General features: G+C 47.8%; 56 protein-coding genes and 2 pseudogenes (2 of these 58 cut by a window edge). 43 read left to right on the forward strand and 15 right to left on the reverse strand.

The genetic code is table 11. The annotated features are described in order from the left end of the window. Window positions 1–417 carry the end of a sensor histidine kinase gene (locus tag SB724_RS16965; protein WP_486304053.1) on the forward strand. 609 nt of this gene lie to the left of the window's left edge, so the window shows 417 of its 1,026 coding nt (coding positions 610–1,026); its start codon lies beyond the left edge, outside the window; the stop codon is at window positions 415–417. Between the two features lie 106 nt (window positions 418–523). On the opposite strand, the gene SB724_RS16970 is transcribed toward SB724_RS16965, so the two are convergent. The 3 genes from SB724_RS16970 to corA all read right to left on the reverse strand — a co-directional run bounded on the left by SB724_RS16970 (window position 524) and on the right by corA (window position 3,105). Further along, window positions 524–1,384, reverse strand: coding sequence for an NAD(P)-dependent oxidoreductase (locus SB724_RS16970; protein WP_410572047.1), 861 nt, complete (start codon window positions 1,382–1,384; stop codon window positions 524–526). A gap of 50 nt (window positions 1,385–1,434) precedes the next feature. Further along, window positions 1,435–2,082, reverse strand: a complete 648-nt coding sequence (locus SB724_RS16975; RefSeq protein WP_410572048.1) for a hypothetical protein — start codon at window positions 2,080–2,082, stop codon at window positions 1,435–1,437. 63 nt (window positions 2,083–2,145) lie between these two features. Then, window positions 2,146–3,105, reverse strand: coding sequence for a magnesium/cobalt transporter CorA (gene corA / locus SB724_RS16980; protein WP_410572050.1), 960 nt, complete (start codon window positions 3,103–3,105; stop codon window positions 2,146–2,148). A gap of 106 nt (window positions 3,106–3,211) precedes the next feature. Here corA and SB724_RS16985 point away from each other — a divergent pair, with 106 nt between their 5' ends. Beyond that, the gene (locus SB724_RS16985) at window positions 3,212–4,075 is read left to right on the forward strand and encodes a DNA-3-methyladenine glycosylase family protein (RefSeq protein ID WP_410572052.1); all 864 of its coding nucleotides are present in this window, start codon (window positions 3,212–3,214) and stop codon (window positions 4,073–4,075) included. Between the two features lie 145 nt (window positions 4,076–4,220). Next, window positions 4,221–5,621, forward strand: coding sequence for a 23S rRNA (uracil(1939)-C(5))-methyltransferase RlmD (gene rlmD / locus SB724_RS16990; RefSeq protein ID WP_007408520.1), 1,401 nt, complete (start codon window positions 4,221–4,223; stop codon window positions 5,619–5,621). A 152-nt stretch (window positions 5,622–5,773) separates the two neighbouring features. Here rlmD and SB724_RS16995 read toward each other — a convergent pair. Then, window positions 5,774–5,935: pseudogene (locus tag SB724_RS16995) on the reverse strand (aminotransferase-like domain-containing protein); the annotation flags it as partial. A gap of 452 nt (window positions 5,936–6,387) precedes the next feature. On the opposite strand from SB724_RS16995, the gene SB724_RS17000 reads away from it, so the two are divergent. From SB724_RS17000 to cyoE, 18 genes are all read left to right on the forward strand, one after another. Beyond that, the gene (locus SB724_RS17000; RefSeq protein ID WP_410572099.1) at window positions 6,388–6,687 is read left to right on the forward strand and encodes a YfzA family protein; all 300 of its coding nucleotides are present in this window, start codon (window positions 6,388–6,390) and stop codon (window positions 6,685–6,687) included. A 784-nt stretch (window positions 6,688–7,471) separates the two neighbouring features. Continuing rightward, window positions 7,472–8,455 (forward strand): tRNA dihydrouridine synthase, encoded by a 984-nt coding sequence (locus tag SB724_RS17005; protein WP_410572101.1) that lies wholly within the window; start codon window positions 7,472–7,474, stop codon window positions 8,453–8,455. Window positions 8,456–8,600: 145 nt separating this feature from the next. Further along, a complete protein-coding gene (locus SB724_RS17010) occupies window positions 8,601–9,080 on the forward strand; it encodes a DUF6884 domain-containing protein (RefSeq protein ID WP_410572054.1) in 480 nt (159 codons plus the stop codon). A 276-nt stretch (window positions 9,081–9,356) separates the two neighbouring features. Beyond that, window positions 9,357–10,358 (forward strand): acetoin:2,6-dichlorophenolindophenol oxidoreductase subunit alpha, encoded by a 1,002-nt coding sequence (acoA, locus tag SB724_RS17015; RefSeq protein WP_003155540.1) that lies wholly within the window; start codon window positions 9,357–9,359, stop codon window positions 10,356–10,358. 1 nt (window position 10,359) lies between these two features. Beyond that, the gene (acoB, locus tag SB724_RS17020) at window positions 10,360–11,388 is read left to right on the forward strand and encodes an acetoin:2,6-dichlorophenolindophenol oxidoreductase subunit beta (protein ID WP_410572056.1); all 1,029 of its coding nucleotides are present in this window, start codon (window positions 10,360–10,362) and stop codon (window positions 11,386–11,388) included. A 14-nt stretch (window positions 11,389–11,402) separates the two neighbouring features. Beyond that, window positions 11,403–12,596 (forward strand): dihydrolipoamide acetyltransferase family protein, encoded by a 1,194-nt coding sequence (locus SB724_RS17025; protein WP_265973527.1) that lies wholly within the window; start codon window positions 11,403–11,405, stop codon window positions 12,594–12,596. 14 nt (window positions 12,597–12,610) lie between these two features. Beyond that, the gene (gene lpdA / locus SB724_RS17030) at window positions 12,611–13,990 is read left to right on the forward strand and encodes a dihydrolipoyl dehydrogenase (RefSeq protein WP_410572058.1); all 1,380 of its coding nucleotides are present in this window, start codon (window positions 12,611–12,613) and stop codon (window positions 13,988–13,990) included. 106 nt (window positions 13,991–14,096) lie between these two features. Next, complete coding sequence (locus tag SB724_RS17035; RefSeq protein WP_410572060.1) at window positions 14,097–15,905, forward strand: sigma-54-dependent Fis family transcriptional regulator; 1,809 nt, start codon at window positions 14,097–14,099, stop codon at window positions 15,903–15,905. Between the two features lie 65 nt (window positions 15,906–15,970). Next, window positions 15,971–16,153: an H-type small acid-soluble spore protein gene (locus tag SB724_RS17040; protein WP_003155535.1), complete on the forward strand. Its 183-nt coding sequence runs from the start codon at window positions 15,971–15,973 to the stop codon at window positions 16,151–16,153. A gap of 170 nt (window positions 16,154–16,323) precedes the next feature. Next, the gene (gene glvA, locus SB724_RS17045; protein ID WP_410572062.1) at window positions 16,324–17,673 is read left to right on the forward strand and encodes a maltose-6'-phosphate glucosidase; all 1,350 of its coding nucleotides are present in this window, start codon (window positions 16,324–16,326) and stop codon (window positions 17,671–17,673) included. Between the two features lie 68 nt (window positions 17,674–17,741). After that, the gene (locus SB724_RS17050; protein WP_061581192.1) at window positions 17,742–18,503 is read left to right on the forward strand and encodes a MurR/RpiR family transcriptional regulator; all 762 of its coding nucleotides are present in this window, start codon (window positions 17,742–17,744) and stop codon (window positions 18,501–18,503) included. Window positions 18,504–18,519: 16 nt separating this feature from the next. Beyond that, window positions 18,520–20,106, forward strand: a complete 1,587-nt coding sequence (locus tag SB724_RS17055) for an alpha-glucoside-specific PTS transporter subunit IIBC (protein WP_059366640.1) — start codon at window positions 18,520–18,522, stop codon at window positions 20,104–20,106. 176 nt (window positions 20,107–20,282) lie between these two features. Next, the gene (locus SB724_RS17060; protein WP_265973530.1) at window positions 20,283–22,610 is read left to right on the forward strand and encodes a peptidase G2 autoproteolytic cleavage domain-containing protein; all 2,328 of its coding nucleotides are present in this window, start codon (window positions 20,283–20,285) and stop codon (window positions 22,608–22,610) included. 295 nt (window positions 22,611–22,905) lie between these two features. After that, window positions 22,906–24,639 carry an ABC transporter ATP-binding protein gene (locus tag SB724_RS17065; RefSeq protein ID WP_061581190.1) on the forward strand — a complete coding sequence of 578 codons (1,734 nt, stop codon included), beginning with the start codon at window positions 22,906–22,908 and terminating at the stop codon, window positions 24,637–24,639. Beyond that, window positions 24,620–26,437: an ABC transporter ATP-binding protein gene (locus SB724_RS17070; protein WP_410572065.1), complete on the forward strand. Its 1,818-nt coding sequence runs from the start codon at window positions 24,620–24,622 to the stop codon at window positions 26,435–26,437. The genes SB724_RS17065 and SB724_RS17070 overlap by 20 nt, the downstream gene beginning before the upstream one ends. 166 nt (window positions 26,438–26,603) lie before the next feature. Beyond that, window positions 26,604–27,008, forward strand: a complete 405-nt coding sequence (gene catD / locus SB724_RS17075) for a DoxX family oxidoreductase CatD (RefSeq protein ID WP_012117101.1) — start codon at window positions 26,604–26,606, stop codon at window positions 27,006–27,008. A gap of 16 nt (window positions 27,009–27,024) precedes the next feature. Beyond that, the gene (gene catE, locus SB724_RS17080) at window positions 27,025–27,882 is read left to right on the forward strand and encodes a catechol 2,3-dioxygenase (RefSeq protein WP_410572068.1); all 858 of its coding nucleotides are present in this window, start codon (window positions 27,025–27,027) and stop codon (window positions 27,880–27,882) included. 359 nt (window positions 27,883–28,241) lie between these two features. After that, on the forward strand, window positions 28,242–29,189 hold the full coding sequence (cyoE, locus tag SB724_RS17085; protein ID WP_032872371.1) for a heme o synthase: 948 nt from the start codon (window positions 28,242–28,244) through the stop codon (window positions 29,187–29,189). A gap of 37 nt (window positions 29,190–29,226) precedes the next feature. Here the strand turns inward: cyoE and SB724_RS17090 are convergent, their stop codons facing one another. Further along, a complete protein-coding gene (locus SB724_RS17090; protein ID WP_410572070.1) occupies window positions 29,227–29,778 on the reverse strand; it encodes a PadR family transcriptional regulator in 552 nt (183 codons plus the stop codon). Between the two features lie 233 nt (window positions 29,779–30,011). Between SB724_RS17090 and SB724_RS17095 the strand changes: the two genes are divergently transcribed. The 5 genes from SB724_RS17095 (at window position 30,012) to bstA (ending at window position 35,267) form a co-directional block, all read left to right on the forward strand. Further along, window positions 30,012–30,614 carry an NAD(P)H-dependent oxidoreductase gene (locus SB724_RS17095; RefSeq protein ID WP_007408540.1) on the forward strand — a complete coding sequence of 201 codons (603 nt, stop codon included), beginning with the start codon at window positions 30,012–30,014 and terminating at the stop codon, window positions 30,612–30,614. Then, window positions 30,605–31,693, forward strand: a complete 1,089-nt coding sequence (locus SB724_RS17100; protein ID WP_410572073.1) for an acyltransferase family protein — start codon at window positions 30,605–30,607, stop codon at window positions 31,691–31,693. Before SB724_RS17095 ends, SB724_RS17100 begins: the two co-directional genes overlap by 10 nt. Window positions 31,694–31,992: 299 nt before the next feature. Continuing rightward, window positions 31,993–34,404, forward strand: coding sequence for a PEP/pyruvate-binding domain-containing protein (locus SB724_RS17105; protein ID WP_410572075.1), 2,412 nt, complete (start codon window positions 31,993–31,995; stop codon window positions 34,402–34,404). A gap of 22 nt (window positions 34,405–34,426) precedes the next feature. Further along, on the forward strand, window positions 34,427–34,699 hold the full coding sequence (locus SB724_RS17110; protein ID WP_265973537.1) for a ribonuclease inhibitor Barstar: 273 nt from the start codon (window positions 34,427–34,429) through the stop codon (window positions 34,697–34,699). 25 nt (window positions 34,700–34,724) lie between these two features. Continuing rightward, window positions 34,725–35,267: a bacillithiol transferase BstA gene (bstA, locus tag SB724_RS17115; RefSeq protein WP_007610139.1), complete on the forward strand. Its 543-nt coding sequence runs from the start codon at window positions 34,725–34,727 to the stop codon at window positions 35,265–35,267. On the opposite strand, the gene SB724_RS17120 is transcribed toward bstA, so the two are convergent. Together SB724_RS17120 and SB724_RS17125 are read right to left on the reverse strand one after the other, a co-directional pair. Continuing rightward, on the reverse strand, window positions 35,227–36,819 hold the full coding sequence (locus SB724_RS17120) for an MFS transporter (protein ID WP_265973538.1): 1,593 nt from the start codon (window positions 36,817–36,819) through the stop codon (window positions 35,227–35,229). The two genes, bstA and SB724_RS17120, sit on opposite strands and share 41 nt — an antisense overlap. Window positions 36,820–36,927: 108 nt before the next feature. After that, entirely contained in the window at window positions 36,928–37,410 is a 483-nt protein-coding gene (locus tag SB724_RS17125; RefSeq protein WP_410565134.1) for a MarR family transcriptional regulator, read from the reverse strand. 168 nt (window positions 37,411–37,578) lie between these two features. Here SB724_RS17125 and mprF point away from each other — a divergent pair, with 168 nt between their 5' ends. The 3 genes from mprF (at window position 37,579) to SB724_RS17140 (ending at window position 41,789) form a co-directional block, all read left to right on the forward strand. Further along, window positions 37,579–40,149, forward strand: a complete 2,571-nt coding sequence (gene mprF, locus SB724_RS17130) for a bifunctional lysylphosphatidylglycerol flippase/synthetase MprF (protein ID WP_265973539.1) — start codon at window positions 37,579–37,581, stop codon at window positions 40,147–40,149. Between the two features lie 94 nt (window positions 40,150–40,243). Further along, complete coding sequence (locus SB724_RS17135) at window positions 40,244–41,128, forward strand: PhzF family phenazine biosynthesis isomerase (protein WP_410572077.1); 885 nt, start codon at window positions 40,244–40,246, stop codon at window positions 41,126–41,128. 76 nt (window positions 41,129–41,204) lie between these two features. Next, window positions 41,205–41,789 (forward strand): nitroreductase family protein, encoded by a 585-nt coding sequence (locus SB724_RS17140; RefSeq protein ID WP_410572079.1) that lies wholly within the window; start codon window positions 41,205–41,207, stop codon window positions 41,787–41,789. A 39-nt stretch (window positions 41,790–41,828) separates the two neighbouring features. On the opposite strand, the gene SB724_RS17145 is transcribed toward SB724_RS17140, so the two are convergent. The 3 genes from SB724_RS17145 to SB724_RS17155 all read right to left on the reverse strand — a co-directional run bounded on the left by SB724_RS17145 (window position 41,829) and on the right by SB724_RS17155 (window position 43,159). Next, window positions 41,829–42,020, reverse strand: coding sequence for a YfhD family protein (locus SB724_RS17145; RefSeq protein WP_003155508.1), 192 nt, complete (start codon window positions 42,018–42,020; stop codon window positions 41,829–41,831). A gap of 71 nt (window positions 42,021–42,091) precedes the next feature. Continuing rightward, on the reverse strand, window positions 42,092–42,202 hold the full coding sequence (locus tag SB724_RS17150) for a YfhE family protein (RefSeq protein WP_410572081.1): 111 nt from the start codon (window positions 42,200–42,202) through the stop codon (window positions 42,092–42,094). Window positions 42,203–42,259: 57 nt separating this feature from the next. Continuing rightward, window positions 42,260–43,159, reverse strand: coding sequence for a TIGR01777 family oxidoreductase (locus SB724_RS17155; protein ID WP_410572083.1), 900 nt, complete (start codon window positions 43,157–43,159; stop codon window positions 42,260–42,262). Window positions 43,160–43,250: 91 nt separating this feature from the next. Here SB724_RS17155 and recX point away from each other — a divergent pair, with 91 nt between their 5' ends. The 3 genes from recX to SB724_RS17170 all read left to right on the forward strand — a co-directional run bounded on the left by recX (window position 43,251) and on the right by SB724_RS17170 (window position 45,701). Next, window positions 43,251–44,042: a recombination regulator RecX gene (gene recX / locus SB724_RS17160; protein WP_029325989.1), complete on the forward strand. Its 792-nt coding sequence runs from the start codon at window positions 43,251–43,253 to the stop codon at window positions 44,040–44,042. 6 nt (window positions 44,043–44,048) lie between these two features. Beyond that, entirely contained in the window at window positions 44,049–44,363 is a 315-nt protein-coding gene (locus SB724_RS17165) for a YfhH family protein (protein ID WP_007408553.1), read from the forward strand. Window positions 44,364–44,507: 144 nt separating this feature from the next. Continuing rightward, entirely contained in the window at window positions 44,508–45,701 is a 1,194-nt protein-coding gene (locus tag SB724_RS17170; protein WP_410572103.1) for an MFS transporter, read from the forward strand. Between the two features lie 39 nt (window positions 45,702–45,740). Here SB724_RS17170 and SB724_RS17175 read toward each other — a convergent pair whose 3' ends face one another. From SB724_RS17175 to SB724_RS17185, 3 genes are all read right to left on the reverse strand, one after another. Beyond that, the gene (locus SB724_RS17175) at window positions 45,741–46,130 is read right to left on the reverse strand and encodes a DUF2606 family protein (RefSeq protein WP_265973542.1); all 390 of its coding nucleotides are present in this window, start codon (window positions 46,128–46,130) and stop codon (window positions 45,741–45,743) included. Beyond that, on the reverse strand, window positions 46,093–47,004 hold the full coding sequence (locus SB724_RS17180) for a trypsin-like serine peptidase (protein ID WP_410572086.1): 912 nt from the start codon (window positions 47,002–47,004) through the stop codon (window positions 46,093–46,095). The genes SB724_RS17175 and SB724_RS17180 overlap by 38 nt, the downstream gene beginning before the upstream one ends. Window positions 47,005–47,149: 145 nt before the next feature. Beyond that, the gene (locus tag SB724_RS17185; RefSeq protein ID WP_003155495.1) at window positions 47,150–47,302 is read right to left on the reverse strand and encodes a small, acid-soluble spore protein K; all 153 of its coding nucleotides are present in this window, start codon (window positions 47,300–47,302) and stop codon (window positions 47,150–47,152) included. A gap of 123 nt (window positions 47,303–47,425) precedes the next feature. Here SB724_RS17185 and SB724_RS17190 point away from each other — a divergent pair, with 123 nt between their 5' ends. The 6 genes from SB724_RS17190 to SB724_RS17215 all read left to right on the forward strand — a co-directional run bounded on the left by SB724_RS17190 (window position 47,426) and on the right by SB724_RS17215 (window position 53,443). Further along, a complete protein-coding gene (locus SB724_RS17190) occupies window positions 47,426–47,695 on the forward strand; it encodes a YfhJ family protein (protein ID WP_003155492.1) in 270 nt (89 codons plus the stop codon). Between the two features lie 131 nt (window positions 47,696–47,826). Further along, window positions 47,827–48,354, forward strand: a complete 528-nt coding sequence (locus tag SB724_RS17195) for an SH3 domain-containing protein (protein ID WP_410572088.1) — start codon at window positions 47,827–47,829, stop codon at window positions 48,352–48,354. An 85-nt stretch (window positions 48,355–48,439) separates the two neighbouring features. Further along, complete coding sequence (locus SB724_RS17200) at window positions 48,440–48,775, forward strand: SdpI family protein (protein WP_410572090.1); 336 nt, start codon at window positions 48,440–48,442, stop codon at window positions 48,773–48,775. After that, on the forward strand, window positions 48,768–49,628 hold the full coding sequence (locus SB724_RS17205) for an alpha/beta fold hydrolase (RefSeq protein WP_410572092.1): 861 nt from the start codon (window positions 48,768–48,770) through the stop codon (window positions 49,626–49,628). Before SB724_RS17200 ends, SB724_RS17205 begins: the two co-directional genes overlap by 8 nt. A gap of 212 nt (window positions 49,629–49,840) precedes the next feature. Further along, window positions 49,841–50,821 carry a glycosyltransferase family 2 protein gene (locus SB724_RS17210; RefSeq protein WP_032872409.1) on the forward strand — a complete coding sequence of 327 codons (981 nt, stop codon included), beginning with the start codon at window positions 49,841–49,843 and terminating at the stop codon, window positions 50,819–50,821. Between the two features lie 36 nt (window positions 50,822–50,857). Next, window positions 50,858–53,443: a YfhO family protein gene (locus SB724_RS17215; RefSeq protein WP_410572093.1), complete on the forward strand. Its 2,586-nt coding sequence runs from the start codon at window positions 50,858–50,860 to the stop codon at window positions 53,441–53,443. On the opposite strand, the gene SB724_RS17220 is transcribed toward SB724_RS17215, so the two are convergent. Then, window positions 53,440–54,423, reverse strand: coding sequence for a metal-dependent hydrolase (locus SB724_RS17220; protein WP_003155481.1), 984 nt, complete (start codon window positions 54,421–54,423; stop codon window positions 53,440–53,442). The two genes, SB724_RS17215 and SB724_RS17220, sit on opposite strands and share 4 nt — an antisense overlap. Before the next feature lie 225 nt (window positions 54,424–54,648). Between SB724_RS17220 and mutY the strand changes: the two genes are divergently transcribed. After that, window positions 54,649–55,746 (forward strand): A/G-specific adenine glycosylase, encoded by a 1,098-nt coding sequence (mutY, locus tag SB724_RS17225; protein ID WP_410572095.1) that lies wholly within the window; start codon window positions 54,649–54,651, stop codon window positions 55,744–55,746. A 6-nt stretch (window positions 55,747–55,752) separates the two neighbouring features. Here the strand turns inward: mutY and SB724_RS17230 are convergent, their stop codons facing one another. Then, window positions 55,753–55,977, reverse strand: coding sequence for a hypothetical protein (locus tag SB724_RS17230; protein ID WP_007408563.1), 225 nt, complete (start codon window positions 55,975–55,977; stop codon window positions 55,753–55,755). Between the two features lie 81 nt (window positions 55,978–56,058). Here SB724_RS17230 and fabL point away from each other — a divergent pair, with 81 nt between their 5' ends. From fabL to ntdP, 4 genes and pseudogenes are all read left to right on the forward strand, one after another. Then, entirely contained in the window at window positions 56,059–56,811 is a 753-nt protein-coding gene (gene fabL / locus SB724_RS17235; protein ID WP_003155478.1) for an enoyl-[acyl-carrier-protein] reductase FabL, read from the forward strand. An 84-nt stretch (window positions 56,812–56,895) separates the two neighbouring features. Beyond that, a pseudogene (locus SB724_RS17240) lies at window positions 56,896–57,048 on the forward strand (gamma-type small acid-soluble spore protein); the annotation flags it as partial. Window positions 57,049–57,208: 160 nt separating this feature from the next. Continuing rightward, window positions 57,209–57,475 carry a YgaB family protein gene (locus SB724_RS17245; RefSeq protein ID WP_003155476.1) on the forward strand — a complete coding sequence of 89 codons (267 nt, stop codon included), beginning with the start codon at window positions 57,209–57,211 and terminating at the stop codon, window positions 57,473–57,475. A 135-nt stretch (window positions 57,476–57,610) separates the two neighbouring features. After that, window positions 57,611–57,671 carry the start of a nucleoside tri-diphosphate phosphatase gene (gene ntdP, locus SB724_RS17250; RefSeq protein WP_003155475.1) on the forward strand. The gene runs 470 nt beyond the window's last position, so the window shows 61 of its 531 coding nt (coding positions 1–61); it begins with the start codon at window positions 57,611–57,613; its stop codon lies beyond the right edge, outside the window.

The following is a 57,671-nucleotide window of genomic DNA, read 5'->3' on the forward strand; positions in this document are numbered from 1 at the left end:
GAGATAAAAAGAAATGAATTAGAGCTTAAAATAAATATTCCTGAAAGAAAGTGTCTTATTATGGCGGATCGTCTAAGTATCGTTAGAATTATTGAGAATATCTTGAAAAATGCCATCCTTTACGGAAAAGAAGGAAAGGTTCTTGGCATAGAACTTAAAGAGAATGACAAAGAATTTGAACTGCTGATCTGGGATAGGGGGCCGGGGATACCAAAGACAGAATCAGAGAAGGTATTTGAGAGGATGTACAGGGGCGACCAGTCCAGAAGCTCAGGACACTCGGGAAGCGGTTTAGGACTCTCAATTGCCAAAGCATTAATTGAGAAGAATCAAGGGAGAATATGGGTTGACAGCACCCCTTATATAAAAACAATATTCGGCATTGCATTTGGAGAAATAAAATTAATACGGACATGAATGGAATGATTACAAAGAGAAACAGACGCCTATAATAGCCAAGAAACCAATGTGTTAGAGAACACATTGGTTTCATTTTTTCCTAAACGGGAGAGGTTTTCACTGCTTATTTGATACATTTAATCAGTGCGGCCCAATCCAGATCCCCGAAGCCTTGTGCGATCCCGCTTTCAAAATGGCTCTTGGCCAGTTCTGCAAGAGGGAGTTTTGCGGAAACCTGTTCTGCGGCGGCGAGCGCCAGATTGGTATCCTTCAGCCCTAAAGACATTTTGAAACCGGCCGGCTCAAATTTCTCCTCAGCTATCATGGTTCCGTAATTTTGATAGACGGGAGAGCCAAAGAGCGCGCCGGCGATTTCTAAAAATTGTTTTTGTTCTAACCCGAACTTCTCCATCATTAAGAATGATTCAGATAACGCCTCCAGCATAGAAACGAGCAAGAAATTGACGCTGATGTTCGCGGCATTGGCCGTTTTTGTTTCTTCACCCGTGTCAAATACTTGCTGACTCAGGATGTTAAGCAGCGGTTCGGCCTTTTTCTTCGCTTCCGCCGGTCCGGCTGTGATGATGCGGAGTTCGGCCTTCTCAGCGGCATCGGGGCGGCCTAGGACGGGAGCGGCGATAAAGGACTGCCCTCTGCCCGAATGTGCGGCGGAAAGCTGTTCTGACAGCGCTGTACTGATCGTGCTCATCGAAATATGAATGCCGTTTTCAGATAACCCGGCAATAATGCCGCAAGCTCCGAAAGTCACGTCTGTTACGGCTTCATCGTCTGACAGCATGGACAGCACGATATCCGCATGTTCAGCTGCCTGGCGGGGCGTTTCGGCATATTCGGCCCCTTTTTCCAGCAGGTCAGCCGCTTTTTCTTTCGTCCGGTTATATACAGTCAGACTGTATCCGGCTTTCATGATATTTTCGGCGATGGGGCGGCCCATATTGCCGAGTCCGACGATGGCGATCTTCATTTCACAGTCCCTCCAATGTAAGGTTTTCCGCTATTATACATGCAAAATGGTTAATCTGCTGTGTACAGGATTGCCACTTTCAGTTCAGGTTCGGAAGACCATCCGGAGTCTGAGGCGGCTTTCCCCTTATAAAATCCGGTAAACCGCGTTTTAATGATTGTTTTTGAACGGGGTTTTACAGTGAATGTTTTTGATTTGAATGTGACGCCCTTTATGTTTTCTGATAAATCCGGGGTGACAGAAATGGTTTGTTCCCCTTTTCCGTAATGATTGATATAAAGCGTGCAGCTCATGCCCGCTCTTTTTCGCTCAACCAGATGACTGCATTCGCTGCGGTGCTTCAAATATTCGACAGCCTCTTTTTCGGGCGCGAACTGTTTTAAGGAAAAAGCGGCATATTCAGTGGCGGGACTGATACCGGAAGCGGCCCCCATACTGAGAAAGATCAGAAACAGCCCCGCTGCGGGAAGCGTCCGCCTGAACGCGGCGGCACACCAGATTAACGCCGCAAAGTAAAGCACGACCCCGGGGATGACGGAGATATGGGCTCCATCTTCCGACCAAGAGGAAAAGCCGAGCGACTCAAAGATGTAATCAGACACCGTACGGCCGTTATACAGCGGGGCAATGGACATGACACTGAAAGCCAGGAGGACAGAAGAAATGATTTTGTGAGAAAAGATGGTAACAGCGCACACCTCTTTACGTTTTTTTCCAGACTATCATGTTTTCTCAAAAAAAAGAACAGCCGGCAGCCGTTCTTACTTGAAAATATTAAACCAGCCTTTGCGGGCGAACCAAAACAGCATGGCGGCCACAAGGACGGCCATTACGCCCAAAACGATAAAATACCCGTATTTCCAATGAAGTTCAGGCATGTTATCGAAATTCATGCCGTAAACCCCCGCGATGAACGTCAGCGGGATAAAAATGGTCGAGACGATGGTTAATGTCATCATAATGGCGTTCATCCGGTTTGAATTCAGCGTCACATAGCTGTCCCGCAAATCTGACGTCATATCACGGTTTGACTCGATCAGCTCAGCCAGTTTTAACAGGTGGTCATAAATATCGCTGAAATACGCCTTCGTTTCACGCCTTTCTTTTACATGGTCAAGGCTCAAAATCCGGTACATTAAATCGCGCATCGGAATGATCGTCCGCCTCAGGTTCAAAAGATCAGTCCGCAATTCGAACACTTCATTCATTAAAGTGCCGTAAGATTTATGGGTTCTGCTGTCTTCAATTTCATTCAGCCGGTCTTCAATTTTGTACAGCACGGGGAAATATTCATCGACAAGCTGATCCATAATCATATAAGTGATGTGCCCGGGCCCTTTTTTGGCTAATCCCGGAGAAGCGAAAAACCGTTCTCTCACCCTTGAGACGCCGGGCGATTCGTGCAAATGGAAGCTGACGATGAAACGGTCGGACTGAAAAATGTCTACCTCTTCCATTTCCAGTGTGTCCGGGTTCAAGGCGTGGAGCACATAAAAACGGTAGCCGTCATAATGGTCGATTTTCGGCCGCTGCATGTGCTGAAAGCAATCCTCGATCGCAAGCGGATGAAAATGAAAATAATCCCGCAGCAGCTCGGTTTCATGCATCTCAGCGCCGAAAAAATCAATCCAGTACCATGCGATGTCCGGTTGTTCTGTACGTGATAGGGGGATATTATCTAATATCTCATTATGTGTTGTGATTGCGGTTATATGTATCATAAACAACCCTCCGCCTGCCATTATATCATGCGGCGTTATGAAGAAAAGTATACGAATTGCCGCCCGGCCGCTTCATGATATACTTGGACAAAAAGGGGTGGAGCATATGTGGAAGGAAACGGTTTCGGTCACACCGCCGTATCATTTTGATAAAGTCCTTGAAAGGCTGTCGCTCGATCCGCTGAATGCGGTCGATCTTAAAGCAAGATCAATCAAAGTGCCGCTCAGAACACGGAACGGCAAACTGTCCGTCATTACGGTTCAAGCGGAAGGCACCGCCGCAGACCCGGTTTTTCTCGTCAGCGGAGAAACGGACAGCGAGGAGATGATTGAACGGATCAAACACATTTTTCAGTGGGAGCAGCCGCTTCAGCCTGTACTTGATCATTTCTCAAAAACAAATCTGTCGGCGCTTTTTGAGGAGCATGCGGGAACCCCGCTCGTCTTGGAATATGACGTCTACAACTGTCTCATGAAATGCATCATCCACCAGCAGCTCAACCTGTCCTTCGCTTTTACTTTAACGGAACGGTTCGTCCATGCCTTCGGTGAACAAAAAGACGGCGTCTGGTGCTATCCCGAGCCGAAAACGATCGCGGGGCTTGATTATCAGGACTTGCGGGAGCTCCAGTTCAGCATGAGAAAAGCGGAATATGCGATTGACATTTCACGGATGATTGCAGACGGAGCGCTCAATCTGGCGGAACTTTCTCATTTATCGGATGAAGACATTATGAAAAAGCTGATCACCATCAGAGGCATCGGCCCGTGGACCGTCCAAAACGTCCTCATGTTCGGCCTCGGCCGCCCGAATCTGTTTCCTTTGGCGGACATCGGCCTGCAAAACGCCGTCAAACGCCGCTTCGCCCTAGAGGATAAACCGTCAAAAGACTTGATGCTTCAGGTAAGCAGCGAATGGGCGCCGTATTTAAGCTATGCGTCCTTATATTTGTGGAGAAGCATTGAATGAAAAACCGCTTTGATCATTTTTTGGAAACTTCCAGTGAAAAACATGAAGGAACCGCCGGCTGCATGTTATACTGAAAAGATGTGATATTTCAAATCAGCCGTTTTCCCAGGAGGAAGGCTTTATATAGAAACGGAGAGAAAAAAACGTGAATCAACATCAAAAAAAGGCGCCTGCCGAATTGAAAATCGGACAGACATTTCCGCTGACCATCAAACGTCTCGGCATTAACGGAGAGGGCGTCGGCTATTTTAAGAAAAAAGTTGTCTTCGTTCCCGGCGCTCTGCCCGGTGAAGAAGTCGTTGCCGAAGCGACAAATGTGCAGCCGAAATTTTCAGAAGCACGCGTCAAAAAAATCCGCAAGCCGTCTGAACACCGCGTCACGCCGCCATGCCCGGTCTATGACCAGTGCGGCGGCTGTCAGCTTCAGCATCTGGCATACACCCAGCAGCTTCGCGAAAAACGCGACATCGTCATTCAGTCTCTGGAACGTCATACGAGATTCAATGTCGAAGAAATGAACATTAAAGATACGATCGGAATGGACAACCCTTGGAATTACCGGAACAAAAGCCAGTTCCAAGTCGGACGCTCGCAAAGCGGCAGCATCATTGCCGGCTTATACGGACTTGATTCCCATAAAATCGTTCCGATTAAGGAATGCATTGTCCAGCATCCGGCGACAAACAAAACAACGGGTATCGTCCGCCGTATTTTGGAAAAACACAACGTATCCGTTTATAACGAACGGACCAAAAAAGGCGATGTCCGCACCATCGTGACGAGAGTCGGTTTTGAAACAGGCGAAGTGCAGGTCGTGCTTGTCACCGCGAAAGAGACACTGCCGAATAAAGACGAGATTGTCAAAGCCATTCAAAACCGTCTGCCGGAAGTGAAATCGATTATTCAAAACGTCAACGGCGCGCGCACATCCGTCATTTTCGGTGACAAAACAAAAGCGCTGGCCGGAAGCCATGCCATTCAAGAAGTGCTCGGTGACGTGTCATTTGAACTGAGCGCCCGCGCCTTCTTCCAGCTCAACCCTGAGCAGACGGTCAAGCTGTATGACGAAGTGAAACAAGCGGCTCAGCTGACAGGAAAAGAAAAAGTCGTAGACGCGTATTGCGGCGTCGGTACGATCGGCATGTGGGTTTCAAGCGGCGCAAAAGAGATCCGCGGCATGGACGTCATTAAAGAATCAATTGATGATGCGAAGAAAAACGCCAAAAAACACGGCATCAAAAACGCGGCATATGTCACAGGAACAGCCGAACACTGGCTCCCGAAATGGACGAAAGAAGGCTTCCGCCCTGACGTGGTCATCGTCGACCCGCCGCGAACGGGCTGTGACAGAACATTTTTAGATACCATCAAAAAAGTAAAACCGAAACGCTTCGTCTACGTATCCTGCAATCCTTCCACACTGGCGAAAGACTTGCAGACGCTGTCGAAGGACTATCGCGTCGAATATATTCAGCCTGTTGATATGTTTCCGCAGACGGCTCATGTGGAAGCCGTGGCGAAGCTTGTGTTGAAATCGTCTAACTAAAATAAACAATTCAGACCTGGATTTCGGTAAATAAACAATTCCGATTTCCGGGTCTTTTTCATGTTTTGCCCTTGTCCTATCTGTCTTTATTTAACTGATAAAAAGAGTTGAAAAAACGTATGGAAAAGCAAGTGAAAAACAGCCAAGCAGGCTCTTTCTATTAACACTTTCTTTTTTCCGTTTGGAAACGGCATTACAGACAAAATATGAAGATCTTGTTGTGAACCAGAAGCAATAACAAGTCGTTCAAGTTCCGTGAATACTTGTAATTTTAGTTAATATTTTGTAAACTTCTTTCTTAAAGAATAAAGTCCCGACACTCATCGGCACTTCTACTATTGGCGATAGTTGTAATAAATGATAAAAGGGAGTGAAACCGAATAAGAGATATTGGAACCTCAACAACTGAACGAAGGTTCTGAAGTAGAAGCTGTAAAAGGCAAGGTTGCTTACTTACACTAATCACAACGGCAGTTGGCACATCTACTATTAGCAACAACTGTGGATAAAAGATCAAACACACTAAAAAAGCATGTTTGGTCGTTATACATGATATGAAATCCTAAACAGGAAACCAATTATTTTCCTTATTCCCAAAAAAGGAATAAATCCGAGGCGGAAAAGCAAGTGATAACAACTATTATAGTAATACCTGAGATGGTTATATCCTTAATAAGTAATTATCGCGACAATCATGCTTCATCATATAATGATGTTAGATTGTCACTTGGCTAAAAAGATTGCAGAAAAGGAAATGGATAATGAAATGGATCAAGTAAACAAAAAACGACCGTTATATAAAAAAAGTTGGTTTCTCACGGTTTTGGCATTTTTAGTTTCACAGCTTTATTTTAATTTTGCAGTATTAACGGGATGGGGTCCTAATTATAGAGAAATGAATGGATTCCCAGCAAACATAGTTGAACTGGATTTCTTTCAAACATATCTTTCATTCTATGATAATCCATGGTTTAATATTGTCACTGTTTTCTTGGGGGTTTTCACTGTTATACACATAATCACAGGTATAACAAAGGATATTCGAAATGAAAGCAATAACTTCTGATGCCTTATTTAATGATGAAAGAAACTTTCTTATTAATCTTATGAATGAAGACTGCGGCACTTAGTCAGCAGTCTATTTTATTGGTTTTGGATCAGGATTACTGAATCGTAACCTTATACAAACATATATAGGTGATTGTATAAAGATATTAACATATGGCCCTCTTTACTCCATGTGATTCACAAGCGGCAAGTTAACTTTTTACATTCTCTTGAGTACCCAGATATACCACCCCCAACCCCATTTGCTTAATCGAATTAGTTTTCCGTAAATGATATTGAGATACGGATATGGTGCAGCGTTAAATATTTTATCTTCGATAACAGGACAATTATTTTGCATTGGTAATAGGGAGAACTCATATGATATTCTATTTAGGTTGGAATCCTTTTTGTCCAAAAAGAGCAAAAGTAAGGCCGCTAAGAAAGATGAAGGTCAGCGCTACTATTAATAAACCACAATATAAATAAAAAATAGGTGTAGATAATCTTCACACTTTTTTCTCACTCAAACCCTTTTTAAAGGTTAAGGAGTTGACTGAGTTGATCAGAAATGAACGATATGGGGTTAACTATAGCGATAGTCTATTACGTTAACTCAATTAATGTGTTCTACTTCAGTTCGCTTTTCACTTTTTAACGTGTAAAAAGTGAAATGTTCAAAATTTACTATCGTTTGATAAGAAGTGCTGACACATGCTATAAGTGTAAAAGAAGCATGGTCAGTTTTTAATTTTGGGATAAAGGTTTGGCTGTATCCCATCATGAAAGGATTTGGATTTGTTATGACAGATAATTTCTGGCGTGAATTACCACAGCCATTTTTTGTACTGGCACCAATGGAAGATGTGACGGATGTCGTTTTTCGCCATGTTGTGAGTGAAGCAGGCAGACCTGATGTGTTTTTCACAGAGTTTACAAACTCAGAAAGCTATTGTCACCCGGATGGGAAGGATAGTGTGCGCGGCCGTTTGACTTTCACGGAGGATGAACAGCCGATGGTTGCCCACATATGGGGAGATAAGCCTGAAAACTTTCGCCAAATGAGTATTGGGATGGCGGAATTAGGGTTTAAGGGCTTGGATATCAATATGGGCTGTCCTGTACCTAATGTGGCGGGGAATGGAAAGGGAAGCGGCCTGATTTGCCGTCCTGAAGTTGCAGCCGAATTAATACAGGCGGCGAAAGCAGGGGGTCTGCCGGTAAGTGTGAAGACCAGACTCGGCTACACGGATATAGACGAATGGCGCGGCTGGCTGACACACATACTGAAACAAGACATTGCGAATCTTTCCATTCATCTGCGTACAAGAGCGGAAATGAGTAAAGTAGATGCGCATTGGGAGCTCATCCCGGAAATCAAGAAACTTCGTGACGAGATCGCGCCAGATACCCTTTTGACGATAAATGGGGATATTCCTGACCGGGAAACCGGCTTGAAACTCGCTGAACAATACGGTGTTGACGGGATTATGATTGGACGAGGCATTTTTACTAATCCATTCGCCTTTGAAAAGGAGCCGAGAGAGCATAGCAGTAAGGAATTGCTTGATCTTTTGAGACTGCATCTGGATCTTCATGATGAATATTCAAAAGCAGAAGCTCGAGCATATAAACCGCTCCCTCGCTTTTTCAAGATATATCTCCGCGGATTCCGGGGAGCAAGTGAATTAAGAAATCAATGCATGAATACAAAGTCAACAGATGAAGTGCGTGCATTGCTCGATGACTTTGAGAGAAAGTATCTTGATGGGATGGAGCAAGAGTGACATAAACAACTCTTCATCCGGCCCGGAGTTCGGTTTGAATTCCGGGTCTTTTTGTGTGCAGCTTTTACCCAGACATATCCGTCATGCAGAAATAAACGAATAATGGTACATTGATAGGAGATACATCATAAAGGGGGAGAGAAAAATGAAACGACTGTGCATCATCCCCTGCGGCAAGAAAAAAATTTGGGATGTCCATTCAGATACAGGTCCGGTAAGGGCGGAAGACGCTTATCTCAGCCCGTTTCATCAGGCGTGCGAGCAATATGCGAAAGCATTTTTCGATGAGTGGGTGATTTTGTCGGCGAAGCACGGATTCCTTCGTCCGGATGATATGGTTCCCGGAAATTACGATGTCACTTTTGGAACCGGTCATCCGGAGATCATGGCAGCGGACGAGCTGCGCCGTCAATTTCATGAAAAAGGCTTTTACGACATCGAAGAGCTTGTCATGCTTGGCGGGAAAAAATACCGAAGCGTCCTAAACGCCGTCATCGGAGAGCATCAGCATATCACTTGGCCTTTGTCATCGTATAAAGGCATTGGCTACATGCTTCAAGCGCTGAATCGGGCTGTTGAAGAAAAGCATGAACTGCAGCGCGCGGATATGAAAAAAAGAGTGTAACCACTCAAACGCCGCGATAGACTGTATGCAGAAGAATGAAGCAGTTAAAAGATTTCCGAGGAAATAAATACGTCGATCATTGTCAAAGACAGGGTGATGCCCGGTCTTTTTTGTATGCCATAAAACGAGACAAAGGGAACAGATCGAGACAAAATGAGACACCTGTCTCAAACTGTCTCCGGTGTAAAAATAAAAACATTCATTTTCCGGGCTCCAAAGGCTGGCACACTTCTTGCATTTATATATGTGAACCCTAAATAGAAGGAGGCGCACAAAATGGAATTGTTAAAACGAGAAGGCTTGTCATTAACTGAGGAGAAAGCGCTGTGGATGTACCAAAAGATGCTGGAAATCAGGGGCTTTGAAGACAAAGTGCATGAACTGTTCGCGCAAGGAGTGCTTCCCGGATTCGTCCATTTGTATGCCGGTGAAGAAGCGGTAGCTGCAGGCGTGTGCGCTCATTTAGATGATGGCGACAGCATTACAAGCACGCACAGGGGACATGGCCATTGTATCGCTAAAGGCTGTGATCTGGACGGCATGATGGCGGAAATATTCGGAAAAGCGACCGGACTGTGTAAAGGAAAAGGCGGCTCTATGCACATTGCGGATCTTGATAAAGGCATGTTAGGCGCAAATGGAATCGTCGGGGGCGGCTTTACGCTCGCATGCGGATCAGCGCTCACGGCTAAATATAAACAAACTAAAAATGTAAGCGTTTGCTTCTTTGGAGACGGAGCCAATAACCAAGGGACCTTCCATGAAGGGCTGAACTTAGCGGCAGTATGGAACCTTCCTGTCGTGTTCATCGCCGAAAACAACGGCTACGGCGAAGCGACGACATTTGAGTACGCGTCAGCCTGTGATTCAATCGCCGATCGGGCTGCTGCCTACAACATGCCGGGGGTCACGGTGGACGGAAAAGATATTTTAGCGGTTTATCAGGCAGCCGGGGAAGCGATAGAAAGAGCAAGAAACGGCGGAGGCCCGTCTTTGATTGAATGTATGACTTACAGAAACTACGGCCATTTCGAAGGGGATGCCCAAACTTATAAAACAAAGGATGAAAAGACTGAGCATCTTGAAGAAAAGGATGCCATTCAAGGCTTTAAAAACTATCTTCTAAAAGAAACAGATGCAAATAAACTGTCAGACATCGAACAGCGTGTCAGCGAATCGATTGAAAAAGCCGTCTCGTTCAGCGAAAAGAGTCCATATCCGAAAGAGTCAGAGCTGTTGACAGACGTCTACGTGTCATATGAAAAAGGGGGAATGTGAGATGGCGAGAGTCATAAGCATGTCGGACGCGATCAATGAAGCAATGAAGCTTGCGATGAGAAAAGACGACAATGTGCTTGTAATCGGTGAAGATGTCGCCGGGGGAGCGGCGGTCGATCATTTGCAGGATGATGAAGCATGGGGCGGTGTACTCGGGGTCACTAAGGGGCTCGTACAGGAATTCGGCAGAGGCAGGGTGCTGGATACACCGATTTCTGAGGCGGGCTACATGGGTGCGGCCATGGCTGCGGCATCCACGGGGCTGAGACCGATTGCGGAACTGATGTTTAACGATTTTATCGGAACGTGCTTTGACCAAGTGATCAACCAAGGGGCGAAATTCCGCTATATGTTCGGCGGTAAAGCGCAAGTGCCGATCACCGTCCGCACCACATACGGAGCCGGGTTCCGGGCAGCCGCTCAGCATTCGCAGGCGCTGTATGGCCTGTTCACCAGCATCCCGGGTCTGAAGACGGTTGTGCCGTCCAATCCATATGACGCCAAAGGTTTGCTGCTTTCGGCAATAGAAGACAATGATCCGGTATTCTTTTTTGAAGACAAAACGTCCTACAACATGAAGGGCGAGGTGCCGGAAGATTATTATACAATTCCGCTCGGAAAAGCGGATATCAAACGCGAAGGCAGCGACATCACGCTGTTTGCGGTCGGCAAGCAGGTTAATACCGCGCTTGAAGCGGCTGCACAGCTTTCTGAGAAAGGCATCGACGCCGAGGTGCTTGATCCCCGGAGTCTGTCTCCTTTAGATGAGGAAGCGATTTTCACATCGTTAGAAAAAACAAACCGGCTGATCATCATTGACGAAGCCAATCCGCGCTGCAGCATCGCCACGGATATTGCTGCGATTGTCGCCGATAAGGGCTTTGATTTGCTTGATGCGCCGATTAAGCGAATTACAGCGCCGCATACACCGGTGCCGTTTTCGCCGGTGCTTGAAGATCAATATTTGCCGACACCAGACCAAATTGTCAGCGTCACGCTTGAATTGCTTGGCGAGCCGGCAATGAATTAAAGGAGGGATATAGAATGGCTGTAAAAGTAGTAATGCCGAAGCTGGGAATGGCGATGAAGCAAGGTGAAGTATCCGTCTGGAATAAAAAAGTCGGCGACCCGGTTGAAAAGGGAGAAAGCATCGCCAGCATTAACTCGGAAAAAATAGAAATGGAAATAGAAGCGCCTGAAAGCGGCACGCTTCTTCACATTAAAGTCAAAGAGGGAGAAGGAGTCCCGCCGGGAACGCCCATCTGTTATATCGGGGAAAACGGCGAAGAAGTGCGGGAGAAGGAGGCGCCGGCTCCTGAAAATGCAGGGAAACCGCAATCTGAACCTGAACATATTCCCGCTCCCAAAGCCGTGCAAAAGCGTAAACACCGCGTGAAAATATCTCCCGTTGCCAGAAAAATGGCGGAGAAAGCCGGGGTGAAAGTTGATACGCTGAACGGGACGGGGCCCGGAGGCAGGATCGTAAAAGCTGACGTCATCAAGGCCATGAAGATGGAATCTGAACCGCAGTCTTCGGTTCAGACGGCACAGCCGGAGGGAAAACCGGCTTCAGCGATGAGAAAAGTGATTGCAGACCGAATGCACAAAAGCCTGCAAAACAGCGCCCAGCTGACGCTGACGATGAAAGCGGACATTACGGAGCTTGTAAAATGGCAGCAGCAGCTCGCCGACAGCGCGAAAAAGCGGAGCGGTGTTAAACTGACGGTCACACATTTCGTATCCCGGGCCGCGGTGCTTGCGCTGAAACAGCATCCTGAGCTGAACAGCTCTTATCAAGAGGAGCGGATCATCACCTATCCATATGTCCACCTCGGGATGGCGGTTTCTCTTGAAAACGGTCTCGTCGTGCCGGTGATCCGGGATGCGGAAAAGCTTTCATTCCTTGAGCTTGCGGATCACATCAGTACATCGGCACGCCGGGCGCGGGAAGGCAATGCTTCCGGAGATGATCTGCACGGATCGACATTTTCTATTACAAATCTCGGGGGTTACGGAATTGAGCATTTCACCCCGATTCTTAATCCGCCTGAAGCCGGTATTCTCGGAGTAGGCGCAAGCTATGAAACGCCTGCGTTTAAAGGAGATGAGCTTGTCAAAAGCATCATGCTGCCGCTAAGTCTTACCTTTGATCACAGAGTATGTGACGGCGCACCGGCTGCGGACTTCCTGAAAACGGTCAAAGCGCTGCTTGAAGAGCCGGGCGGATTGATTTTATAGAGAGGGTGAAGAGATTGACACTAGCCATTATCGGCGGAGGGCCTGCCGGATATGCAGCTGCCGTGACTGCCGCGCGGAGGGGAGAAGAAGTCGTTCTGATCGACAAAGGGCCGCTCGGAGGCACTTGTCTCAATGAGGGGTGCATCCCGACAAAGTCGCTTTTGGAAAGCGCGAATGTGCTCGATAAAATCAGGCACGCAGATACATTCGGCATCGAACTGCCGCAAAACATTACACTCAATTGGAACCGCATGCAGGGGCGCAAACGGCAAATCGTCAGCCAGCTCGTGCAGGGAATTCAATACTTAATGAAAGCAAATCAGATTAAAGTCATCAGCGGGACAGCCTCATTTCTCACAGAGCAGACATTGCTTGTTGAAGGGGAAGGAGGCGCAAAAGACATTCTGGAAGCGGACCGGATATTGATTGCATCCGGATCTGAACCGGCGGAGCTGCCGTTTGCCCCATTTGACGGCGATTGGGTGATCGACAGCAAAGATGCTCTTTCTTTACAGAAAATCCCTTCGTCTCTGCTCATTGTCGGGGGAGGTGTGATCGGCTGCGAATTTGCCTCTTTATTCAGCCGATTTAAAACGAAAGTGACGGTAATTGAATCGGCTGACCGGCTGCTCCCGGCAGAAGACGGGGAAATCGCCGCCGTTTTCGAAGACTCTTTAAGAGACAGCGGGGCTGATATTCAGACAAAAGCCGCCCTTCAACGGATTGACAAAGAAAGGAAAACCGCCGTGTGGACAAAAGACGGCAAAGAAATTGAGGCGCAGGCTGATCACGTTTTGGTTGCAATCGGGAGAAAACCGCGTTTGCATGGCTTGAATCTGGAGCAGGCCGGCATCCGGTATTCTCCGCGCGGCATTGAAGTCAATGACCATATGCAGACCAATGTGCCTCATATATATGCATGCGGCGATGCGGCCGGAGGCATGCAGCTCGCGCATGCCGCCATTCATGAAGGAATCACAGCCGCCGCGCATGCCTCGGGAAAGGACAGCAAAGTCAATATGCGGGCGGTGCCCCGCTGTATTTATACATCGCCGGAAATGGCCGCTGTCGGGCTGACGGAAACACAGGCGAGAGAGACATACGGAGATGTGAAAATCGGAGAATGCTCATTTTCTGCTAACGGAAAAGCGTTAATTAAGCATCAGCACGGCGGCAAAATGAAAATCATTGCCGAACCGGAATTCGGAGAAATCGTCGGCGTGTCAATGATCGGGCCGGACGTGACGGAATTGATCGGTCAGGCGGTCATGATGATGAACGGTGAAATGACGGCGGATATGTCGGAGCACTTTATCGCGGCGCATCCGACTCTGTCAGAAACGCTTCAGGAAGCCCTGCTGAATGTCACCGGACTTGCGGTGCATTCCGTATAACCGGAATACCCTTTCTCAGATGAGAAGGGGTATTTTTCGTTGAAAGCGCTTTATTTTTCCCCTACAATATATGAAAAGATGGTCTGAACAGGGGGGAGCGAATACAATGAATGTCATTCGGAATGATTTTAAAACCTGGAAGCGCTTTGTGAAAGAAGGCGTGCTTGATGAATCCCGTATTCAGAAGCGGGTGGCGGCCTCATGGCACCGCTGCAAAAAAGCCGACGTCAACCCTTATCTCGAAAAAGGGCCGAATGTGATGCCGGCAGATCATTTAGAAAGGCAGGCCGAAAAGCATGCGTTATTTTTAGCGGCCTCAACGCCGTATGCAGAAAGAATGAAAACGGCAATGCGGGAAATGGAAATGATGGTTCTCCTGATTGATTCAGACGGCGTTGTCCATTCAGTTGACGGCCACCCGCGCGCCATTCATGAAGCGAACCGCATCAATTTCTTAAAAGGCGCCCGCTGGACGGAAACGGCCGTCGGCACGAATGCGATCGGGACGGCTCTTTATACAAATGAGCCGGTCATGATACACGGCTCTGAACATTATTCGCTCGCTTCTCATCAATGGAGCTGTTCCGCCGCGCCGATCCGTTATGAAGACGGGCGGCTGGCGGGTGTCATTGATATTTCCTGCCCCGCCGCCCGCGCTCAGCCTTTTATGCTCGGAATTGCCTCCTCCATCGCTTATACGGCGGAACGGGAGCTTGCCCTAAAGATCAAAATGACAGAACTTGACATGATCAGCAAATTCGCCGGGCTGACCCGGTCACACGATCCGATCGTGCTTTGCAATGAAATGAGCAGGGTTATCGCCGCAAGCCGTCCCGTTCAGCATTTTACCGGACATATGCTGCGCGAGCTTGAGGAACAGGGCTACCACATCAAGCAGGCGAAGCGGGAGGAGAACGGCTACACATGCGTTTATTTATCCAAACGAGAAGAAAAGCCGTCTTTTATATTTCATGGTGCGGCAGGCAAAAGCAAGTCATCCCGACATATGCTTCAGCAGCTGGAGCTTGTCGCCCGAACGGACGCAACCGTTTGTCTTACGGGAGAAACCGGGACGGGAAAGGAGGTTGCCGCCCGGGCGATTCATAACAACAGCTCCAGGAAAAACGGCCCGTTTATCGCCGTCAATTGCGGAGCTGTCCCCGAAAAGCTGATTGAAAGCGAACTGTTCGGCTACTCGGAAGGCGCCTTCACCGGGGCCAAACGGAAAGGACATAACGGCGCTTTGCAAAAAGCCGATAAAGGCACGCTTTTCCTCGATGAAATCGGAGAAATATCACACTCCATGCAGGTCGCTCTGTTACGGGTGCTGCAGGAACGGAAAGTCACCCCGGTCGGCGGGACAAAAGAGATTCCCGTTGACATCAGAATCATCACTGCCACCCACACTGATCTGAGACAGCTTGTCGAATGCAAAAAGCTGAGAGAAGATTTATTTTACCGGCTTCACGTCTGTCCGATCCATCTCCCTCCATTAAGAGAACGCACCGAAGACATTCCCGGACTCTTCCTTGAATTTCAGCGAAATCGCGGCTGGCGCGGGGAGCTTCCTGATGACTTTTTAGACCTATTAAAGAGCCGGAAATGGCCGGGGAACATCAGGGAATTGTTTAATGTATTTGAACGTCTTTCCGTCATGTTCCCGGACGGACGGCTGTCAGAACGCCCCATCGCAGCCCTGCTTGAAGCGTCAGGTCTTAAAGAGGCGGCCGAGCCTTATGAACAGGAAGAAGCGCCCCCTGTCTCCATCCGGGAGCACATTCAGAAAAACATCATCGTAAACGCGCTTGAATCGGCGAAGGGGAATGTCACGCTGGCCGCCAAAATGGCCGGAATCCCGCGGAGCACGTTTTACAAACGTCTTAAAAAATTCAAACTCACCGCCGGACAATTGTAAGAAACAAGCATACTTCTCTTGGCTGCCGGACACGTTATGTGTGAGGCCTAAAGGAGGTTTGAGACGTGAATACACAGCGTGCGAAAGACATTTCGGAATCCGCCGCCATGGCGTATGTGACGTATGAAGGAGTTCCGATTTATATTCAGCATGTCAACGAAGACAAGGAAACAGCCAGAATTTTTCCGATCGGAAATCCTCAATTTGAGCAGGAAGTGCTGCTTTCTGATTTACAAGAGCATTTTTGAGAATGGGCCTGCTGATGACAGCAGGCCTCTTTCGTACCTGTGGGAACTTTCCCGCTTTTTGAGAAAAATAACTAAAAATGATTAAATGATCTAACTCCTCCAAACCCGGTACAGATCGGACCTTCTCATGATATAAATAAAATGTAAACGTTATCAGAGGAGGGCTTCACATGACAGACAAATCATTCTCAATCGTTATTGCAGGCGGCGGCAGCACATTTACCCCCGGAATTGTATTAATGCTTTTGAATCACCTGGAAGAGTTTCCGATCAGAAAGCTGAAACTTTATGACAATGATAAAGAAAGGCAGGAGCGGATTGCGGGTGCGTGTGAGGTATTCATAAAAGAAAAAGCGCCGGACATTGAATTTTTGGCGACTGATGACCCAGAGACGGCTTTTACGGATGTTGACTTCGTTATGGCGCATATCCGCGTCGGAAAATATGCGATGCGCGCGCTTGATGAACAAATCCCGCTGAAGTACGGCGTGGTCGGTCAGGAAACATGCGGGCCGGGCGGAATCGCATACGGCATGCGCTCTATCGGCGGTGTTCTGGAGATTCTTGATTATATGGAAACGTACTCGCCTGACGCATGGATGCTGAATTACTCCAATCCGGCGGCGATTGTGGCCGAAGCTACACGGCGCCTCAGACCGAATTCAAAAATATTGAACATCTGCGACATGCCGGTCGGAATTGAGGATCGCATGGCGAACATCCTCGGATTATCTTCACGGAAAGAAATGAACGTCCGTTACTACGGCTTGAACCATTTTGGCTGGTGGACGTCCATCATAGACCGGCATGGCAATGATTTAATGCCGAAGCTGAAAGAGCATGTCCGTGAATACGGCTACGTTCCGAAGACGGAGGCCGAACAGACTGAAGCAAGCTGGAATGACACATTCAAAAAAGCGCGCGACGTACAGGCGGCTGATCCGGATACGCTCCCGAACACATATCTGCAATATTACTTATTCCCGGATGATATGGTGAAAAAATCAAACCCGAACCATACGAGAGCCAATGAAGTTATGGAAGGGCGCGAAGCTTTCATTTTCAGCCAATGCGATATGATTACGCGCGAACAATCATCGGAGAACAGTGAAATTAAAATTGATGATCATGCTTCCTATATCGTCGACCTTGCCCGGGCCATCGCTTACAACACCGGGGAGAGAATGCTGTTAATCGTTGAAAATAACGGCGCGATCGCAAACTTTGATCCATCAGCCATGGTTGAGATTCCTTGTCTCGTAGGCTCAAACGGACCGGAACCCCTCTCAGTCGGGGACATACCGCAATTTCAAAAAGGCCTGATGGAACAGCAGGTGTCTGTCGAAAAACTGACGGCTGAAGCGTGGGAAGAGCGGTCATTTCAAAAGCTGTGGCAGGCGCTGATCCTGTCAAAAACAGTGCCGAATGCCCGTGTGGCAAGACTGATTCTTGAAGATCTGATGGAGGCTAATAAGGACTACTGGCCTGAGCTTGATGTGAGTCCGTCTCCTATTTCCTGATGACAATCTTCCCCGTTTTCTTTATCTGTTATTCTATATAATAGAAAGAAAACGGGGGGATTTTTGGGATGAGTCTTGAAGAACTGGTTAATCAGCATTACGCGAAATTAAATGACAACGATTTTTATATTTTAAAATATATATTGAATCATAAACATACGTGCTACCATCTCGGTATCAATGACATGGCGAAAGCCTGCAATGTCTCTCGGTCTTCCATCCTGCGGCTCGCCCAAAAGCTGGGCTTCAGCGGCTACAGTGAATTCCGGGTTTTTCTGAAATGGGAGGATCAGCCTGAAGAGGGCGAGAATATGACATTTGAAAAGCTGCTGGATGATATTGAAGCCAATGTAAAATATGTGAAGTCAAAAGATATGACGGAGATGTGCCGGCTGATAGATGAAGCAAAACGGATTTTCGTTTACGGATCGGGCACGGCTCAGAGGGTGTGCGCCCGTGAGCTGCAGCGGATGTTTGTATCCCGGCGGAAGTATCTGATTTTAATTCAGGACATCACAGAGTTTGATATCATGTGTGATGATTTTAAGGTTGATGACGTATTCATCATTATTTCTTTATCAGGCGAAACACCCGAATTAATTCCGCAGGTAAGGACCCTGTCCGCAAAGGGAGTTCCGTTTATTTCAATCACCAATCTGAAAAACAACGTACTGGCGCAAACGACGCCGTATAATCTTTATGCGACCAGCAAGCCGGTGATGTTAAGCGATAAAACGGAAATCGTCGCATTTGCCCCGTTTTTTCTGGTGGGCGAAGCGTTATTCCGTGCATATGTTGATTATAAAGAGCTTGAAAATTTTGATAAATAGCGGGAGGTCACGTGAAATGATGCAAAAAGTCCAGCGCTTCGGCAGCGCGATGTTTGTGCCTGTTTTATTATTTGCATTTTCCGGTATTATTGTCGGTCTGAGTACGCTGTTTAAAAATAAAACGCTGATGGGGCCGCTGGCTGATCCTGACGGGCTTTGGTATCAATGCTGGTACGTCATTGAACAGGGCGGCTGGACCGTCTTTAATCAAATGCCGCTCCTGTTTGCGATCGGCATACCTGTCGCCTTAGCGAAAAAAGCGCAGGCGCGGGCCTGTTTGGAAGCGCTTACAGTTTATCTGACATTCAATTACTTTATCAATGCGATTCTGACGGTTTGGGGCGGGGCTTTTCACGTCGATATGACTCAGGAAGCCGGCGGAACGAGCGGGCTGACGATGATTGCCGGCATCAAAACGCTTGATACGAATATTATCGGCGCCATCTTTATTTCATCTATTGTCGTGTATTTGCACAATCGTTATTTTGATAAAAAACTGCCGGATTTCCTGGGGATTTTTCAAGGATCATCATACATCGTTATCATTTCTTTCTTCATTATGATACCGATTTCACTTGCGGTGGCATACGTATGGCCGATGGTTCAGTCCGGAATCGGCTCGCTGCAAAGTTTTCTCGTTTCTTCCGGGGCGATCGGCGTGTGGATTTACACGTTCCTGGAGCGGATTTTAATTCCGACCGGCCTGCATCATTTTATTTACTCGCCGTTTGTTTACGGTCCGGCTGTGGCTGAAGGCGGTATCGTCACCTATTGGGCCCAGCATCTCGGGGAATACTCTCAAAGCGTCAAACCGCTGAAAGAATTGTTCCCGCAGGGGGGCTTCGCGCTTCACGGCAACTCGAAAATCTTCGGGATTCCGGGAATCGCGCTCGCTTTTTACGCCACGGCTTCAAAGGAAAAGAAAAAAATCGTCGCCGGCCTTTTGATCCCGGTCACCTTGACGTCCATTGTCGCGGGAATTACAGAGCCGATTGAATTTACATTCCTTTTTATCTCGCCGTTTTTATTTGCGGTTCATGCTTTGCTTGCCGCTTCCATGGCAACCGTCATGTACATGGCCGGCGTCGTCGGAAATATGGGAGGCGGTTTGATCGAAGCTGCGACCTTGAACTGGATCCCGCTGGCGTCAAGCCATGGCTTGACGTATGTATACCAGATCATCATCGGGTTGTGTTTTACCGCTGTTTACTTTTTCGTCTTCCGTTTCCTCATTCTCAAATTCAACATCGCCACACCGGGCAGAGAAAAAGAGGAAGGACAGGAAACAAAGCTCTATTCGAAAAAGGAGTACAGAGAACGGAAGCAGGCTTCAAAAGAAACAGCGGCGGCAGACGAAACACAGCGGGATACAGCCGCTTTGTATATTGAAGCGCTGGGCGGAAAGGACAATATTACGGAGGTCACCAACTGCGCCACCCGTCTCCGCGTCACTGTCGCTGATGAATCAAAGGTCAAAAGTGACGCCGATTTCAGAGAGCTGGGAGCCCACGGGGTCGTCAGAAAAGGCAGGGCGCTTCAGGTCATTGTCGGATTAGGCGTTCCGCAAATGCGGGAGCGTGTCGAGAAAATATTGAACGGTTAAAATACTGCAGCAGCAGACTATGTGCAGAGCGCTTGTTAATCCGGCGCTCTTTTTATGTTTTGAAGAAATGTATGAATTTGTCATACCTTTGCCACCTGTACATGCAGGAGTGAAAACGAAAGACTTCTGTGGTGTTCGGTGTTTTAAACAGCAATTCAAAAATAGGAGGTAAGGCAATGACAAACTATACGACTTTCTTAGGACTTTACAAACCCGATAAGACGGAGGGGATTGAGGTTGAAAGCATTGCTCAAAATTTTGAAGCGATTGACAGCAAAATCGGTGCTGCGCTTAGCAATGGCACGTCAACTTATGAAAATTTAAACGAAAGACTTAAAATGTATGAAAACAGATTTGAACATGTGACAGAGCGGAACGTTATGGATTTTGGAGCTAAAGGTGACGGCGTAACGGATGATACGCAGGCATTTCATGATGCCATGGCCGACGGAGGTTATGTCGTAACAGTTCCCGCGGGTGTATTCAGAACATCGGGATTGTTTGTTCCGTCAAATACAATGCTTGTCGGAGCAGGCAAGAAAAGAACGGTTATTAAATTATTAGACGAAACACCGGTCGGCCATTCTGTTCTGACCAACAGTGATTATACGAACGGTAATGAAAATATTTATGTCGGCCATCTCACTTTGGATTGGAATAAGGATACTCGTCCTTCCGGCTGGAAGATTCCGAAAGGCCCCACTTCAAGCTGTTTGCTTTTTGCGAATGTTGACTATTCTTTTGTTGAGCATGTGTTTGCGAAGAACGCCGGCCTGCACGGCTTTGATTCTACAAGCCCGAACTATAACAGACATGGAGAAAAAGATGATCCAACTTATTATCAGCCCAACGGCTGTAACTTTGTAACGTTTTCACATTGTGAAGCAACAGGGTCCGGGGATGATAACTTTACTTGTCACTTTGGGAAACACACGACGTTCAGTCATTGCCTCTCTTATCATCCTATGGGGCTAAACGATGGAACTTCTAACACGAACTGTTTTGAAATTGATGACGGCTCTCAAGACGTAATGATTGATAGTTGTATCTCAATTGGAGGAGTCCGAGGCTTTGAGATTAAGGCACACGGTTATGCACCGGCTGCGAAGAGAGTGCAGCTTGTTAACTGTCGCGCATACGAAAATGCCATTGGATATAGCATTCGCCATATCGGTCACCACACAGCAAGCGATCCTCAGTCAGCGACAGCCCATGATGTGCAGCTTGCGAATTGTATCGCATATAACCCTAAACCGAATGATCTTTACAAAGGGGCGGGTCCAAACGCGTTGCAAATCTCCGGATATGATGGCGTGAGTGTTGTGAATTTCCATGCTGTTTGTGATGATAGTTCAATTGATTATAAGGGTAATTCGGTAGTCAGCGTATTTTATAAAGGACGCTTAATTAGCTTAAAGAATATAACCATTCGCGGATTTAAGACTGCAGACAATGACTTATATATTGTCGGCGGGGATAACTCAGTAGGGAAAGTAATGGTGGATGGTGTCACCTTGATTGACTCCGGAAAAAAAGGAGTTGCATTTGGCAGCGGAATGTACGAGTCTGTTGTTAGTAATGTTTGGGGACAGAGATCTCCAAAAAATAATAGCGGGACAGTTGGAATTTATTCCTCAGATCCAGATCTTAATGTATCCAATTGTGATTTTTCAGGTTATGAAACTGACTTTAACATTGGAGGAGCAGTCACTCCTTATTTCTTATTCAAACATAAAGGAAGCGGAGTCATTGGCTCCCGTGAATCTCACGCTACAGGCAATAATAATTTTGTGGCTGGTTCTGTTCGGGGAAGAGCAACCGGAGCGGCTCAATCTTCAGTGCTTTCTTCGTACAATACAATTAATCCGAATTCAGATTCTGTAGTACTTGGCTGGGGTTCCGGCAGCACTCCGTCATCAGCCAACAGAAAGATTGAGCTTCACGCAAAAGAAGGAACAATTAAGGCTGCGGGAGGCGTAACAGGTTCCTCGACATTCTCTGACTACGCCGAGTATTTTGAAAGCCTGAGAGGGGAAAAGATTCCGACGGGAACACTTGTCACACTTGAAGGTGATAAGATCAGACCGGCTGAAAAAGGTGACCTCATGCTTGGGGTCATTTCCGAGACCGCCGGAGTGATTCTTGGCGAGTCGAGTTTTCACTGGTCGGGACGATACGTAAAGAATGAATTTGGCGGCTATGTTTATGAAGAACAGAAAGATGCGAACGGCCATACGGTCATGGCGCCAAAGGAAAGTCCGGACTTTCGGCCTGAAGAAGACTACGCTTCAAGAGAAGAGAGAGACGAGTGGAACATTGTCGGACTCATCGGCCAGGTATATGTCAGATGCGATGAGACTGTGAAAGCGGGAGATTTTATTCACGCTCATAACGGGATTGCAACAAAATCTGATGCTTCAAACCAGCGCTGGCAGGTCATGAAAGTGATCAATGAGTTTGATGCTGATAAAGGATTCGGGGTCGCTCTCGTTTTCATTCGTTAAATGAAATGACAAAGCATAAATGACCATCCTGACTAGCGGACGCCTTTTTAAAGGCTCCGCTAATTCATTTTAAAATCAAGGCTCCGATTTAGAAGCTGGTAAAAAGAAAAGATAAGACAGCCTCCATATATCTGCACGCCTCATTCCTTCAATTTTTATCCTCAATGATTTCCGTTTTTTTTACACAAAGTACATAATAAAAGTGCGGGTCCAAGGGTTAATCCTTTATTCATTTAAGACAAACAAATAAAATAAATATACATACATATTGAACAAAGGATTTGGAGGCTTACACATGTCAAAGGCTTTATCATATGTAAAACCGTATTCTCTTTTGGCGGGAATCGCTCTGTTTTTCATGCTCATCGAGCTTGCGGTAGAGCTGATACAGCCCCTGCTGATCGGGAAAATCATTGACGAAGGAATTTTAAAGCAGGATCTCGGTACGGTTTGGCTGTGGGGCGGCGTGATGATCGGACTGACCGCTGTTTCATTCGCATCGGGCATTTTAAATTCATTCTACTCCGCCCACATCAGCCAGAGCTATGCGTATGATACGCGAAAAGGGCTTTTTCAAAAAATTCAATCCTTCTCTTATTCGACGTTTGCGCAATTCTCATCCACATCGTTTATCACCCGGCTGACAAACGATGTGACACAGGTCCAAAATATGCTTTTCATGAGTCTCCGGTTTATGCTTCGTGCGCCGTTAATGATCGCGGGCGGCATTATTCTCTCGCTGACCGTCAATGCGAAACTCGGGTTTTTTCTGCTGATCACGGTGCCGATTTTGCTTTTGTTTTTGCTGTGGGTGCTGAAAAGAGGCGGCGCGCTGTTTCGGTCTGTGCAAAAGCGGCTTGATCAGGTCAACACGATCATGCAGGAAAACCTGACGGCGATCAAACTGATTAAAGCGCTCCTCCGTGCAAACCACGAAGTGAAACGGTTTTTGAAATCGAATACGAAGCTGATGGAAAAAACGGTCTCCGCTTTTCGTCTCGTGGAAGCGGCGATGCCGATTTTAATGCTGCTGATGAACATTTGCATTTTGTTTATCTTATGGTTCGGCGCCAAAAGCATTGCTCAGGGCGGAGCGCAGGTCGGCGATGTCGTTTCCGTCATTAACTATGCGACGCGGATTACAGGCGCGCTGTCCGTCCTTCCTTTTCTCATCATGGTATTTTCCCGGGCGAAGGCTTCCGGGGAAAGAATCGGCGAGGTGCTGGAAACAGAAGGCGGCGAGGGAACGGGGCAGGACCCGGCACGGGCGCTTGCAGGCGGGATTGAGTTTCGCGAAGTGTCCTTCCGCTATCCGGGCATGGAAAAAGACGCGCTGCATCACGTGTCCTTTTCTGCCAGCCCGAAAGAAACGGTTGCCATTATGGGCGCGACAGGCTCAGGAAAATCAACGCTTTTTCAGCTGATTCCGCGCCTGTACACGGCTGATTCGGGCAGTATTTTCATAGACGGCAAAACGATCGGTGAATTCTCCGCTTGCGGGCTGCGCAGGGAAATCGGCTATGTTCCGCAGGAAGTGCTTCTGTTTTCGGGCACCATCCGTGAAAATATCGCCTGGGGGCGGGAAGATGCTTCACTAGATGAAGTAATGGAAGCGGCCAAAGACGCGCAAATCCATGAAACAATTATGAAGCTGTCAAACGGATACGACACGGTGCTGGGACAGCGGGGCGTCAATTTGTCAGGCGGGCAGAAGCAGCGGATTTCCATCGCGCGCGCTTTTATCAGAAAGCCGTCCCTCCTGCTGTTAGATGACAGTACGAGCGCGCTTGATCTTCAAACGGAAGCGAAGCTTTTACAAGCGATCAGATCCTATGAATGCACGACACTGATTATTACGCAGAAAATAACGACTGCGATGAAGGCTGACACCATCTTATTGCTTGAAGACGGCGAACTGCTGGCCAAAGGCACGCACAAAGAGCTGATGGCACAGTCTCATCTGTACCGGCAGATTTATGAATCACAATTCGGAAAGGAGGGAGCTGACAATGCAAAAAGACATTCGTAAACCTTTCCGATATCCGAAAATACCGCTCAAATCAAATGAAGGCGGCAGAAAACGCGCGAAAGCAAAAGATACAAAAGGCACGCTGCGCAGAATCTGGTCTTATGTAGCCGAGAAAAAAGGGCTTTTAACCCTTGTGATCATCATGGTAGTCATAAGCGCCATATTCGGCCTGCTCGGACCGTTCGTCATCGGGAAAGCGATTGATCATTTTATCGTCGGACAGACGACAGACGGATTGGCGGGGGTGCTGTTCATCCTGTTTGGGATTTACCTCGTGCAATCATTGTCCTTATGGTTTCAAAACTATTTGATGATCAATATCTCGCAAAGCACCGTGTTTAAAATGCGGAGCGAGCTGTTTACCCATCTGCATGAGCTGCCGATTCCGTTTTTTGATAAACAGCGGCTCGGGGACTTAATGAGCCGGGTCACCAATGATATCGAAAATGTCAGCTCCACTTTAAATACATCCGTCATTCAAGTGCTGTCGAGCGTCATTACATTCGTCGGCACAATCTCCGTCATGCTGTACATGAGTCCGCTTTTAACATTGATCACGCTTTTGATTATTCCGATCATGCTTTTGAGCATTAAATGGATCACCAACCGGACGGGATTGCTGTTTAAACAGCAGCAGAAAAACCTCGGCGAGCTGAACGGTTTTATTGAAGAGTCGATATCAGGGGCGAAGGTCATTAAAGCCTATTCGAGGGAAGACCGCGTCATGGAACAATTTTTAGAAAAAAACGCGGCGTTACAATCATCGGGGTTTTGGGCGCAGACAATTTCGGGATTCATTCCGAAAGTCATGAACTCTTTAAACAATTTAAGCTTTACGATTATAGCGGCGGTCGGCGGGCTGTTTGCGCTGAAGGGATGGATCTCGATCGGTGCCATCGTCGTATTCGCCGAATACTCGCGGCAGTTCACGCGCCCTTTAAATGATTTAGCCAATCAGTTCAATACGATGTTATCGGCCATCGCCGGGGCTGAGCGGGTGTTTGACGTGCTGGATGAAAAAGAGGAGCGGGAAGATGAAGAGCATGCGCTGTACCAGCCGATCAAAACGGGAGAGATTGAATTTCGAGATGTCTCCTTCGGCTATCAGGAAGACAGCCCGATCTTAAAACACCTGTCCTTCAGCGTTCCGAAAGGACAATCAATCGCCTTCGTCGGACCGACCGGAGCGGGTAAAACAACCGTTACGAGCCTGATCGCCCGTTTTTACGAGCCGAATAACGGAAAAATCCTCATTGACGGAACGGACATCAAAAAACTGACGAGATCCAGTCTGAGAAAAAACATGGGGTTTGTCCTGCAGGATTCCTTTCTCTTTCAGGGCACCATCAGGGAAAATATCCGTTACGGCCGTCTGGACGCATCTGATCAAGAGGTGGAGGCAGCCGCAAAAGCCGCCAATGCCCACGGATTCATCGAACGGCTCCCGAAAGGCTACGATACCGTCCTTACCCAAAACGGCGCGGGCATCAGCCAAGGACAAAAACAGCTTATTTCCATCGCGAGAGCTGTGCTGGCGGATCCGGTGCTGCTCATCTTGGATGAAGCGACGAGCAACATTGATACGGTGACGGAAGTGAAAATACAAGAAGCGCTCGGCCGTTTAATGGCGGGCAGAACAAGCGTCATCATCGCTCACAGGCTGAACACGATTCAAAAAGCCGATCAGATTCTTGTGCTGAAAGACGGCGAAATGGCTGAAAAAGGAACCCATGCCGACCTTCTCAGCCAGAACGGGTTTTACCGGGAATTATATGAAAGCCAGTTCCGGGAATCATAGATAGGGAAAAAGACCTCCGACAGAGTGCGGAGGTCTTTTTTTGCGAAGGCAAATAGTACTTTTAAGTTATTTTCGTTAAATGTAACAAAATTACTTGACGTAAATAAGTTATGTATATATACTAGCTTACATAAAGTAAGTGATAATAATTTTCAAGGAGGATTTTATGAATAAATCATTCGAAACAGGAACACTGCTTTTAAGGGTTGTAACAGGTATTATCTTTTTTGTTCACGGTTTATCCAAGTTTCAAGGGTTGGAAGGAACTGCGCAATTTTTCCAGAGCATCGGGATTCCGGCCTTTATGGTCTATGTCATCGCGACGATTGAGCTTGTCGGCGGGGTTCTGATCTTTTTCGGTTTGGCAACGCGCATTATCGGCGTTCTGTTTGCCGTCACATTAGTCGGCGCCATCTTCACGGCGAAGCTTTCCTCACCATTTATGGGCGGATCGGAATTTGATTTCATCTTACTGGTTGCGTCAATTCACTTAGCGCTTTCAGGAAGCCGTCTGCTTTCATTGGATCAGCTCCTTTTCAAATCAAAAAAGGGAGAAACTTTTTCAGCATAAGAAAGAAGGCGTTCAAATGACCGGCATTCATCAAGATACGGCAATCGGCTATGTCAAATTGACCATTAAAAATATGGAACGCTCGCTCGGCTTTTACCGGAATGTAATCGGCCTTCAAGTCATCTCGCAGACCGATCGTTCTGCAAGACTGTCAGCAGACGGAAAACGCGTCCTGCTGGTGCTTGAAGAAAATCCAAGCGCCGTCGTTCTGCCGGAGCGGTCTGTCACCGGCCTTTACCATTTCGCGATACTTCTGCCTGACAGGAAAGAACTCGGCATCGCATTGGCCAGGCTGATTGAAAACGGCATCGCGCTCGGTCAGGGGGATCACGCGGTCAGTGAGGCTCTTTACCTGTCTGATCCGGATGGCAACGGCATTGAAATATACGCCGATCGTCCCCGCAGCACGTGGCGCCGGGATGCAGAGGGCAATTATGTCATGCAAACGGCGCCCGTCGATGTGGACGGGCTTTTGGAAGAAGCCGGAGCTGAACGGAAAAGCCGTCTCCCAGAAGGAACTGTTATCGGCCACATCCATCTTCATGTGACGGATTTACAGGAAGCCAAAGCGTTTTACACCGATATCCTCGGTTTTGATATTGTCGGCAATTACGCGGGCATGTCTGCTCTGTTTGTTTCGGCGGGAGGGTATCACCATCACATCGGTCTGAATATATGGGCCGGAGAACATGCGCCGCCGAAACCGGGAAATGCAAGCGGGCTGGATTATTACACCATCGTGCTCCCGCATCAAAAAGAGCTGTCACGTGTGACAAAAGCGCTGACCGATGCCGGCTTTGAGATCGAAGAAAAAGAAGAGGGCGTATTCGTCAAAGACCCTGTATCAGGGGCGGATATCGCATTTACACTGTAAGAAACAAACCTTGCCGTCTAATCGGCAAGGTTTTTATTTTTCTGAAGTTTTCTTGAAAAGGCTCGGGAAAGAACGTCTGTGACTGAAGAGAGCGAACATCTCAGTGAGGCGCAAAAATGATGTGTAGAGCCCGCCATCGCCGGCCGGAGCTCAGGGCATCTGCTGATTGAAAACTGTGTCCGTTCAGCTGATCGGGGAGCTGTATGGGCAGACTTTGAATAGAAAAAGGCAAAAGCCGCATCCGGTCACAAGATGCGGCTTTTTATATACAATTTACAATTGTGTGAAAAATGCCCAAAATAAATTGTTCTTCCTGATTCTTCCTGATATGATAAGCCGAAAAAGGAGAACCTGAACAAATGAATTCAAATGCAGCACAGACGGAACAGCCGATGAAGCATAATGGAAACCGGGTGACGGTTAAGGACTTTATCATTCTAGCCAAGCCGGGGATTATCATCTCAAATTCACTTGCCGCATTGGGCGGATTTTGGATTGCATGGCTTCAGTCGGAAAGGACGGGCGGAGGGCCCGGTATATTTGCCGCCATGGCGGTTGCTATGATCGGAACGGCGTTAGTCATGGCATCAAGCACTGTTTTTAATAACTTCTTTGACCGCGGCATGGACGCAAAAATGGCGCGAACCCGGACCCGCGCAAGCGTCACGGGGAGAATACCGCCGCCGGTCATGATCCTGTACGGCACATGTCTCGGCGCATGCGGATTCATCATGCTTGCTTCGCTTAATGTACTGACCGCCGTTCTTGGCCTGCTTGCATTTTTGCTGTATGCCGTCGTTTATACGCTTTGGTTTAAAAGACAATCCGTCTGGAGCACATTTGTCGGCAGCTTTCCGGGGGCGGCTCCGCCTTTAATCGGTTATTGCGCGCTGACCGGGTACATTGATATGCCCGCGATTTTGTTATACGCGATTATGTTTTTGTGGCAGCCGCCGCATTTCTGGGCGATCGGAATCAGGCGAAAGGAAGAGTATCGTGCCGCCGGCATTCCGCTTTTGCCGATTATAAAAGGCAATCGCGTCACAAAAATAAAAATGCTGCGCTATATTGCCGTTCTGACTGCGGTTTCGCTGCTCGTTCCTCTATATATAGACGTCAGCCCGTTTTATACCGCGTCCGCTCTCCTGCTCGGGGCCATCTGGCTGTACCGGAGCGTCAAAGGCTTTCAGGCGGCGGATGACACGCAATGGTCGAAGGGGATGTTTTTTTATTCGATTGTGTATTTCAGTCTGCTTTTTCTTATTTTAATGGCTGATTCGTTTATCAATGCGGTTCTCAGAACATAAACAGGCGGCTTGCAGATACAGAGCCGCCCCGTTTTGTTTATGCTTTTTTGATGAGAGCCAAAATATCTTCAAGCCAGGAAATATAATTCCGTTCCCGCTCAAGCGCTTTTGTCAGCACGAGATAATGGCCGAAATCAGGAGAAGAAAATGAATCCGCCTCCGCGGATGATGCCATCAGTTCTTGATAACTGTTTTCCAGATCGGACAATTTCTCCTTCCGCTTTACGAGCTGATCGGTGAATAGCTCATCCGCTTCTTCCTGCGTCAAAGCTGAGATGAAATAAGCCTTCAGCATAAATTCATCCTTCACCGTTTCCGGAATCGGGTCTTTTTTCGTCAGCCAGGCAGCAAGCTCCAGCTCTCCCTTGTCAGTCAGCGTGTACATTTTTTTCTCAAGCTTTGTTCCTTGAATCGCAGTGCGAAACATAATAAATCCCTCAGCCGTCAGTTTTTTTAATTCCGGATAAATCTGGCTGTGCTTTGCGCTCCAAAACTGGCCGAGCTCTTCCTTAAAATAGCTCGATATATCATATCCGCTCAATTCGCCTTTTCGCAAAAGCCCTAAAATCGCGTACTTTAAAATTCTCATGTTGTCCTCCAAGCCCATTCATTTGACAGCTAGTATACCATACGGCCGCTCAAAAACGCAGAAGTGCCGGATGCTTGTAATTGAATCTGCGGCGGCAAAATCAGCGAAAATATGCAGAAAGGGGTTATTGAAACGGCAGCGGAACTGGAAAAAGCCTTTCTCATGTCTTTGCCTCATTCATATGACATCATGATATAATCATTGTAAAAATTAAGAAATACTGGGAGGGACATATGAAGACGGTGATTGTGTATGCAAACCCGGATGAGAACAGTTTCAATGCGGCTCTCGTAAAATACGTCGTCATGGCTTTAAAGGACAGCGGCCAAAGCTATACGGTCATTGACTTATACGCCGACCAATTTGATCCCGTGCTGAAGTACGGCGGCGAAAAAAAGCGCTCTGACATGAACCGGGACGCTGAAACGAAGAAATACCGGAAACTGATGAAAGAAGCGGATCATCTCATTTTCATCTACCCGCTGTGGTGGGGAGGCGTTCCGGCGATTATGAAAGGCTTTTTTGACAGAGTGCTTGTCGCCGGAGAAGCCTACACATATGAAAACGGCCGCGTAAAAGGACTGCTCCGGGCAGAGACGGCACAGGTCTTTTATACGGCGGATTCCCCGGGCTGGTACTTAAAGTGGTTCCGGAAAAACTCGGACTGGATTACGCTGAAAAAAGGCATTCTGCAATTTTGCGGCATTCAAAAAGCCGAGCGGAACCTTTTTTCTGTCGTCAAAACGAGCACACCCGAGCTGCGGGAAAAATGGCTGCGCCAAGCATACGCTAAAGTCCGGCGCGCTTGTGAAAAAGGAGCGGCCGCATGCAGATAAAAGAAATTTTCGTGATTCGCTGCCTGTCCTGTTTAAGCGTCGTTCTGCTTCACACAGTTTCAATGGTGCTGATGATTCAGGAAGAGTCCTTAGCCAGTGCCGCCCATACGGTTGATGCTTTTCGGACCCTGTTGATGTTCAGCACGCCGGCGTTTATCTTTATTTCGGAATTTCTGCTTGCCAGGTCATACCCGGGAGGCGTTCCCGCGGGTTTTTTAAAGAAAAGGGGCAAAGTCATTTTTGTGCCGTTTCTGTTTATTGCCGCGGTGGATGCCATTTTAATGAAAAGCGTGGCGGAAGAAGGAGCCGGCTTCGTTTCAGTGATCGGTAAATTTTTAGAGAATGTGTTTTTAGGAAACTTCATCGGCTACTTCATTCTTGTGATCTTTCAATTTTACATTCTCCATATGCTGCTGCACCGCTGGCTGAACAACACATCTCCCGTGTGGGTGCTGTCTGTTTCGTTTATCATCAACGCCGTCTATCTGGCTTACTTTTCCATCTTTCATCCGCCGGCATCATCGGGGCTTGATTCTATTTTTCCGTTCTTTTGGGTTCCGTTTCCGGGCTGGGTGTTTTATTTCTGTCTGGCATTTTATTGCGGAAAGGAATATCCGCGTTTTTTATCGCTCATCAATCAGTACCGTTATGCGGTTTACTTCAGTGCGGCCGTATCGGCAATATTGATTGTGGCCGTTTCATATATCAGCGGCGGCTCCATTTCCTCTAAGCGTCCGGATATTATGATTTACGCGGTCAGTATGATCTTTCTGTGTTTTCATCTGTTTTCAAAGCTCAAAAAAGTGCCCGCGATTGTGATGATGATCAGCAACTATTCGTTTTCAATCTATCTGCTGCACTCCTACTTTTTAATCAGCGGATATCTTCTGGAAGGCTATTTGCGATCAATGCCTTTGCCGGCTGCCATCCTTCTTTTATTTTTGATCTGCACGCTCGGTCCCATTTTCGTATCTTGGGTGTGCAACCATTTCAGATACGGATACCTGTTTGTCGGAAAAGTGTATCAGCCGAAGCGGACCAAAAGAAATACGGCGGCGCATCAAGGCCGCACAGTCTGAAAAAAAGGCGGCGTTTCGGCCGCCTTTTTGATACGGAAGTTGACATAACCTGCAAACGGAATTCCCCGCGGCAAGCAGTATCGGGCAGCCTATCTCTAATTTTAATAGCGCTTTCACTGTAAGGCTGAAGACCCCGCCTGCGGCCGTTTTGACGGATGCATTTATGACAACATAACGCCATCGATTTTCTCCCTTGTGAAGACCGATATATTGTATACTTATAGGAAATACTTTCAAAAAAAGTGAAAAAGAGAAAAAATATGAGCTTGGATGAACGACTAAAAAGGAGCGGGGACATTATGAATGACTGTGTCAAAACATTCGGAGAACTTCCGGCCGAACTTTATTCCTTTGCGGGAGGAAAAGGAAGCATTCTCTCTAAAATGTATCAAAGCGGGTATCCTGTGCCTGAAGGGTTTGTGATTTTGCCGTCTGCCTTTCAGGACGGACAGCTGCGCCATCAGGCGAGAGAGGCTATTGATCAATATGTGAATTCCATCCGCAGCCGCCATGCATCTGCGTTGTTTGCCGTACGCTCATCCGCGCTGAGCGAGGATTCCGCTCAGGCTTCCTTTGCCGGAGAATTCGATACGGTGTTGAATGTCAAAACAGATCAAGACATGTCCAGGGCGATTGATGAAGTCCGCCGATCGGCACAGTCAGAAAGAGTAAAAGCGTACAGCGCCGTTCAGGGAATGGAAGATGAGCATGAAATCGCAATCGTCATCCAGCTGATGATACCGTCTGAGATATCCGGAGTGCTGTTTACCGCAGATCCGATTACGGGGAGCAGGCGGGAGATGACAGGCAATTACGTCTACGGTCTCGGGGAGCAGCTCGTTTCCGGGGAAGCTGATGCCTATTCTTTTAAACTGGCACGGCCCAAGAAAAAATATGACGGCCCCGGGGAATTTCGCAAATATGCGTCAAAGCTCTATAAACTGGCGAAAAAGCTGGAAAAAGATCTTGGAGGGCCGCAGGATATTGAATGGGCCGCCGCGGGCGGGACATTGTATATTCTTCAATCCCGCCCGATTACGACCTTACAAGCCGGAAATCTGGAAACCTATGAATGGAATGATTCTTTCAGCGGTGATTTTTTATGGACAAACACCAATATAGGAGAAGCGATTCCCGATGTGATGACGCCGCTGACATGGTCGCTCCTCCGGAATCTGGATGAAGAGTCGGGCATCATTCCGGGCTATTATGTCTGGTCCGGCAATATTTGCGGCAGAGCCTATAACAATATGAGCCAGCCTCTTTCCGTTCTCGCCGCTTTCGGTCTGAATCCGAAAGGCGGAAAAATAGGAAAAATGATGAGCGATACATTGGGAGAAATCCCGGCGGAAATGAAGATTCCTTTATATCCGTTCTCAAAGTATGAACTTTTGAAGATCATCCCGAAAAAACTGAAACCGTATCTGTCGAAAATGAAGCAAGCGAAAAAAAACATGTCCTCCTACTTGGACGAGTCGCCGGACTGGTGCCGGAATATTGAGGAAAAGCTGAAACGTGCCGAAACGGAGCAGGCATTATTAGCGATATGGAATGATGAGGTCTATCCGTATTTATGCAACGCGTGGTTTGCGTTAATATCCGGCGGACGTGATTCTGCGCAATCCTCTTCGTCGTTAACCTCTCAATTAACAAAACTCGCAGGAATAGAAGATGCGAATCTCCTGCTGTCCAATCTGAGGGGAAAAGGCGGACTGGCCAGCCTGGAGCCGATTATCGGCATTGATCAAGTCATGAAAGGCCGTATGAGCGAGGAAGAATATCTCAGGAACCAAGGCCACCGTGGCCCGCATGAATACGAACTTTCCATACCGCATCCGGGAGAAAACCGGGATTGGCTGACGAAGCAGATCAAAGAACACAAGGAGTCGGGTATTGATGCCGAACAACTGCTTTTGAAACAGCAGCGGGCGCATGAACAGGCCTTCCGAAGATTTGAAGAAAAGTTTCCTCATAAGGTCAAATGGCTCAAAGCCAAAATGGAAAAAGCGTCAGAATACGCGAATATTAGAGAAACAACCAGATCCGAATTTGTCAGGGTGTACCGGACAGCCAGAGCATTCGCGCTCAGAGCGGCGGAAATGACCGGCATGAAGGACGATATTTTCTTCTTGTATCTGCATGAAATAACCGATCTGCTCGCGGGGAAAGAGCCGGCGGTTGCGTCGATTCAAGCGAGAAAGCAAAACTATGAAACCTATAAAAAACTGCCGCCGTTCCCATCCGTTATTAACGGAAGATTCAATCCGTTTAAATGGGCTGAGGATCCTGACAGAAGAGCGGATTATTACGATGCTTTTATGCCTGCGGAAACTGATGATGCGCATACTTTAAAAGGTTTCGCGGGAGCGGCCGGGAGAGTGGAGGGCATTGTCCGTGTCCTTGATGCTTCGGAAGACGGGGATTCTTTTGCGGCGGGGGAAATTTTAGTGACGTCGACAACCAATGTAGGCTGGACCCCGCTTTTTCCAAGAGCGGCTGCTATCATAACGGATGTCGGCGCCCCTTTGTCCCACGCGGCGATCGTCGCCCGGGAACTTGGGATTCCTGCCGTTGTCGGATGCGGAAATGCAACGTCAAAACTGAAAACGGGGGACAGGGTGGCCGTTGACGGCGGGCAAGGCATCGTCCAGCTGGAACCGCGGCAGACTCCGGTTACTTCTGAAGAGGAAAATGGTAAACTGATAGAATAAAATCATGAGAAAGGAGCCGCGCATGAATAAAGCAGTTATTAACGGGGAGCAAATCAGAAGTATGAGCGACCTGCACCAGGCATTGAAAAAGGAACTTGCCCTTCCTGAATACTACGGTGAAAACCTTGACGCTTTATGGGATTGTCTGACCGGATGGGTGGAATACCCCCTCGTTTTAGAATGGAGACAGTTTGAACAAAGCAAGCAGCTTACAGAAAATGGCGCCGAGAGTGTGCTTCAGGTCTTTCGTGAAGCGAAAGCGGAAGGCTGCGACATCACCATCATACTTTCATAATACGATCAACGGGAGAGAGACAAAAATGGAAAAACAAACCCTCAGCTATCCGATTGGAGAATATCAGCCGGCTGAATCGATTTCGGCCGGACAGAAACAAGAATGGATCAATGCGCTGGAACACGCTCCGGCCAAACTGAAACAAGCTGTCAGAGCGATGTCGGACAGTCAGCTTGATACGCCGTACCGCGAAGGGGGATGGACTGTCCGCCAAGTGGTTCACCATCTGGCGGACAGCCACATGAACGGCTATACCCGGTTTAAATTGAGCTTAACGGAGAATGAACCGGAAATCCGTCCTTATGATGAAAAAGGCTGGGCCGATCTTCATGATTCCAAAACCGCCGCTTGCGGGGATGCGCTTGAGCTGTTAACGATCCTGCACAGAAGATGGGCCGCTCTTTTGCGCTCCATGACGGAAGCCCAATTCAAACGGACATACTTCCATCCTGTATCTAAAGAGACGGTTACGCTGGAACAAGCGCTCGGGCTATATGTCTGGCACTCTGAACATCACATCGCCCATATTACTGAGCTTTCCCGGCGGATGGGCTGGCATCTGTCTTAGAGGATGCCGGCTTCCGGAAATACGCCAAAACCGCCGCAGACACAATCGTGCATAATGAAATGACGGCGGCTGCCGTATAAAGATGGTGGTAGCCGCTGGAAATGCCCGCTTCAATCGCATCAAAAACCGCTTTTTTGACGGCGGGAACGGGAATTCGGCTTACCTGCTCCTGCAACGAAGAAAGTCCGCCGCCGATATCGGGCATTTGCGCCTGATCAGCGGGAATGCCGCTTTTCGCTAAACGGTTTTTGATGTCATCTCCGATCCGGTCAAAGCCCGCTGTAATGAAGCCGGCATATAAAGCCGGAGCGAGCGTCAGCCCGACCTGCCTTACGAGTGACAGCGTGCCGAGCGCTGTGCCTTTGTTTTGGCCCGCCGTTTCTGATACAAGCACATTCAGCGGAGCCCCGAGCAGAAATCCGAAACCGATCCCGGCAATGACACTCGCTGTGACAAATTCCCATTTATCCGTCACCCATAACGGAAACAGGCTGAAGCCTGCAAATGCGATGGCGCCTGATACAACCGCGGAGAAGACCGGCCCTTTTTTATCCGTGATCGCCCCGCCGAGCCACGCTCCGATTCCTGACGCCAACGCGAGCGGCGTCATCCAATAACCCGCTTTCTCCGCCGATACGTGCAAATATTGCTCCGCATAAGAAGGAATAAAAATGACCGCAGCGAGCAGCCCTCCCGATAAAAATCCGATGACAAGCGTCCATTGAAACACTTTATTTTGCAGCAGCGAGTAGGCGAGAATCGGATCGCCCCCTCGGTTTTCAACCCGCTTTTCGACTTTAAGCAGCACCAGAAAGAGAAGTGCCGCTCCCAAAAGATACCCGTACACCTTTACGTTCATTATGCTTTCTGACAGCTTCGCCCCATCGAGATTCGTGATACCGATCATGCAAGATAAGATCGCAAGAGACAGCAGCATTGTGCCGGCGAGATCAAGCCGTTTCGCCTCAGGCTCTTTCGTTTCAGCGATAAACAAACCGCCGCACACAACCAAAGCGGCGGCAATCGGCAGATTAATCAAGAACAGCCAATGCCACGACCCGGTTACATCAAGCAAAAAGCTCCCGATATTCGGTCCGAGGACGGCCGCCATACCGTTCATCGCCCCTAAAAGCCCGAGAGCTTTCCCCTGTTTCTCCTTCGGAAGCACGGCCAGCACATGCGAACTCCCGATAATAAAAATTCCGCCGCCGCCAAGGGCCTGAATGAGCCGTGCCGCCAAAAACATCGGGAAGCTCTGACTGAGTGCGACAAGCAAAGAGCCGAGTCCGAACAGCCCGACTTCAATCATAAACAGCTTTTTCCGCCCGTATCGGTCCGACAGCTTGCCGACAATCGGCACACTGACACTGAGTCCCAATGTGTAAAGGGTCACTCCCCACGATCCCCATGAAGGAGAAACATCAAAAGATCTGTTAATCGTCGTCAGAGCAGCGGAAATAATTCCGTTGTCCAGCGCCGCCATGAACACACCGATCGTAAAGAGAGTGATGGCCCAGCTCTGGTTTTTTTCTGTTTGCAATGGCTCCGGCATACTGATCAATCCTTCCGTTTTTAATTCACTTCGAATATATTATTCACTTCAAGTGAATTAAATGTCAAATAAAAAAAGGCCGCCGATACCGGCAGGCCTTTTTCATCTCTATGCCTGTTTGGAAGAATCAAGCGCTCTTGCCAAAATGGCAAGCCCTTGATTGACCGTTTGTTTTTCTTCAGCGGTCAGCGTTCCCAATGAACGCTTCAATTTTACATGTCCTTTTTGATAAAGGCTGCGGAAAATATCTTTCGCGTTTTCCGTTAATTGAACGACGACTGAACGGCGGTCTTCTTCTGACGGAGCGCGTGTAATGAAACATGATTTTTCTAAACGGTCAAGCAGCCCCGTCGTATTTGAAAGAGAAGCGCCCATTTTCTCCGCTATGTCACTCACCTTAAGCGTCCCGTGGTTGTTCAGAAGCATCAGCACCTTCATTTGCGGCATGCTCATATCAAGCTTCATCCACTCAGACACATCGCCGAGCCCCGCCGATGTCATCACTTTCATGTAAAGCACCCAAATATCCCGTTCCTCAGGAGAAAAAATATCGCCGCCTAATACTGTTGTATCATGCAGATTATAATCCATCGTCTCACTTCCTCATTCATACTCCTGCATACCATATTACTGATTTTAATCAGAGAAAGAAAGTTGCAGACGAGTTTTGTTTGAATGTGAGGTGGTAGTGTATAATATGTTGGAGATTATTGGGGGAATTATAATAAATAAGCTATTTTATGATGATTGGAGAGAACATTGCTGACTAAAAAGAATGCCTTATCGATATTAAAAGTATTATTTCCTATTGCAGTTTTGCTTTTAGTCATTTATCAGTCCAAAAAGGAATTGACAGACCTTTCTTTTAAACGAACGCTGTACATTATTAACGGGATTGAGCGTTACGATTTATTTATTCTCGTTCTGCTCGGCCTTCTTGCCGTCAGCGCGATGTCCTTTTATGACTTTGTGCTGAAACGGACGCTTCGCCTCAACATTCCGAATTGGAAAGTATTCAGGGTCTCTTTTATCGCCAATTCCTTTAACAATGTCCTTGGATTCGGCGGTCTGGCGGGCGTCGGGCTGCGGACGATGCTTTACAAAGAACATACGAATGACGTAAAACGCCTCGTCGCAGGCATCGCCTGGCTTACGTCCTCAGCGCTGCTCGGGCTGTCCGTCTTCAGTATCCTGACCATCGCCCGGGTTCTGCCGGTTGGAGAGATTACAGGTGAGAAACCGTGGATGTGGGCTGTTATTGCCGGAGTGGCGCTTATTGTGCCGGCAGCCTTAATCGCCGCTGGAATCAACAATAAAAAAGCTGGCGCAGAAGACGGTGAAGCAAAACCGAGGCATCCGGTTTTTTCTTACATCGGGGCATCGTTTGCCGAGTGGTTTGCGGCGGCCGTCGTCATGTATTATTCCCTGTATGTCATGGGGATTCACGCGGATGTCCGCCATGTATTCGGGGTATTTGCCATTGCCGCTATCGGGGGAATCATCAGCCTTGTGCCGGGAGGATTCGGTTCGTTTGACCTTCTGTTTCTGCTCGGCATGCAGAATATGGGCTTTCCCCAGGAGGCGGTTGTGACATCCATCGTCATCTACCGGATTGTGTATTCATTTATTCCGTTTGTGTTCGGGCTGTTCTTTGCGGCCGGCGACTTAACGGAAAATACGCTTAAACGGCTGGAATCAAATCCGAAGATGGCGCCTGCCGTGGAAACGACGAACGTGCTTCTCGTATTCCAGCGCGCCATCTTAATCAGGGTGCTTTACGGTTCGCTGTCGCTTTTGGTTTTCGTGTCGGGAGTCGTTGTGCTTGCGTCCGTCGCCCTGCCGATCGACAGGGAGACGGTCATTCCGCACATTCCGCGCCCGGCGCTCCTTGCGTTTAACGCGTTATCGCTAAGCGCGGCTTTGATTCTATTAATTTTGCCGATTGAATTATACAAACGGACGAAACGTTCTTATTCAATGGCGGTTGCCGCGCTGGTCGGCGGTTTTGTGTTCAGTTTCTTAAAAGGAATGAACATCAGCGCGATCTTTATTCTGCCTGTCGTCATCGTATTGCTTGTGCTGTTAAAGCGGCAGTTTATCAGAGAGCAGGCATCGTATACGCTCGGCCAGATGATTTTTGCGGCCGCTCTGTTTATTATCGCCTTGTTTAACTACAATCTCATTGCCGGCTTTATTTGGGATAAAATGAATCGGCTGCTGCGCCACGATTATTTCGTCCATAACAATTCGCACATTACATATGCCACGATGACGGCCATTATTGTTGTGCCGCTGTTTTTCCTTTTGTTTACGGTCTTTTATCATAAAAGATTGAAGCCGATCGGAGAAGAGGCCGATCCTGATCGGCTGAAGTCCTTTTTGGCGGAAGAAGGCGGAAATGCGCTCAGCCATCTCGGCTTTCTCGGGGATAAGCGGTTTTATTTCTCAAGCGACGGCAAAGCGCTTTTATTGTTCAGCCAGATTTCCAGAAGGCTTGTCGTGCTCGGTGATCCGTCAGGACAGAGAGACTCTTTTCCGCTTGTGATTGAGGAATTTCTGAATGAAGCGCATAAGCAGGGGCTGAGTGTCATGTTTTATCAGATCGAACGTGAAGATCTGGCGCTGTACCATGACTTCGGCTATAACTTCTTCAAGCTTGGAGAAGAAGCGTTCGTGGATATGGAGGCCTTTACGCTCTCAGGTAAGAAAAAAGCGGGGCTGCGGGCGATTAACAACAAATTTGACCGCGAAGGCTACACATTTCATGTCGGGGAACCGCCGTTTTCCTCCGAGTTTATCGCCAAACTGAAAGACATTTCGGACGAATGGCTCGGACCGAAAAAAGAGAAAGGTTTTTCTCTCGGTTTCTTCGACCGGGATTATCTGGAACAGGCGCCGATTGCTTACGTGAAAGACGCGGAAGGGGAGATCATCGCTTTTGCCAACCTGATGCCGATGTATCAGGAAGGCGAGATATCCGTCGACTTGATGCGTTATCGGAAAAGTGCGCCGAACGGTATCATGGACGCGCTTTTCATCCGTCTGTTTCTCTGGGCGCAGGAAAAAGGCTATACCACCTTCAATATGGGCATGGCGCCTTTGTCAAACGTAGGAACGGCTTTTACATCTTTCTGGTCGGAAAGAATCGCGGCCGTCATCTTCAACAACGTCCGGTATATGTACAGCTTCAGCGGGCTGCGGGCCTTTAAAGAAAAATACAAACCGGAGTGGCGCGGGAAATACTTGGCGTACCGCAAAAACAGATCGCTGTCCGTCACGATGATCCTCGTCACCCGCCTGATCGGAAAAACCAAAAAAAGACGCCGTTAAAAGGCGTCTTTTTTTTTGAATAATTGACTAAAAATTCTAATTTCACTCTGTTATACTGAATAACATGATCATAAGGTGAAAGGAAGGCTGATGAATGAAACAGGCAACCGTGTTTAAATATGAAGCGTTTTCCGATATTCCGGATTTGGGAAATCCCGCGGGAATCGTCTTTAACGGAGATGATTATTCAGATGAAGAGATGCAGATGATCGCCGAAATGGCAGGGTACAATGAAACCTCATTTCTCTGCAAAAGCGGAGAAGCCGATCTGCGCATCCGCTATTTTACACCCGGCCACGAAATGAATTTATGCGGACATGCTACCGTCGCCTCTCTTTACGCATTAATTGAAAAGGGAAGGCTTCAGGCTGATCAGACATATCAAATTGAAACAAAAGCCGGCATTCTTCCCGCAAAAGCCGCTGAACGAAACGGCCGGGTATACATCACACTCAAACAGGCTCCCCCGCAATTTCTGCCGTTTACGGGAGACAAAGAAAAGCTTGCGGCCTCGCTCGGGATTACGGCTGAGGATTTTCACAGCGAGCTGCCGATTGTCTACGGATCAACGGGGATCTGGACACTGATTGTTCCGCTGAGATCACTTAAAGCATCACGGAATATGGTGCCGGACAACGCACAATTCCCCGCTATTTTGCGCGATCTTCCGAAAGCGAGCGTTCATCCGTTTTCTCTTGAAACCGTTCATCCGGAAAGTGATCTGCACGGACGCCATTTTTCTTCCCCTTTCTCCGGAACGACCGAAGATCCTGTCACGGGAACCGCTTCAGGCGTCATGGCAGCCTATATGCGGCAATACGGAGGCTCCGAAGCCGAATGCCTCACGATTGAACAAGGTCAGGAAATCGGGAAAGACGGAAAAGTGGAAATCAGGATTACAGAAGATAACGAAAAGATGAACATCAAGATGACGGGAACGGCCATGTATGCCGAAACAATCAATTTTCAGCTTCCGTAACGGTTTACAAAAGCCGGTCGTATCCGTTATATTATAAATGATAATCATTTTCATTTGGATAGGAAGGTGAATCGGCATGCCGAAAACCGAACAATTACAGCAAAACGAAAGTCTTGCACATACAATCAGAAACAGAAGATCCATCCGGTCGTTTAAACCGGAAACCGTACCTTCTGAAGTCATATTAGAGATGCTTGAAACGGCCGTTTACGCACCGAACCACAGACTGACGGAGCCATGGCGTTTTATCTACGCAGCAAGAGAAGCGGGAAAAGCAAAGCTTGCGGACAGCTACGTCTCATTTTTCAAAAAGATAAAAGATGATTTCAACGAGGAAAAAGAGCGGAACATGAGAAAAAACCTCAGCGCCGTTCCGGGATTTTTACTGGTTGTCTTAAAAGAAGATGAAAATGAATTTACGAGAAACGATGATTTCGCGGCGCTGAGCGGCATGATTCAAAACCTTCAGCTTCTCGCACATGAAAATGGCATCGGCATGGTCTGGAAAAGCGGCCGCATTATGTATGACAAACAGGTGCACCAAGACTTCGGACTTGCGGATAATGAGCGCTTTGCCGCTATCATTCAAATGGGCTATCCGGACGAACAGCCTAAGGCGAAAGAACGGACGCCGGCAAAAAGCCTGTTTACCGAACTGTAAAAAAAATCCCCGTCTCTATACAGAGGCGGGGATTTCGTATTAGCGGGTTTTGCTTTTAGCTCTGTTGTCAGCGGCTTTCATCCGCGCCTGCGCTTCACGGTCAGCGGAATCAGCAAGCTCGCTTGAATATTCCTCATACGTGCCGTCTGTTTCGCGTTTCAAAGCATCCGGAACTTGAGGAAGTTTTTGTTTGTTTTTATCACGGTTTTTGTGAGTATGATTTCTGCCCATATCAATCGCCCCCCTGAAAAAAGTGATATCAAACAAACATAGTATCTGTCCGGTCCCGATCTTTATTCAGTTTATTTCCGTTTGGCTGCTCTTTCCGCTTTTTTGAATTCACCGGAATAAAGGACTTCCTGCATTTTTTTCAGATTGGCTCCCTGTTGATGTTTTTCGCGCTTCTTTTTCATAAAAGAAGACCCTCCTTCAAAACAGAATACCAATAGGATTGGCTTTTATTTCCGTTTTTATGCAGATAAGAGATCCTTTAAAGCCAAATCAAGTTCTTCATATGTAAATTGAAAACCGGATGTCAGCGCCTGCTTAGGCAGAGCGCGCTGGCCTTTTACGATCAGCAGGCTCATTTCTCCCAAGGCCTTCTCCAGAAAAAGTTCCGGTACGGGAATCCAATGGGGACGGTGCAGGACGCTTGCGATCGTCTTTCCGAATTGCTTCATTTCTACGGGGTTCGGCGATGTCACATTCATGGGACCGGACAAGTCATCATGCTCCGCCGCATAAGCGATGAGTTCCGCGGCGTCATCGACATGAACCCATGACAGCCATTGCCGTCCAGAGCCGACGGTGCCGCCGGCTAACAGCTTATAAGGGAGAACCATGAGCGGCAGGGCGCCTTTTTCACCGAGCATCACCCCGAATCTGGCATATACCGTCCGGATGCCGAGCGCTTCAATTTTCTGGCCTTCACGTTCCCACATATGAGCCGTATGACTGAGAAAATCTTCATTTGACGTATCTGACTGTTCGGTGAACGTTTTTTCTGTGCTTGTGCCGTAAATGCCGACGGCGCTTGCCTGAATTAAAGCCCGGGGTTTTTTCGGCTGCTGCTTCATAATCCGTCTGACTTCTCTCGTCGCTTCTACCCGGCTTGAGATGATTTGTTCCTTCGTTGTGTCCGTCCAGCGGTCAAAGATGGATTTGCCGGCGAGGTTCACCCATACATCAATAGGGGGAAGCTCGCGCTCAGGCGCCGCGTTTTCGGCCAGCCATTGAACATATGTCACATTTTTTTGTTCGGTTTCTCTCTGTTTTCTTGATAAAATATAGACATGATGTCCCCGGCGGGTAAACACACCTGTCAGATGCCGGCCCAGAAAACCAGTGCCGCCTGTCATCGCGATATTCATATCCATCTCTCCTTACACGTTGATATATATACTGTACCTCATTTGCTAAAAAGAAAAACGCCTGAACATCGGGGCGGGGAAGGAGACCGGGATGCCGTTTATTACAAAAATATCGACCCAAAAGAAAAATACCGAGCGCTTCAACATCTTTCTTGATGAGAAATATGCATTCAGCGTCGACGCCGACGTGCTTGTGCGTTATGACCTGAAAAAAGGGAAAGAACTGGACGAGCTTGACATTCTTGAAATCCAGTACGGCGATGACGTGAAAAAAGCCTTTAACCGCGCCGTAGAATTTTTATCATACCGGATGCGCTCTGAAAAAGAAGTCCGGGATCATCTGAAGAAAAAAGAAACACCGGACATGGTCATTTCTGAAGTCATCCATAAACTGTACGATTACCGCTACTTAAATGACAAAGAATTTGCCGAAGCCTATGCGAGCACCCACAAAAAAACAAACGGCAAAGGCCCTGACGTCCTGTTCCGCGAGCTGAAAGCGAAAGGAATAGACGACGACACCATCAAGGAGACGCTCAGTGCGTTTACATTTGATGAGCAGATACAAGAAGCGCTGAAACATATCGGCAAAATCCTGAAAAAGGACAAAAAGCTGTCCACAAAAGAGATCAGACAGCGGGCGCAGATGCAGCTTCAGCGAAAAGGTTTCCCTTTCGACGTCATCAATGCCGCTCTGGAGCAAACGGAGTATGAAAATGATGATGAAGCCGAGATGGAAGCTCTGAAGGCTCATGCGGAAAAAGCGATCAGGAAATACCGCTACGACGGCAGCTATGAAAGCGGAATGAAGGTTAAACAGTACTTATTCAGAAAAGGATTCTCGATTGACGATATTGATCAATTCTTGCAGGAAGAGGAGTAAACTGAAATGGACAAACGATACAGTCAAATGACGCCTCATGAACTACAGACAGAAATTGCGGGACTGACGGAAAAAGCGCGAAAAGCGGAACAGATGGGCATTGTAAATGAACTGGCCGTGCTTGAACGGAAAATTACGATGGCCAAAGCTTACATGCTGAACCCGGAAGACTTTCGGCCCGGCGGGGTGTATCAGATAGAAGGTTCTGATGACACTTTCCGCATTGATTACATCAACGGCGTATTCGCCTGGGGACACAGATCTTCCCCGTCTGACGGGGAAGAAGCACTGCCGATTTCCGTTTTAAAAGAAAAAAAATAACAAAAGAGGCCGGTTCCGGCCTCTTTTTCTTTTCGGGCACATTCGTTTCAACCTTTCAGTAAAAAATGATTGAATTCATTTTTGATATCTTTTAAGATGGAATTCGTTGTTTTTTAAATAAAAAGGAGGCGATTTGCGTTGAATATCAAAATGAAACAGCCATCTGTGAAATTAATGATTTTTGTTTTAATGATCTGCACATTTTCCATCGGGTATACGGAATACGCTGTCATGGGTATTCTGACGTCGATTGCCGATGACTTTCATATACATGTATCTTCAGCGGGCATGCTTGTTACGGCGTACGCGGCAAGCGTCTGCCTGACGGGCCCGATCGTAACCATTATCGCGGTTAAGCTGCCGAGAAAGCCGGTGCTGCTAGGGCTGATGGGCATCTTCGTCCTTGCCAACCTGATGAGCGTCTTTGCGCCGAACTTCGCCGTGCTGGCGATTTCCAGAATTTTATCCGCATCCATCCACGGAGCTTTTTTTGCGATCGCCATGGTGTTTGCGAGTGAAATGGTGCCGCCAGAAAAACGTTCCGCCGCCGCGGCTTCCATGAACGGCGGATTAACCGTGGCGCTGATGCTCGGCGTCCCGTTCGGCTCTTATTTAGGGGATGCCCTTAACTGGCGGGCCGTCTTTTTCATTATTTCCGTTTTAGGCATGATCGGGCTGATCGGACTGATGCTGGTCGTACCGAACCGGAAACCGAAAGTGATTCCGATGCTGATGAATGAATGGAGTGTCTTTAAGCATAAACAAGTGATTTTTTCCTTTGCGATCACCATTCTCGGCTACTCAGGCGTATTTATCGCTTACACGTTTATTGAGCCGATATTAAGAGATTCAGCGGGGTTCGGCACAGTCGGCATTACAGGCGCATTATTTGCCTACGGTCTCGGCGGAGTGGCGGGGAATTTCTGCGCGGGGAAAGTGCCGCTCAAACTGCTGACACGCACGATGATCGGTGTGATGATCGGCTTGATCGGCGTCTTGGCGATTTTTCCTTATATCGCCGTTTTTCCAGCCGCCGCGGTTTCAGCGACATTTTTATTCGGCGCATGTGCGTTCGGCACGCCGCCGCTTTTGCAGACCAAGGTTATTTCTTCCTCTGAAAACGGCACGACAATCGCCGCTGCGGTGAGCGTTTCCGCCTTTAACCTGGCAAACGCGCTCGGCGCCTGGATCGGCGGATTGATTCTCGGGGGAACGGGATCTTACTCATGGCTGTTTGCCGGCGGTGCGCTGATGACGGCTCTCGGCCTTGTGCTTTCCACGTTCGCTCATCTGTCTGAGAAGAAAGATGTTTATGAATACCAAGTGCATAAAGGATAACAAAAAGCTTGCAGGGGATATTCCGCCTGCAAGCTTTTTTCAGTGTTTCAATGTAATGCTGATCACCGTATGTTTATCACTCTCAGCTAAGGAAATATTCTGGGTTTCCGGTACTCCGTCTTTTTCAAAAACGACGGCATAGGTTCCTTTCGCGCCGCTTTTCCATGCAATCTCGCCGTGGTGATCAGTCTTGCCTATTATCTCTCCGCGGTCTATATTCGGCTGATGATCTGACTCCGCCGCTTTCATCACGGTGACCGTCACACCGGCCGCCGGTGAACCGTCTGCATCCTCAACATGGAGCGTAACGGGCAATGCTTTTTTGGCGGCGGAATCATCCGCTTTGCCGCATCCGCATAAAACGGCCGCCGCGAGAAAGAAAACAAAAGCTTTATTGATTTGACCAATATTGAATGTTGTCGAATACACTGTTTGTCACCCTTGTTCCCAGATTGTAAGACGACCCGCCGTTTGTATGAATGGCAATGGCGGTCTGGCCGGTGTCGCTGTAATTGCGGTAAACGGGCGATCCGCTCTGGCAGCCGAACGTATCTGTCGTGTAGGTGAGTTTATATGTCTCGGCAGAACGTATCGGCTTACTGTCCGACCACATGGAACCGGACACTTTGTCGCACGGATACCCTGTCACGGTTGAGGAAAGCCCGGCCGGACTGGAACTGTTGGTCGTCCGGTAGCCGTACCAGCCGACAGTATTCCCGGGCGACCCGTTTACTTTGATTGCGCCGTAGTCGTAGTTTGTGTCACCGTTTTCTGTCCACCCTTTGACACTGTAGAATGTCTTGCCTGAATAAGAGCCGTACGGGTATGATGACCCGTTGCGGCCGGGAGCTGCCGTAATTTTCGATGCCCAGCCGTTTTTCTGATCATACACGCAATGTCCCGCCGTAACGATCGTATCGGCATTGACAAAAAAACCGGTGCATCCGTAGGTGCTTGTGCTGCCGCTGTATGTAACGGTCAGCTGTGCTGTCGCGCGATATGGAAATGATGTTGTAGGAGAAATTCTGATTCGTTCGTCTGTCCCAATAATACTGGAAGGCTTTAATGACTTGATGTCAGCTTTGCTGTTTTGTGCAAGCTGTCTTTTGGTGAGGCCCGTTCCTTCATAAGCGGGGGATGTCTGTGTTGTTTGTACAGGCTGACTCAGATTGGCGTCAAACTCCTCACCGCTGTTTGATACAGATGTCTGCGGGCTGCCCGCTGCTTCAGCTGAAACAGCAAATAATGAAACTGACAGTAAGAATGCGGTAAGGCTCAGCAATCGTTTTGAAACTGTCTTCATTTTATAAAACCCCTCCTTTTTTGTCTACCGGCTTTCGGTTGAACATTTAACATATTATGGAATTTACTTAGCGTTATGACCGCAAAAGGATGTTTTTTTTCGCAAAAAAAAAGACCGGGTCATTCCCGGTCTCTTACGGTGTGTGTTATCGTCTGCCTGAAGCTCTCATGCGCTCTTGCGGGTGAGAATTAATTGAACCGTCCGCCCGTTTAGAAGCGTAGTCATCCTTTGCCCGCGGTTCGCCTTCAAACTTATTATTGTTCTGATTAGGAAATCCTTTTGCCTTGTTCCGGACCATTTGTTTTCCCCCTCGGCCAATATCAAAAGGTTGCGCCTTCTGGACTGAAGACGTAAAGTTAGTATATGCCTGTGACAAGCTGCGTAAAAGCAGCAGGTTTTCCCAAGGAAAGGAGACAGAGACATGAATACATATATCGACAAACTGACGAATTTGCTGCTTGAGAAAAATGACATGCTCAGCTATTTGCAAGCGCGAACTTGGGTTGAGCTTTTATGGGGAGATTTCGAAGCGACTTACGCAAAAGCCGGCCGCCCGTATCAAGGAGAGCAAATGACAGAACGCGTCGTCAAGGAATGGATCGAATCATACGGCAGCAAGCTCCATATGTTCCAGAGCGTTCGGGAAGACGTTTCTCATTATTTGGATCAAAGCAGGGGTCTCCTGCATTAACATAGCAGTGCACCCGCCGGATACCGTCCGGCGGTTTTTTCTTTTGATAAAAGAAATGGGAAAATCATGTTTGACCACCCGCGGAATGTGGAAATGTGTAATAACTTATAAAATAGCGGGGAGGAACCACAATGAACATGAAAAAGGGGTTAATCGCATTTATTCCGGCCGCAGGACTTTGCTTATTTTTAGCCGCAGGCACCGTTTTTTTTGATCCGGCAGCGAATGCCGCAGCAGTTCACCAGACAAAAATAGACACCGCAGCAGATACATATATCGTGAAAGCAGGAGAACTTAACGTCCGCAAAGAACCAAATAAACAAGGGTCGATTATCGGCACGCTTCGTTCAGAGGATTCCATAAAGGTTAAACGGCTTCAAGGAGCAGATTGGGCTGAGATTGACTACAAAGGTCACAAAGCCTATATTTCCACGCATTTTCTGATGAAGCAGCCGGTGAAGGCGGTGACGGCGAAACAAACTGCTTTTTATACGCCGACTTTGGAAACCGGCAAAAAAGGGTCCGTTAAAGCGGGTGAAACCGTCAATGTGCTCGGCTGGGGGTTCAGCCATGACGGAGGGTTTGACCGTAAATGGGCGTACGTCACATACGGCGGGAAAGCAGGTTATGTGAAAACGGCCGACTTAACTCAAAAATAAAGGTTCAGGCAGGCGAATAAGCCTGCTTTTTTTCTGAAACCTTCCGCCTTTCCTTTCGTAAAAGATGAAAAGGAGAGTGAGGGATATGATAATGGTAATCGGCGGCCTTCTGATGGCTGCGGCCGGCATTTCAGTCACATTTTTTCCGCCGAAGTCGATCAACAGCCTGTACGGATATCGGACGAAGCGCTCTATGACGGATGAGTCGCAGTGGAGAGAAGGCAATCGATTCAGTGCGCTCCTCATGATTTTGTTCGGCCTTATTTCGGCGGCAGCTGGATTTGCGGGCAGCCTGCTTATCCGGCTGACTCAGCCGTTCGCCCTGATCGTTCAGGCCGTATTGTTGATTGCGATCAGCGTACTGATCATCGTCTTAACAGAAAGAAGATTGAAACAAACGGGGAGGAGAATCGATGAATGACATTACGTTTCACATGATCGAAACAAACGGAGTGACGCTGCACACGGCTTCAGCCGGTCCGAAAGACGGTCCTTTGGCGGTGCTGCTGCACGGGTTTCCGGAATTCTGGTACGGCTGGAAGAGCCAGATCAAACCGCTGGCGGATGCCGGATACCATGTTGTCGTGCCTGATCAGCGCGGCTATAATCTCAGTGACAAACCGGAGGGCCTTGAAAACTATACCATTGATACGCTCAGAGACGACATTATCGGGCTGATCACTCATTTTACAGATGACAAAGCCGTCGTCATCGGCCACGATTGGGGAGGAGCCGTGGCCTGGCATTTGGCATCCACGCGGCCGCAATACGTTGAAAAATTGATTACGGTCAATATCCCGCACCCGGCGGTTATGCGGAAGGTCACACCGTTCTACCCGCCGCAGTGGAAGAAAAGCTCTTATATCGCGTTCTTTCAGCTTCCGGAAAAGCCGGAACGGAGATTGTCTGAAGACGATTACCGCGTATTGGATCACGCGATCGGCTTATCCGAACGCCCGGCGCTTTTTTCACGGGAAGATATCGACAGCTACAAACAGGCATGGGGCAGAAAAGGAGCGCTCACGGCGATGCTGAACTGGTACCGGGCGATCAGAGCCGGCGGTTTAGGCCCTGCCGTTCCGCTTAAAATGCCCGTTCCGTACCGATTAATATGGGGCGTCAATGACCGCGCGCTGAGCAAAAAGCTCGCCAAGGAAACAAAACGGATGATTCCAAACGGCGACTTAATCTTTATAGACGATGCCTCACATTGGGTCATTCACGAAAAACCGCGCATCGTCAGCCATTTGATTCATGAATACCTTCAGCAATAAAGTCTGTCCCGCGTACAGACTTTTTCTTTTTTTTTTCTCATATCTGCCGAAAAACATGACAAAATATAAACCATATGCAGAAAAAATTTTCTGCCCGTGTAACAAAAAAAGGGTTTAAACGTCATTAAAAAAAGGAAAAGCCTTACTGAAGTTTTGCGGACAATTCCTTTAAGGCCGTCCTAAAAAAAGAATAATACAAAGAAGGTGCCTTCATGAAACAAAGGTTAATCTCAATTATTATTCCGTCTTACAATGAAGGGAACAATGTCAAGCTCATCCATGAATCTTTAAAAAAAGAATTTCAGACGATTCATTATGACTATGAAATTTTCTACATCAATGACGGAAGCGCGGATGACACCCTTCAGCAGATTAAAGAACTGGCCGCCAGAAACCATCGCGTCAAATACATATCTTTTTCCCGCAACTTCGGGAAAGAAGCGGCCATTTTGGCAGGATTTGAACACGTGCAGGGCGAAGCGGTAATCGTGATGGACGCCGATCTGCAGCATCCGACCCATCTGCTGAAAGACTTCATTCAAGGCTATGAAGAAGGGTATGACCAAGTCATCGCGCAGCGCAACCGAAAAGGGGACAGCCCCGTGCGTTCCGTGCTTTCTTCCCTGTATTATAAATTTATCAACAAAGCCGTCGAAGTGGACCTGCGTGACGGGGTCGGAGATTTCCGCCTGCTGAGCCGGCAGGCCGTTGATGCCCTTTTGAAGCTGAGTGAAGGGAACCGTTTCTCGAAAGGGCTGTTCTGCTGGATCGGGTTTGACCAGAAAATCGTATTTTATGAAAATGTCGAAAGGAAGAACGGCACGTCCAAATGGTCATTCAGCAATCTGTTCAACTACGGAATGGACGGTGTCGTCTCCTTCAACAACAAGCCCCTGAGGGTATGCTTTTTCACCGGTATTCTGATATTGCTTCTGTCGATGGTTTATATTGTAACGACCTTTGTTCAGATTCTGACACACGGCGTGTCCGTACCCGGATACTTCACCATTATTTCCGCCGTGCTGTTTTTAGGGGGCATCCAGCTTTTGAGTCTCGGCATCATCGGAGAATACATCGGCCGGATTTACTATGAAACAAAAAAACGCCCGCACTATTTAATTAAAGAAGCTAATATAACATACGGAGAACAAAATGAAACGAATTATACAAAAAAGCGCAAGTGGAACCATTAAACAGCCGCCGCTGTGCGCAGGGTATGGGGACGTTGTATGAAAAAAAATAAATGGATCTTGCCGGCAGCCTGTGTGTTGGCTGCGGCAGCCGCTCATATTTTTTTCTTAAAAGAGTGGTCGGCAGGCCGCTATATGACGGGGTCTGGAGACGGGATCGCCCAAATGGCGGTCTTCAAAAAGCTGCTGTTTGATCAATATATGAACGGCAGGCTGTTTTACAGCTATTCGTTCGGACTGGGCGGGGGAGTGTACAGTCAGCTCGGCTATTATTTCTCTACTTCTTTTCTATTCCTGTTTATTTCCGCCGCTGTCCGCTTTTTGCAGCTTATTCAGCTGACGGGTGAGGCTGATGCGCTGTTTTGGGCGCAGGCCTCCGTTTTTATCAGCATTGCCAAGCAGAGTTTTATCATATTCACGGCGGCGTGTGTGTTCCGTTATTTCGTCAAACGGACGGTGCCTGCTTTTGCCGGCGCCGTGTTGTACGGGGTCTCGATTATCTACTTCCGGCATGAGGTATATTGGGACTTTTTCACTGACAGTATGGTGTGGCTGCCGTTGCTTGTGTTGGGCGCGGAAAAAATCATCCGGGAAAAAAAGCCGGCGTGGTTTATCTTTGCCTGTGCGCTGACATTGATCAACAACTTTTATTTTGCGTATATTAATCTGATTTTCATCGGCATTTATCTCTTATTCAGGTGGGTGATCCCCCTTGAAGGCAATGAGGCGAAAAGGCTCACTCAATGCAGGATATTTATTCTGTCGGGTCTTCTCGGGTTCGGCATAAGCGCAGTTTCCTTTATTCCTGTCGTATACGGATACCTTCATAATCTGCGGCCGCCGTATTCAGAGCATATTGCATGGCTTGATTTTTCCGACAACATTTTATTTTCTAGCCGGATTATCATCCTGCCGGCGGCTTTTTTGCTCTTTCTATTTACATTTTCTTTATACCAAAACCGCTTGTTCCGGCTGTTTGCGGGAATCAGTCTGCTGTATATTCTGTTTCACTTCAGTCCGCTCGCGGCAAGTGCCTTTAACGGTTTTTCAGCTCCGCAGAACAGGTTTGAATACGTCCTGTGCTTCACGATTGCCGGAACGGTTTCAGCCGGGCTTTCTAAGCTTTCAGACATCAGCATGAAGAGTATGCTGATGTCCGCCGTACTCGTCGTTCTGCTCTATTGGAGCCAGGTGAGGCGGTACAGTCTGGATATTTCTGATCACGCCAACCTGCCCATCATCCTTCTTCTGGTGCTGAGCATAGCCGCTTTCTTTGCAGCAAAGACAAGACTGAAAGGCGCGGTGCCCGCCGTCTATGCCGTCATTTTGCTTACGGCTGTGCTTACGGCTAATACATATGAAAAATTTGCTTTATCAGAAGGCGGGAAGATTTATACGGTATCGCATACATTTATGACGGGTGCTGACTATAAAGGCAAAGAGCAATCAGAACTCATTCAGCGTCTGAAAGAAAAAGACCCTGATCCGTTTGCCCGTTTAGATTGGATGAACGGTGTTTTCAATAACACCCCGATCATATACGGGTTCAACGGATTCAGCGTATACTCAAGCATACTGAACCGCAATCTGCTGTCCTTTTACTGGAAGGACCTCCGGATTGACATGGGCAGAGAAAGCGTCAGCCGCTATGCGACATTAGGAAACAGGGCTAATTTATACAGCCTGCTTTACGGAAAATATTATATGACGGAAAAAACAAACGAGGCCGGCGTGCCGTACGGGTTCAAAAAAATCATGGAATCATCCCATTATGCGGTTTATCAAAATCAATATGTGCTTCCGTTCGTACGGACAGCCGATCGCGTATATAACGAGGGCGGCCTGAAAAAAGCGCCCGCCCTTGCCAGGGAACGGGCAATGCTTGACGGGATCGTCATGGAATCAAGCACAACCAACACGAAAAAAGCGCCTGAGGCGAAAAATATGGTCCGCCATGCAGAGGTAGCGGCCGAACATGGCGATTATCATAACGGCATCCTGACGGTAAACGAAGACGGCGGCGGCCTGGTCATTACGCCGCAAGCCGCTAAGATGGACGGCGGCGATTATTACGTCAGCTTTTATTTGAAGAATAAAGCGAAGGACCAGGGCTTTACATTAAAAGTGAACGATTACACGACAACGAGAAAATCGAATCAATCCATTTACAAAACAGGTGTCAACGATCTTACTGTCAGAGTGCCGAAAACAAAAAACATCCAAATCCGTCTGCCGAAAGGATCGTATCAGCTTGACAGACTGGCGCTTTACGAAGAACGGTACGATACGCTGAAAAACGCATACCGAAAAGCGGAAAAAGAACCGCCGGCCGATCTCAGCTGGCGCGGAAATACGCTTCATATCTCGTATGAAAACAAAACCCGCGCGCCGTATATCATGCTTCCGATTCCATATGAAAAAGGCTGGGAGCTGAAGATAAACGGCGGACAGGAGCAGATTGAAAAAGCGGATTATTCCTTCATCGGATTTAAAGCGCAAAAAGGAAAAAACGATATTCGATTAACGTATTACCCGCCGTTTTTTAAACCCGCGGCCGCTCTATCGGTGATCAGCCTCGTGTTTGCGGCTATATATGTGAGAAGACAAAAAAAGCCCGGCTCTTAAACAGAGCCGAGCTTTAATTTTTTCTGCAACTTTTCCTCGCTGAAAATCCAGCCCGTGTAAGAAGAGAGAAGCTCTAAATCATGACTGAGGTGGACGATGGCGACAAAAGGATAGTGGCCTTTGCTCCGGTAGCGCAAATCAATAAAGCGCACCTCATAATGATCTTTAAAGGTATCGACCTCCCACCTGTAAACGGGGGAAAACGAAAGAAAGGCTGCAATATTTTCGTCCTGTTTCGCGGCCTTCATCACATCGGTTTCCGGAACGGGCACGCGGTTGAATGTATCCAATATCACGACATGGCCGTCAAGGCTTCTGCCGACATAAAAGGCATGCGCCGTCGTTACGGCGATACGCCACTGCCTGAATTTCATCGTCGGCGAAATAATGATGGTTTCAATCTCCTCTTCAATCATTTCGCGCAGCCTTCGCTTTATCCGCAGCTGCATTAAAAACCGGACGGCGTAATATCCTGCGAGGATGATATAAAGCATCAGAAATGTCACGCCCGGATGACCTCCGATATACCACACGGCAATCGCGGCCAAATGGCTGACGAAAATAAACGGATCAAAGGTATTGATTAAACCGAGAGCGATCCATTTTCTCGAAAACGGGCGGATGGCCTGTGTGCCGTACGCGTTAAAAATGTCAACAAACACATGCAACACGACAGCGAGAAGCGTCCACAGCCACAGGTGTAAAAAGTTCGCTTCCGGATAAAACATAAACAAAATACCCGGAATCAGAACGGACCAAAATAAAACGGCGGGAATGGAGTGCGTAAACCCTCTATGATTTCGAATATAAACGGCATTATTTTTCAGCTTCAATATGGTATCAATATCAGGTGCCTGAGAGCCGGCAAGAGCGGCGATCATAACTGCCTGAGACATGGGGGTGTGCATGCCGACGGCAGGATCAAGAGTTGCGATTCCGCCAAGCGCGATACCCATGACAACGTGAGTGCCAGTATCCATTGTTGACCTCCTAGCAGGCGTTAACAATCAGTCGCCCGCATATTTCGCATTATAAGATATTCCCCATTTTCTGTTTGCCCAATCATGGCGTTTATCCGCCGTTCTCATATGTTTCCGCTTTTTCTTTATCACTATTTAATGTAACATATTATCGTAACGTGCCCTAAGTTTACACCAAAATACGGTGTCAAGAAAAGCGGAACCCGAAACATCTGAGGAGAAGATATGAACGCACTTGAAGAAAAAATAAAACAAAAAGATATAGACAAATTTCGCGAGGACTTAATTACATGGTTCGAAAGAGAACAGAGAATTCTGCCGTGGAGAGAAAATCAGGACCCGTATCGGGTGTGGGTGTCAGAGGTGATGCTGCAGCAGACGCGCGTAGATACCGTCATTCCTTATTTCCGGCGGTTTGTTGAGCAATTTCCGACCGTTTCAGCGCTCGCTGAAGCCGATGAGGAAAAAGTGCTCAAAGCCTGGGAAGGGCTGGGTTATTACTCCCGTGTAAGAAATCTGCAAAGTGCCGTAAAAGAAGTGCATGAGCGATACGGGGGAGTCGTCCCTGCCGAGGAAAAGGAATTTGGCGGACTGAAAGGCGTCGGCCCTTATACAAAAGGCGCCGTGCTCAGCATCGCATACAACAAACCGATTCCCGCCGTAGACGGCAATGTGATGCGTGTCATGTCGAGAATTCTTTCCATATGGGACGATATCGCAAAACCTAAAACCAGAACCATTTTCGAACAGATGGTATCCGCTTTCATTTCTCATGAAAAACCATCTGAATTCAATCAGGGTTTAATGGAGCTCGGCGCGATCATCTGCACCCCGAAATCGCCGTCCTGCCTGCTTTGCCCCGTACAAAAGCACTGCTCGGCATTTGCGGAAGGGACAGAGCGGGAGCTGCCCGTTAAAAGCAAAAAGAAAAAGCCCGGGATAAAAACAATGGCAGCCGTTGTGCTGACAGACGATCAAGGCGATGTCTATATTCATAAACGGCCCCCAAAAGGCTTGCTCGCCAACTTGTGGGAGTTTCCGAATACCGAAACCCAGAAAGGAATCAAAACCGAAAGAGAGCAGCTTGAAGCCTATTTAGAAAAAGAGATGGGAACAACCGCTGAAATCGGGGAGCTGGAAGGCATCGTAGAACATGTTTTCACTCATCTCGTCTGGAATATTTCGGTCTTTTTCGGTAAAGTAAAACAAGTGTCGGATACAACGGAATTCATACGGGTCACAAAAGAGGAGCTCGAGGAATACGCATTTCCCGTTTCCCATCAAAAGATATGGAAAATGGCTGAAGAAAGCGGCCGCCTGTAAAAAGCGTCAGTCATAACTGACGCGAGTGCCGTGGCCGTAATCCGCTTCATTCCGTTTCAGTCCGCCGCGGGCTTCGATTTCCTGAATCAGTTCCCGGTATTTGGACTGGCCTTCTTCGTTTAAATACGGCATAATTTGCTGGAAGGCATGATGGAAATAGGCGAGCTCTGAATCTCTCCAATCTTTTTTGGGCATCATGGCCAATTCGCCCATATCACGTCCGACATACATATAAAAGACCCCTTTCAACACATATTGCTTTTATTGTTTGTTGAATGAAAAGAACTATACACAGCAAGGAGCTGAGGAAAAATGGAACAAAATAAATGCGCACTGATCACGGGAAGCAGCCGCGGCGTCGGGAAAGCAGCCGCCATCAGACTCGCGGAAAAAGGATACAACATCGTCATCAATTACGCCCGCAGTAAAAAAGCGGCATTAGAAACCGCCGAAGAAATTGAAAAACTCGGCGTGAAAACGCTCGTCATTAAAGCCAATGTCGGCCAGCCGGCAAAAATCAAAGACATGTTCCGCCAGATTGACGAAACATTCGGCAGACTGGACGTGTTCGTCAATAATGCGGCTTCAGGCGTGCTGAGACCGGTTATGGAACTCGAAGAAACACACTGGGACTGGACGATGAATATCAATGCGAAAGCATTGCTTTTCTGCGCCCAGGAAGCGGCAAAGATGATGGAGAAAAACGGAGGCGGCCACATTGTCAGCATCAGCTCGCTCGGCAGCATCCGCTATCTTGAAAACTATACGACGGTCGGTGTCTCAAAAGCCGCTTTAGAATCGTTAACCCGTTATCTGGCGGTTGAGCTTTCTCCGAAAAATATCATCGTAAACGCCGTGTCAGGCGGAGCGATTGATACGGACGCGCTGAAGCATTTCCCTAACAGAGATGAACTGCTGGAAGATGCCCGCCAAAATACGCCGGCCGGCAGAATGGTCGAGATTAAAGATATGATCGACACGGTGGAGTTTTTAGTTTCTTCAAAAGCGGACATGATCCGCGGCCAGACCATCATTATTGACGGCGGACGTTCTCTGCTCGTATAAGTTTTAAAAAAAGATGAATAGCCTTATCATCTCCTGCGCATTCTAAAGTGCGTGGAGGTGATAACAATGGCAAACTCAAAATACAGCAAAACAGACGTTCAGCAGGTGAAAAGACAAAACCAGCAATCAGCTTCCGGTCAGGGTCAATACGGCACTGAATTCGGCAGTGAAACTGATGCGCAGCAGGTTAGAAAGCAAAACCAATCTGCTGAACAAAACAAACAGCAAAACAGCTAATCACTGAAACGAAAAAGCACTTCATCTTCGGATGGAAGTGCTTTTTTCTGTTGCCGAAACGACAAAACTTGTGATTCCTCTACAGAATGAGTCAAAGGGTTTTCCGGCGTAAAATCGAAATGGTAAGGAGTATCAACCTAAAAGCCTAAGGAGGAACCCGATGTCAGAGTTTGAAAAGCTTGTAAGTGAACAGATGAAAATCATGGATCAGCTTCTCGAGCTGCAGTCAGAACTTGACCGCTGCCGGCAGGTGGAAGCCGAACTCATCAGTCTGGAAAGAGATGCAAAGCTGGACAATGTACAGGACGAAATTGCGACAAAGCGAAAAGACCTGGCCGGCATACAGGAGTTATTCCAAAGGCAGACAGAGCAAGTCATCCAGTCTTATCGCAGCACGGAAAAGCCGTCTTCCTATGTGCAGAAATGAATGTGCCATTCCGGAAGCGGAGTGGTTCTTTTATTTTCATTTTTTAATTCGTAACGTTATAATAGTGAAAAGACTTGTCGGAAAGCAATTGCGGCTGCATTGACTGCAGGGCTTTACAGAAAGTAGGGGAGAAATATGGGATATCCCAAGGAAGGAGAAACCATTCAAATTCACAGCTATAAGCATAACGGGCTGC

The organism is Bacillus sp. SIMBA_031, from assembly GCF_046535225.1.
Classification (GTDB): Bacteria; Bacillota; Bacilli; order Bacillales; family Bacillaceae; genus Bacillus; species Bacillus velezensis.

Excerpts from the sequence above, each read along its gene's own strand:
- SB724_RS16970 (WP_410572047.1), bottom strand. The coding sequence starts at position 1,384 with ATGAAGATCGCCATCGTCGGACTCGGCAATATGGGCCGCCCCATCGCC.
- corA (WP_410572050.1), bottom strand. The coding sequence starts at position 3,105 with ATGATACATATAACCGCAATCACAACACATAATGAGATATTAGATAAT.
- SB724_RS16985 (WP_410572052.1), top strand. The coding sequence starts at position 3,212 with ATGTGGAAGGAAACGGTTTCGGTCACACCGCCGTATCATTTTGATAAA.
- SB724_RS17000 (WP_410572099.1), top strand. The coding sequence starts at position 6,388 with ATGGATCAAGTAAACAAAAAACGACCGTTATATAAAAAAAGTTGGTTT.
- SB724_RS17005 (WP_410572101.1), top strand. The coding sequence starts at position 7,472 with ATGACAGATAATTTCTGGCGTGAATTACCACAGCCATTTTTTGTACTG.
- SB724_RS17010 (WP_410572054.1), top strand. The coding sequence starts at position 8,601 with ATGAAACGACTGTGCATCATCCCCTGCGGCAAGAAAAAAATTTGGGAT.
- acoA (WP_003155540.1), top strand. The coding sequence starts at position 9,357 with ATGGAATTGTTAAAACGAGAAGGCTTGTCATTAACTGAGGAGAAAGCG.
- acoB (WP_410572056.1), top strand. The coding sequence starts at position 10,360 with ATGGCGAGAGTCATAAGCATGTCGGACGCGATCAATGAAGCAATGAAG.
- SB724_RS17025 (WP_265973527.1), top strand. The coding sequence starts at position 11,403 with ATGGCTGTAAAAGTAGTAATGCCGAAGCTGGGAATGGCGATGAAGCAA.
- SB724_RS17035 (WP_410572060.1), top strand. The coding sequence starts at position 14,097 with ATGAATGTCATTCGGAATGATTTTAAAACCTGGAAGCGCTTTGTGAAA.
- glvA (WP_410572062.1), top strand. The coding sequence starts at position 16,324 with ATGACAGACAAATCATTCTCAATCGTTATTGCAGGCGGCGGCAGCACA.
- SB724_RS17050 (WP_061581192.1), top strand. The coding sequence starts at position 17,742 with ATGAGTCTTGAAGAACTGGTTAATCAGCATTACGCGAAATTAAATGAC.
- SB724_RS17055 (WP_059366640.1), top strand. The coding sequence starts at position 18,520 with ATGATGCAAAAAGTCCAGCGCTTCGGCAGCGCGATGTTTGTGCCTGTT.
- SB724_RS17060 (WP_265973530.1), top strand. The coding sequence starts at position 20,283 with ATGACAAACTATACGACTTTCTTAGGACTTTACAAACCCGATAAGACG.
- SB724_RS17065 (WP_061581190.1), top strand. The coding sequence starts at position 22,906 with ATGTCAAAGGCTTTATCATATGTAAAACCGTATTCTCTTTTGGCGGGA.
- SB724_RS17070 (WP_410572065.1), top strand. The coding sequence starts at position 24,620 with ATGCAAAAAGACATTCGTAAACCTTTCCGATATCCGAAAATACCGCTC.
- catD (WP_012117101.1), top strand. The coding sequence starts at position 26,604 with ATGAATAAATCATTCGAAACAGGAACACTGCTTTTAAGGGTTGTAACA.
- catE (WP_410572068.1), top strand. The coding sequence starts at position 27,025 with ATGACCGGCATTCATCAAGATACGGCAATCGGCTATGTCAAATTGACC.
- cyoE (WP_032872371.1), top strand. The coding sequence starts at position 28,242 with ATGAATTCAAATGCAGCACAGACGGAACAGCCGATGAAGCATAATGGA.
- SB724_RS17090 (WP_410572070.1), bottom strand. The coding sequence starts at position 29,778 with ATGAGAATTTTAAAGTACGCGATTTTAGGGCTTTTGCGAAAAGGCGAA.
- SB724_RS17095 (WP_007408540.1), top strand. The coding sequence starts at position 30,012 with ATGAAGACGGTGATTGTGTATGCAAACCCGGATGAGAACAGTTTCAAT.
- SB724_RS17100 (WP_410572073.1), top strand. The coding sequence starts at position 30,605 with ATGCAGATAAAAGAAATTTTCGTGATTCGCTGCCTGTCCTGTTTAAGC.
- SB724_RS17105 (WP_410572075.1), top strand. The coding sequence starts at position 31,993 with ATGAATGACTGTGTCAAAACATTCGGAGAACTTCCGGCCGAACTTTAT.
- SB724_RS17110 (WP_265973537.1), top strand. The coding sequence starts at position 34,427 with ATGAATAAAGCAGTTATTAACGGGGAGCAAATCAGAAGTATGAGCGAC.
- bstA (WP_007610139.1), top strand. The coding sequence starts at position 34,725 with ATGGAAAAACAAACCCTCAGCTATCCGATTGGAGAATATCAGCCGGCT.
- SB724_RS17120 (WP_265973538.1), bottom strand. The coding sequence starts at position 36,819 with ATGCCGGAGCCATTGCAAACAGAAAAAAACCAGAGCTGGGCCATCACT.
- SB724_RS17125 (WP_410565134.1), bottom strand. The coding sequence starts at position 37,410 with ATGGATTATAATCTGCATGATACAACAGTATTAGGCGGCGATATTTTT.
- SB724_RS17135 (WP_410572077.1), top strand. The coding sequence starts at position 40,244 with ATGAAACAGGCAACCGTGTTTAAATATGAAGCGTTTTCCGATATTCCG.
- SB724_RS17140 (WP_410572079.1), top strand. The coding sequence starts at position 41,205 with ATGCCGAAAACCGAACAATTACAGCAAAACGAAAGTCTTGCACATACA.
- SB724_RS17145 (WP_003155508.1), bottom strand. The coding sequence starts at position 42,020 with ATGGGCAGAAATCATACTCACAAAAACCGTGATAAAAACAAACAAAAA.
- SB724_RS17150 (WP_410572081.1), bottom strand. The coding sequence starts at position 42,202 with ATGAAAAAGAAGCGCGAAAAACATCAACAGGGAGCCAATCTGAAAAAA.
- SB724_RS17155 (WP_410572083.1), bottom strand. The coding sequence starts at position 43,159 with ATGAATATCGCGATGACAGGCGGCACTGGTTTTCTGGGCCGGCATCTG.
- recX (WP_029325989.1), top strand. The coding sequence starts at position 43,251 with ATGCCGTTTATTACAAAAATATCGACCCAAAAGAAAAATACCGAGCGC.
- SB724_RS17165 (WP_007408553.1), top strand. The coding sequence starts at position 44,049 with ATGGACAAACGATACAGTCAAATGACGCCTCATGAACTACAGACAGAA.
- SB724_RS17180 (WP_410572086.1), bottom strand. The coding sequence starts at position 47,004 with ATGAAGACAGTTTCAAAACGATTGCTGAGCCTTACCGCATTCTTACTG.
- SB724_RS17185 (WP_003155495.1), bottom strand. The coding sequence starts at position 47,302 with ATGGTCCGGAACAAGGCAAAAGGATTTCCTAATCAGAACAATAATAAG.
- SB724_RS17190 (WP_003155492.1), top strand. The coding sequence starts at position 47,426 with ATGAATACATATATCGACAAACTGACGAATTTGCTGCTTGAGAAAAAT.
- SB724_RS17195 (WP_410572088.1), top strand. The coding sequence starts at position 47,827 with ATGAACATGAAAAAGGGGTTAATCGCATTTATTCCGGCCGCAGGACTT.
- SB724_RS17200 (WP_410572090.1), top strand. The coding sequence starts at position 48,440 with ATGATAATGGTAATCGGCGGCCTTCTGATGGCTGCGGCCGGCATTTCA.
- SB724_RS17205 (WP_410572092.1), top strand. The coding sequence starts at position 48,768 with ATGAATGACATTACGTTTCACATGATCGAAACAAACGGAGTGACGCTG.
- SB724_RS17210 (WP_032872409.1), top strand. The coding sequence starts at position 49,841 with ATGAAACAAAGGTTAATCTCAATTATTATTCCGTCTTACAATGAAGGG.
- SB724_RS17215 (WP_410572093.1), top strand. The coding sequence starts at position 50,858 with ATGAAAAAAAATAAATGGATCTTGCCGGCAGCCTGTGTGTTGGCTGCG.
- SB724_RS17220 (WP_003155481.1), bottom strand. The coding sequence starts at position 54,423 with ATGGATACTGGCACTCACGTTGTCATGGGTATCGCGCTTGGCGGAATC.
- mutY (WP_410572095.1), top strand. The coding sequence starts at position 54,649 with ATGAACGCACTTGAAGAAAAAATAAAACAAAAAGATATAGACAAATTT.
- SB724_RS17230 (WP_007408563.1), bottom strand. The coding sequence starts at position 55,977 with ATGTATGTCGGACGTGATATGGGCGAATTGGCCATGATGCCCAAAAAA.
- fabL (WP_003155478.1), top strand. The coding sequence starts at position 56,059 with ATGGAACAAAATAAATGCGCACTGATCACGGGAAGCAGCCGCGGCGTC.
- SB724_RS17245 (WP_003155476.1), top strand. The coding sequence starts at position 57,209 with ATGTCAGAGTTTGAAAAGCTTGTAAGTGAACAGATGAAAATCATGGAT.